Origin of the sequence: Brevibacterium sp. GP-SGM9 (assembly GCF_047300845.1) — a bacterium.
Taxonomy (GTDB): Bacteria; Actinomycetota; Actinomycetes; order Actinomycetales; family Brevibacteriaceae; genus Brevibacterium.
The window spans coordinates 1,083,860-1,141,530 of the sequence record NZ_CP178563.1 but is presented as its reverse complement, the minus strand read 5'-3'; the positions used below and the strand labels follow the sequence as shown (position 1 = coordinate 1,141,530).

The 57,671-nt window shown below is 64.6% G+C and carries 48 protein-coding genes, 1 tRNA gene and 3 rRNA genes (1 of these 52 cut by a window edge); 31 read left to right on the top strand and 21 right to left on the bottom strand.

Translation table 11 applies throughout. The annotated features are described in order from the left end of the window. Positions 1-127: 127 nt before the first annotated feature. Complete coding sequence (locus ACH82I_RS05165; RefSeq protein WP_230746633.1) at positions 128-1,126, top strand: DNA-directed RNA polymerase subunit alpha; 999 nt, start codon at positions 128-130, stop codon at positions 1,124-1,126. Positions 1,127-1,149: 23 nt separating this feature from the next. Then, on the top strand, positions 1,150-1,704 hold the full coding sequence (gene rplQ, locus ACH82I_RS05160) for a 50S ribosomal protein L17 (protein ID WP_413335963.1): 555 nt from the start codon (positions 1,150-1,152) through the stop codon (positions 1,702-1,704). Positions 1,705-1,986: 282 nt separating this feature from the next. On the opposite strand, the gene putP is transcribed toward rplQ, so the two are convergent. The 6 genes from putP to purU form a co-directional block, all read right to left on the bottom strand. Further along, a complete protein-coding gene (gene putP, locus ACH82I_RS05155; RefSeq protein WP_413335961.1) occupies positions 1,987-3,507 on the bottom strand; it encodes a sodium/proline symporter PutP in 1,521 nt (506 codons plus the stop codon). A 64-nt stretch (positions 3,508-3,571) separates the two neighbouring features. Further along, positions 3,572-4,702, bottom strand: coding sequence for a hypothetical protein (locus ACH82I_RS05150; protein ID WP_413335959.1), 1,131 nt, complete (start codon positions 4,700-4,702; stop codon positions 3,572-3,574). 2 nt (positions 4,703-4,704) lie between these two features. Next, positions 4,705-5,874: a GNAT family N-acetyltransferase gene (locus ACH82I_RS05145; protein ID WP_413335957.1), complete on the bottom strand. Its 1,170-nt coding sequence runs from the start codon at positions 5,872-5,874 to the stop codon at positions 4,705-4,707. Further along, entirely contained in the window at positions 5,871-6,293 is a 423-nt protein-coding gene (locus tag ACH82I_RS05140) for a hypothetical protein (RefSeq protein WP_413335956.1), read from the bottom strand. Before ACH82I_RS05140 ends, ACH82I_RS05145 begins: the two co-directional genes overlap by 4 nt. Further along, the gene (locus ACH82I_RS05135; RefSeq protein WP_413335954.1) at positions 6,280-7,908 is read right to left on the bottom strand and encodes a phenylacetate--CoA ligase family protein; all 1,629 of its coding nucleotides are present in this window, start codon (positions 7,906-7,908) and stop codon (positions 6,280-6,282) included. The genes ACH82I_RS05140 and ACH82I_RS05135 overlap by 14 nt, the downstream gene beginning before the upstream one ends. 89 nt (positions 7,909-7,997) lie before the next feature. Continuing rightward, complete coding sequence (gene purU, locus ACH82I_RS05130; protein WP_413335952.1) at positions 7,998-8,876, bottom strand: formyltetrahydrofolate deformylase; 879 nt, start codon at positions 8,874-8,876, stop codon at positions 7,998-8,000. Positions 8,877-9,003: 127 nt separating this feature from the next. On the opposite strand from purU, the gene glyA reads away from it, so the two are divergent. Together glyA and ACH82I_RS05120 are read left to right on the top strand one after the other, a co-directional pair. After that, positions 9,004-10,278, top strand: coding sequence for a serine hydroxymethyltransferase (gene glyA, locus ACH82I_RS05125; RefSeq protein WP_413335950.1), 1,275 nt, complete (start codon positions 9,004-9,006; stop codon positions 10,276-10,278). Then, complete coding sequence (locus ACH82I_RS05120) at positions 10,278-11,165, top strand: bifunctional methylenetetrahydrofolate dehydrogenase/methenyltetrahydrofolate cyclohydrolase (RefSeq protein ID WP_413335949.1); 888 nt, start codon at positions 10,278-10,280, stop codon at positions 11,163-11,165. Before glyA ends, ACH82I_RS05120 begins: the two co-directional genes overlap by 1 nt. Positions 11,166-11,266: 101 nt before the next feature. Here the strand turns inward: ACH82I_RS05120 and ACH82I_RS05115 are convergent, their stop codons facing one another. Further along, positions 11,267-11,755, bottom strand: coding sequence for a GNAT family N-acetyltransferase (locus ACH82I_RS05115; RefSeq protein ID WP_230746606.1), 489 nt, complete (start codon positions 11,753-11,755; stop codon positions 11,267-11,269). A gap of 142 nt (positions 11,756-11,897) precedes the next feature. On the opposite strand from ACH82I_RS05115, the gene ACH82I_RS05110 reads away from it, so the two are divergent. Further along, on the top strand, positions 11,898-12,653 hold the full coding sequence (locus tag ACH82I_RS05110; RefSeq protein WP_413335948.1) for an exodeoxyribonuclease III: 756 nt from the start codon (positions 11,898-11,900) through the stop codon (positions 12,651-12,653). 158 nt (positions 12,654-12,811) lie between these two features. On the opposite strand, the gene ACH82I_RS05105 is transcribed toward ACH82I_RS05110, so the two are convergent. Next, a complete protein-coding gene (locus ACH82I_RS05105; RefSeq protein WP_413335947.1) occupies positions 12,812-13,048 on the bottom strand; it encodes a CstA-like transporter-associated (seleno)protein in 237 nt (78 codons plus the stop codon). Next, positions 13,045-15,231: a carbon starvation CstA family protein gene (locus ACH82I_RS05100; protein WP_230747229.1), complete on the bottom strand. Its 2,187-nt coding sequence runs from the start codon at positions 15,229-15,231 to the stop codon at positions 13,045-13,047. The genes ACH82I_RS05105 and ACH82I_RS05100 overlap by 4 nt, the downstream gene beginning before the upstream one ends. Before the next feature lie 299 nt (positions 15,232-15,530). Here ACH82I_RS05100 and trpS point away from each other — a divergent pair, with 299 nt between their 5' ends. Together trpS and ACH82I_RS05090 are read left to right on the top strand one after the other, a co-directional pair. Continuing rightward, complete coding sequence (gene trpS / locus ACH82I_RS05095) at positions 15,531-16,529, top strand: tryptophan--tRNA ligase (protein ID WP_413335946.1); 999 nt, start codon at positions 15,531-15,533, stop codon at positions 16,527-16,529. Between the two features lie 87 nt (positions 16,530-16,616). Then, complete coding sequence (locus ACH82I_RS05090) at positions 16,617-17,666, top strand: App1 family protein (RefSeq protein ID WP_230746598.1); 1,050 nt, start codon at positions 16,617-16,619, stop codon at positions 17,664-17,666. An 86-nt stretch (positions 17,667-17,752) separates the two neighbouring features. Here ACH82I_RS05090 and ACH82I_RS05085 read toward each other — a convergent pair whose 3' ends face one another. The 5 genes from ACH82I_RS05085 to ACH82I_RS05065 all read right to left on the bottom strand — a co-directional run bounded on the left by ACH82I_RS05085 (position 17,753) and on the right by ACH82I_RS05065 (position 22,584). Then, positions 17,753-18,742: an NAD(P)H-dependent flavin oxidoreductase gene (locus ACH82I_RS05085; RefSeq protein ID WP_413335945.1), complete on the bottom strand. Its 990-nt coding sequence runs from the start codon at positions 18,740-18,742 to the stop codon at positions 17,753-17,755. 197 nt (positions 18,743-18,939) lie between these two features. Beyond that, on the bottom strand, positions 18,940-19,716 hold the full coding sequence (locus tag ACH82I_RS05080; RefSeq protein WP_230746593.1) for an enoyl-CoA hydratase: 777 nt from the start codon (positions 19,714-19,716) through the stop codon (positions 18,940-18,942). Then, positions 19,713-20,771, bottom strand: a complete 1,059-nt coding sequence (locus ACH82I_RS05075) for an enoyl-CoA hydratase/isomerase family protein (RefSeq protein WP_413335943.1) — start codon at positions 20,769-20,771, stop codon at positions 19,713-19,715. The genes ACH82I_RS05080 and ACH82I_RS05075 overlap by 4 nt, the downstream gene beginning before the upstream one ends. A gap of 1 nt (position 20,772) precedes the next feature. Next, positions 20,773-21,939, bottom strand: coding sequence for an acyl-CoA dehydrogenase family protein (locus ACH82I_RS05070; protein ID WP_413335942.1), 1,167 nt, complete (start codon positions 21,937-21,939; stop codon positions 20,773-20,775). A gap of 129 nt (positions 21,940-22,068) precedes the next feature. After that, positions 22,069-22,584, bottom strand: a complete 516-nt coding sequence (locus ACH82I_RS05065; RefSeq protein WP_230746582.1) for a MarR family winged helix-turn-helix transcriptional regulator — start codon at positions 22,582-22,584, stop codon at positions 22,069-22,071. A gap of 34 nt (positions 22,585-22,618) precedes the next feature. Between ACH82I_RS05065 and ACH82I_RS05060 the strand changes: the two genes are divergently transcribed. The 4 genes from ACH82I_RS05060 to rrf all read left to right on the top strand — a co-directional run bounded on the left by ACH82I_RS05060 (position 22,619) and on the right by rrf (position 29,161). Continuing rightward, positions 22,619-23,311, top strand: a complete 693-nt coding sequence (locus tag ACH82I_RS05060; protein ID WP_413335940.1) for an SOS response-associated peptidase — start codon at positions 22,619-22,621, stop codon at positions 23,309-23,311. Between the two features lie 497 nt (positions 23,312-23,808). After that, positions 23,809-25,334 (top strand): 16S ribosomal RNA (locus tag ACH82I_RS05055). Positions 25,335-25,779: 445 nt separating this feature from the next. After that, positions 25,780-28,894, top strand: a 23S ribosomal RNA gene (locus tag ACH82I_RS05050). A 147-nt stretch (positions 28,895-29,041) separates the two neighbouring features. After that, positions 29,042-29,161: ribosomal RNA gene (rrf, locus tag ACH82I_RS05045) — 5S ribosomal RNA — on the top strand. The 16S, 23S and 5S rRNA genes sit together here, the layout of an rRNA operon. Before the next feature lie 227 nt (positions 29,162-29,388). Here rrf and ACH82I_RS05040 read toward each other — a convergent pair. Next, positions 29,389-30,042, bottom strand: coding sequence for a GNAT family N-acetyltransferase (locus tag ACH82I_RS05040; RefSeq protein WP_413335938.1), 654 nt, complete (start codon positions 30,040-30,042; stop codon positions 29,389-29,391). 140 nt (positions 30,043-30,182) lie between these two features. Between ACH82I_RS05040 and gdhA the strand changes: the two genes are divergently transcribed. Continuing rightward, positions 30,183-31,529, top strand: a complete 1,347-nt coding sequence (gene gdhA / locus ACH82I_RS05035; RefSeq protein ID WP_230743416.1) for an NADP-specific glutamate dehydrogenase — start codon at positions 30,183-30,185, stop codon at positions 31,527-31,529. A 248-nt stretch (positions 31,530-31,777) separates the two neighbouring features. Here gdhA and ACH82I_RS05030 read toward each other — a convergent pair whose 3' ends face one another. Further along, complete coding sequence (locus tag ACH82I_RS05030) at positions 31,778-32,293, bottom strand: flavin reductase family protein (RefSeq protein ID WP_230743417.1); 516 nt, start codon at positions 32,291-32,293, stop codon at positions 31,778-31,780. Positions 32,294-32,324: 31 nt separating this feature from the next. Here ACH82I_RS05030 and ACH82I_RS05025 point away from each other — a divergent pair, with 31 nt between their 5' ends. Both ACH82I_RS05025 and ACH82I_RS05020 read left to right on the top strand, forming a co-directional pair. Further along, a complete protein-coding gene (locus ACH82I_RS05025; RefSeq protein WP_230743418.1) occupies positions 32,325-32,579 on the top strand; it encodes a DUF3039 domain-containing protein in 255 nt (84 codons plus the stop codon). Next, positions 32,580-34,364 (top strand): DEAD/DEAH box helicase, encoded by a 1,785-nt coding sequence (locus ACH82I_RS05020; protein WP_413335935.1) that lies wholly within the window; start codon positions 32,580-32,582, stop codon positions 34,362-34,364. It begins immediately after the preceding gene. Positions 34,365-34,418: 54 nt separating this feature from the next. On the opposite strand, the gene ACH82I_RS05015 is transcribed toward ACH82I_RS05020, so the two are convergent. Further along, positions 34,419-35,738, bottom strand: a complete 1,320-nt coding sequence (locus tag ACH82I_RS05015) for a nicotinate phosphoribosyltransferase (protein WP_230743420.1) — start codon at positions 35,736-35,738, stop codon at positions 34,419-34,421. Between the two features lie 52 nt (positions 35,739-35,790). Here ACH82I_RS05015 and clpS point away from each other — a divergent pair, with 52 nt between their 5' ends. The 10 genes from clpS to ACH82I_RS04965 all read left to right on the top strand — a co-directional run bounded on the left by clpS (position 35,791) and on the right by ACH82I_RS04965 (position 45,840). Next, positions 35,791-36,096 (top strand): ATP-dependent Clp protease adapter ClpS, encoded by a 306-nt coding sequence (gene clpS / locus ACH82I_RS05010; RefSeq protein ID WP_230743421.1) that lies wholly within the window; start codon positions 35,791-35,793, stop codon positions 36,094-36,096. A gap of 3 nt (positions 36,097-36,099) precedes the next feature. Further along, entirely contained in the window at positions 36,100-36,684 is a 585-nt protein-coding gene (locus tag ACH82I_RS05005; protein ID WP_413335932.1) for a DUF2017 family protein, read from the top strand. Further along, the gene (locus tag ACH82I_RS05000) at positions 36,681-37,502 is read left to right on the top strand and encodes an MBL fold metallo-hydrolase (protein WP_413335930.1); all 822 of its coding nucleotides are present in this window, start codon (positions 36,681-36,683) and stop codon (positions 37,500-37,502) included. The genes ACH82I_RS05005 and ACH82I_RS05000 overlap by 4 nt, the downstream gene beginning before the upstream one ends. A gap of 73 nt (positions 37,503-37,575) precedes the next feature. Beyond that, entirely contained in the window at positions 37,576-38,298 is a 723-nt protein-coding gene (rph, locus tag ACH82I_RS04995) for a ribonuclease PH (RefSeq protein ID WP_230743424.1), read from the top strand. After that, on the top strand, positions 38,295-38,900 hold the full coding sequence (gene rdgB / locus ACH82I_RS04990; RefSeq protein ID WP_413335928.1) for an RdgB/HAM1 family non-canonical purine NTP pyrophosphatase: 606 nt from the start codon (positions 38,295-38,297) through the stop codon (positions 38,898-38,900). The genes rph and rdgB overlap by 4 nt, the downstream gene beginning before the upstream one ends. Before the next feature lie 187 nt (positions 38,901-39,087). After that, the gene (locus ACH82I_RS04985; RefSeq protein WP_413335925.1) at positions 39,088-40,593 is read left to right on the top strand and encodes an ABC transporter substrate-binding protein; all 1,506 of its coding nucleotides are present in this window, start codon (positions 39,088-39,090) and stop codon (positions 40,591-40,593) included. Between the two features lie 12 nt (positions 40,594-40,605). Next, positions 40,606-41,553, top strand: coding sequence for an ABC transporter permease (locus ACH82I_RS04980; RefSeq protein ID WP_413335924.1), 948 nt, complete (start codon positions 40,606-40,608; stop codon positions 41,551-41,553). Further along, positions 41,550-42,506, top strand: coding sequence for an ABC transporter permease (locus ACH82I_RS04975; protein WP_413335922.1), 957 nt, complete (start codon positions 41,550-41,552; stop codon positions 42,504-42,506). The genes ACH82I_RS04980 and ACH82I_RS04975 overlap by 4 nt, the downstream gene beginning before the upstream one ends. Continuing rightward, positions 42,499-44,373: a dipeptide ABC transporter ATP-binding protein gene (locus tag ACH82I_RS04970; protein ID WP_413335919.1), complete on the top strand. Its 1,875-nt coding sequence runs from the start codon at positions 42,499-42,501 to the stop codon at positions 44,371-44,373. The genes ACH82I_RS04975 and ACH82I_RS04970 overlap by 8 nt, the downstream gene beginning before the upstream one ends. A gap of 48 nt (positions 44,374-44,421) precedes the next feature. Beyond that, on the top strand, positions 44,422-45,840 hold the full coding sequence (locus tag ACH82I_RS04965) for an amidase (protein ID WP_413335917.1): 1,419 nt from the start codon (positions 44,422-44,424) through the stop codon (positions 45,838-45,840). An 81-nt stretch (positions 45,841-45,921) separates the two neighbouring features. Here ACH82I_RS04965 and ACH82I_RS04960 read toward each other — a convergent pair whose 3' ends face one another. Next, positions 45,922-47,721: a hypothetical protein gene (locus ACH82I_RS04960; RefSeq protein ID WP_413335914.1), complete on the bottom strand. Its 1,800-nt coding sequence runs from the start codon at positions 47,719-47,721 to the stop codon at positions 45,922-45,924. A gap of 116 nt (positions 47,722-47,837) precedes the next feature. Here ACH82I_RS04960 and ACH82I_RS04955 point away from each other — a divergent pair, with 116 nt between their 5' ends. Next, complete coding sequence (locus tag ACH82I_RS04955) at positions 47,838-49,133, top strand: DUF6350 family protein (RefSeq protein ID WP_413335911.1); 1,296 nt, start codon at positions 47,838-47,840, stop codon at positions 49,131-49,133. A 101-nt stretch (positions 49,134-49,234) separates the two neighbouring features. Here the strand turns inward: ACH82I_RS04955 and ACH82I_RS04950 are convergent, their stop codons facing one another. Beyond that, positions 49,235-49,687 (bottom strand): hypothetical protein, encoded by a 453-nt coding sequence (locus tag ACH82I_RS04950; RefSeq protein WP_413335908.1) that lies wholly within the window; start codon positions 49,685-49,687, stop codon positions 49,235-49,237. Between the two features lie 86 nt (positions 49,688-49,773). Here ACH82I_RS04950 and purN point away from each other — a divergent pair, with 86 nt between their 5' ends. From purN to ACH82I_RS04930, 4 genes are all read left to right on the top strand, one after another. Next, entirely contained in the window at positions 49,774-50,415 is a 642-nt protein-coding gene (gene purN, locus ACH82I_RS04945) for a phosphoribosylglycinamide formyltransferase (RefSeq protein ID WP_413335906.1), read from the top strand. A gap of 10 nt (positions 50,416-50,425) precedes the next feature. Next, a complete protein-coding gene (gene purH, locus ACH82I_RS04940) occupies positions 50,426-52,048 on the top strand; it encodes a bifunctional phosphoribosylaminoimidazolecarboxamide formyltransferase/IMP cyclohydrolase (RefSeq protein WP_413335904.1) in 1,623 nt (540 codons plus the stop codon). Between the two features lie 106 nt (positions 52,049-52,154). Continuing rightward, entirely contained in the window at positions 52,155-52,391 is a 237-nt protein-coding gene (locus ACH82I_RS04935; protein WP_230743436.1) for a hypothetical protein, read from the top strand. A 225-nt stretch (positions 52,392-52,616) separates the two neighbouring features. Further along, positions 52,617-52,799 carry an antitoxin gene (locus tag ACH82I_RS04930; protein WP_139469677.1) on the top strand — a complete coding sequence of 61 codons (183 nt, stop codon included), beginning with the start codon at positions 52,617-52,619 and terminating at the stop codon, positions 52,797-52,799. Positions 52,800-53,016: 217 nt separating this feature from the next. On the opposite strand, the gene ACH82I_RS04925 is transcribed toward ACH82I_RS04930, so the two are convergent. After that, a complete protein-coding gene (locus ACH82I_RS04925) occupies positions 53,017-55,638 on the bottom strand; it encodes a UvrD-helicase domain-containing protein (RefSeq protein ID WP_413335900.1) in 2,622 nt (873 codons plus the stop codon). A gap of 126 nt (positions 55,639-55,764) precedes the next feature. After that, positions 55,765-56,226, bottom strand: a complete 462-nt coding sequence (locus ACH82I_RS04920) for a hypothetical protein (protein WP_413335898.1) — start codon at positions 56,224-56,226, stop codon at positions 55,765-55,767. 63 nt (positions 56,227-56,289) lie between these two features. Here ACH82I_RS04920 and ACH82I_RS04915 point away from each other — a divergent pair. Both ACH82I_RS04915 and glmU read left to right on the top strand, forming a co-directional pair. Further along, positions 56,290-56,361: transfer RNA gene (locus ACH82I_RS04915), tRNA-Gln, on the top strand. 32 nt (positions 56,362-56,393) lie between these two features. Next, positions 56,394-57,671, top strand: the 5' portion of a protein-coding gene (gene glmU / locus ACH82I_RS04910; RefSeq protein ID WP_413335896.1) for a bifunctional UDP-N-acetylglucosamine diphosphorylase/glucosamine-1-phosphate N-acetyltransferase GlmU. It continues 180 nt past the right edge of the window; 1,278 of the gene's 1,458 nt are visible here — the first part of the coding sequence; it begins with the start codon at positions 56,394-56,396; its stop codon lies off the right edge, out of view.

The window sequence follows — 57,671 nt, the reverse complement described above, 5'->3', positions numbered from 1 at the left end:
GACGGGCAATCGCCCGGCATCGGTCGCAGAACGGATTCCCAGATAACCCGAACCGTTCTTCATGGCTCAAGGCCATGACGTGCAGTGCGAACGTCATATAGCGGATGTTCGCTGAAAGGAAGCCCACGTGCTCATTGCACAGCGCCCAACGCTCACGGAAGAAGTCGTCTCCGAGAACCGGTCACGGTTCGCCATCGAACCGCTCGAGCCCGGATTCGGCTACACCCTCGGAAACTCTCTTCGCCGCACCCTGCTGTCGTCGATCCCTGGCGCCTCCGTCACCTCGATCCGCATCGACGGAGTGCTCCACGAATTCAGCACCGTGCCGGGAGTGAAAGAGGATGTCACCGAGTTCATCCTCAACCTGAAGTCCCTAGTCGTCTCGTCCGAATTCGACGAACCGGTCGTCGCCTACCTGCGCAAGCAGGGCCCGGGCACCGTGACCGCCGCCGATGTGTCGGCCCCCGCCGGGGTTGAGATCCACAACCCGGATCTGCACATCGCCACGCTGAACGGCGAGGGTCGTCTGGACATGGAACTGACCATCGAACGCGGACGCGGATACGTGTCGAGCGCGCAGAACAAGAACGCGGATGCAGAGATCGGCCGGGTTCCGGTCGATTCGATCTACTCTCCGGTTCTCAAGGTCACCTACAAGGTCGAGGCCACTCGTGTCGAGCAGCGCACGGACTTCGACCGTCTGGTCCTCGACATCGAAACCAAGCCGTCGATGACCCCTCGCGATGCCATCGCATCTGCGGGTAAGACACTGGTCGAGCTCTTCGGCCTGGCTCGGGAACTCAATGTCGAAGCCGAAGGCATCGAGATCGGACCCTCGCCGGTGGACGCAGCCCTGGCTGCCGACCTGGCGCTGGCCATCGAAGACCTCGATCTGACCGTGCGCTCCTACAACTGCCTCAAGCGCGAAGGCATCCACACCGTCGGCGAACTCGTTGCTCGCAGCGAAGCCGACCTCATGGATATCCGCAACTTTGGTTCGAAGTCGATCGACGAGGTCAAAGCCAAGCTCAACGAGCTGGGCTTGAGCCTCAAGGACAGTCCTGCCGGGTTCGAACCCGGACTCGTTGATGAGGACCAGTCCTACGTCGAAGACGAACAGTACTGATTTAGACCTAGGAGTAACTCACTATGCCAACCCCAACCAAGGGTCCGCGTCTCGGCGGTTCCCCCACACACGAGCGGCTCATGCTCAACAACATGGCCGCCCAGCTGTTCGAGCACAAGCAGATCACCACGACCGTGACCAAGGCCAAGCGCCTGCGTCCGGTGGCGGAACGTCTGATCACCTCGGCGAAGAAGGGCGACCTCGCCTCGCGTCGTCGCGTGCTCACGCAGATCACCGACAAGTCGATCGTGCATGAGCTCTTCACCTCGATCGCCGAAACCATGGCCGAGCGTCCCGGTGGCTACACCCGCATCACCAAGATCGGGCCCCGCCCCGGCGACAATGCGCCGATGGCCGTCATCGAACTGGTCCTCGAGCCCTACTCGCCGAAGCAGGCCACGGTCAAGGAAGCCGAGCAGGCCACCGAGACCGCTGCCGCAGCACCGGCTGCCGACGAGACCGCCGAAGCTGGCGCCGACGCCGTCGAGTCCGAGGTCGTCGAGACCGAAGAGGTCGTCGCTGAGGCTCCGGCCGAAGAGGCTGCCGCTGACGAGGAAGCCGCCGACGAGACCAAGTAGGGTCGAACTCGCGCAGCGCTGACGCTCTCGCACACTTCGGGCGGGCACCCACCACGGGTGCCCGCCCGAAGTGCATTCACACGGCAGTAGGACCGCGCTGCGGTGGGGTGTGAGAGCGGTGAGGTGCGGACGGCGCTGCGGTGGGACCACACATCGGTGAGAGCGCGTACCAGTGGGAGCACGCACCGGTGGAAGCAGAGACAGAGAACGGCGCCTCCTCTCCCAATGTTCCGGGGAGAGGAGGCGCCGCAGTGTGTCAGGGTGACAGCGGGCGGTCCGGGGTCAGCGGACCCGCGAGAGCTTCACGGACTCGTCGAACTCCGCATCGGCCTGAGCATCCGGACGGTAGGTGAACCGGCTGACGATGACGGCGACGATGAGGTTGACCGCGAAGCCGGGGATGATCTCGTAGACAGCGTCGGTGAGCGGGGTGCTCACCTGTCCCCAGACGAAGGCGACGACGGCACCCGAGAGCAGTCCGAACAGGGCGCCCCAGTTGCTCAGCCGCTTCCAGAACAGCGTGAGCAGGACGACCGGGCCGAAGGACGCGCCGAAGCCGGCCCAGGCGAAGGCCACGAGGTCGAGAATGCTGTTCGACGGTGAGATCGCCAAGAGGACGGCGATGACGGCGACGACGAGAATCCCCAGGCGACCGAGGAGGACATAGGTCTTGTCCTGCAAGGTCCTGGTCGAGCCCGTGCGCAGCGCCACGATCTTGAACAGATCCTCGATGAGCGCGGACGAGGTGACGACCAGCTGGGAGGACACCGTCGACATGATCGCAGCGAGGACGGCGGCGAGCACGAGACCGGCGATGAACGGGTGGAACAGGATCTGAGCCAGGTCGAGGAACACCGTCTCCGGGTCTGCGGGCTCCATGTCGGCATGTTCGGAGAAGTAGGAGATGCCCACGATCGCCGTGGCGATCGCACCGATAGCCGAGATGCCCATCCAGCCCACGCCGATCCGACGGGCGACTCTGGCATCGGCCGGTGAGCGCAGCGCCATGAACCGGACGATGATGTGCGGCTGACCGAAGTAGCCGAGACCCCACGCCAGTGCTGAGATGACAGCCAAGTAGGTGCCGCCGGCCCAGAAGGGTCCGCTGCCGGCCAGATTGAGCAGGCTCGGATCGATGTTCCGGACATTCGAGATGACGTTTGCGGGACCACCGGCGTTCAACACCGCGACGATCGGCACGGCGATGAGCGCTGCGAACATGAGCAGGCCCTGCGCGACATCGGTCAGCGTGGCGCCGAGGAAACCGCCGAACAGGGTGTAGACCATCGTGATCGCCGCGACGAGGAGCATCCCGGCCAGATAGTTGAGACCGAAGCTCGATTCGAAGAACTTCCCGGCCGCGACCATGCCCGAGGAGACGTAGAAGGTGAAGAAGACGAGGATGATGACTCCGCAGACGATGCGGAGCAGGCGCGTATTGTCCTTGAGGCGCTGCTCGAAGAAGCTGGGAATGGTGATCGAATCACCGGCCTGCTCCGTGAAGGCGCGCAGTCGAGGAGCGACGAACTTCCAGTTCACCCAGGCACCGACCGTGAGTCCCACGGCGATCCAGGCTTCGACGAGGCCAGAGAGGTAGATGGCTCCCGGGAGACCCATCAACAGCCATCCCGACATGTCGGAGGCCCCTGCGCTCAGAGCCGCGACACTCGGGCGCAGACCGCGGCCGGCCAGCATGTAATCGTCGAGGCTGTTCTTGGTCTTGCGATAGGCGAACCAGCCGATGGCCAGCATCCCCGCGAAGTAGAGGATGATGGCGATTGTGCGGAAGGTGGTTTCCGTCATTGTCAGTGAGTCTCCTTATTCTCGGCCCCGGCGACCCTACCTGAGATTGTGCATGGGGTGTGAATCAGCTGCGCGGCCGATCAGCGTGCCGTCGATGAGATCTCGGCACTGCGGTCATCGAACGGCCGAGTGAGAAGGCGGAGAATACCCGGGCCGGTGCCTCGAGGTGCCTCTCACACAGTCGCGCCACGACCTCCTGGGTCTCGGCGCAGTCCTTGATCTCCGAGTGCACGTCGACGCGCAGGCCGGCCCGGTCGAGCAGCAGCCAGGTCCGCAGCAGCAGGCGACCGAGCTCGATCTCGCGTCCGGTCCGGCTCGCAGTTGTGTCGTGCTCATCCGCGGAGACGGCGAGGACGACATGCTGAGGCGCCGATCCGTGGGCGCCATCGGTCGCAGCGGCCCTTACCGACAGTCGCCGGTGTCTGTCGATGAAACGCATAGGCCGCAGCGTTGCGGCGATGAGCTTTGCGAGCAGAGGTCGCAGTGCGCGCCGGCTGATTCCGGAGGCGATGCGCGCCGGGATCGGCGGCACGCGCAGGCACTCGGCGTTGAGTCCATCGACGAGATAGCGCGGATCCCGCGGGTCGAAGCGCAGCCAGTCGAGGGTCTCCTCGACAATCGGCGCAGATGAGAGCGACGAGCGGGAGGCCCGAGTCTGCAGACGCGTCCACAGAGCGTGGGGCACCTCGATCAGGTGCACCCGATGAGCGGCGATCTCGGCCTCGATCCGCTCCCGCACCTCGGCGAAGCTCGCCTCGTCGCGTGCCAGTCGTCCCCGATCGACCTGCCGGTGGCGAAGATCGGAGGTGCCGAAGTCGGTGAGTCCCGCAGCGGCGTCGACCTCACCGGCCGGTGTCGCGTCCGAGCCCATGACATCCTCGGGGTCGAGGCAGAGCCGGATCCGCAGCGTCTCACCCCGCCCGGTCACGGCGATCATCCGGGTGCGCAGTCCCACCTCGGCGGCGGCGATCGCAAACGACTCGACCCAGCACCCCATCGCCAAGTGGAGGTCCTCGGAGCGGGGATCGCCGAAGGGCAGGGTCCGACCGGGATCGACGGTGAGAATCACCTCGGCGGGGGAGTCGGCATCTCCGGCGAAGGCGAGTTCCGGCACCCAGGGTTGGGTGTTGTGAGCCGAAGGTGCACTCGCGGCAAGAGCGAAGAGCTCGCCGACGCGCTCGGGATCGAGCCTCATCGTCAGCCCTGCTCTCCGGCGTCGAGGCGGAGGTCGACGAAGCTGAGCTCGTGCAGTGCTCTGCCCCCGGAGCGTTCGAACACCGCCGCCGAGGCGGGATTGTCCTCGGCGATGAAGGTCACCCGCAGGCGCCGGTAGCCTCCGGCGACGAGAGCGGCGTTGAGGTCGCGGATGACGAGGGACAGGAGGCCTCGGCCCTGCCAGCGGGGATCGGTGCCCTGGATGATGAGCACGGCGTCGCGGAGGCGGCGCCGATCGCGGAGGAGGTCGAGCAGCGCCTTCGGTCCCAGATGCCCGCCGTGTCTTTGCAGGACAGGCAGCGGATCGGGGATGACGAGCGCGAAGCAGCGGGATGGGGCCTCCTCGTTATCATCGGCGGCGGCGACGTCGACGATGAGGTCGGGGTCCATGAGAGCGGACAGTCCCTGCATCTGCCCCTTGAGCTGGGCGGGAGAGATCTGTGTGTAGTAGGGCAAGGCGGAGAACGCGGAGTTGAGGGTGGGGAGGAGCCGACGAGCGAAGGCCCCCATGTGCCACCGGGAGACGGGACGCCGCCGCAGTCCCTTCGCCGCCCACTCTTCTGCGGCGACCGCGGTGGCGCGAGGAGCCGGGATCGCTCCGACCTCGACCTCCCAGGTGTGGGCGGGCCCCCAGGGCGCGAATCTGGCGTCGCGGAAGGCCGTAGCGTAGAACTCGGGGTTCCACACGGTGTCGAAGAAGCCGGGCTTGTCCTCACCGGAGACGAGCAGGCCGCCGGTGGCATTGGGCAGGGGAGAGACGGGCCCGAAGATGCGTCGGACTCGCAGGTCCCGGGCGCGCTTGGTGATGAAGACGATGAGTTTGTCGAGGGCTGCGCGGTCGGCCGCTTCGAGGGCGCCGAAGAAGAGCACCTGCTCATTCCCGTCGCCAGCGGGTTCGGACTCGGTGAGGCGGGCGGCCAGCTGTGGGCAGCGGTGGCAGATGGTGCGGGCGACGGGCCGTCCGGCATCGTCTTCGATCAGCCACAGTTCGACCGGCTCCGCGAACCAGCCGTGCCCGGTGTGCCAGTTCCTGATGTCGGAGGCGAAGAGCGGGACGAAGTGCTCGCTCTCGTCCCGCTGCGCCGCCAGATAGGACGAGAGTTCGATGAACGCCTCGAGTTCCCGGCGGGTGCGAACGCGTGTGGCCTTCATTCCGAGCTGAGCCTCGTGAACTCGTCGATCATGCCCAGTCGGCCGTCCTCGGCACGGAACTCGCCGTTGGTGTAGCCCCATTCCTCGGCGCTGAGGATGCGGATGAAGCCGCCTCGCGCCGGGGATGAGTTCCCCTTCCCTACCAGCCATTCCATGATCTCGACGTGTTCGGGGGTGCGTGCGAACCGCATCAGGTCATCGCGGGTCGCGAACGCCACGAACAGACCGATCCGGTCCGGGAACTCGTAGTAGCTGCGGTGCCACAGATATCCGGGGGAGCGTCGCAGCGCCTTCGCCAACCGGGGCCACCGACGCAGCTGACCCAGCATGACCACGGGATTGCGGTACCTGTTGGCACCGAGGAACACCGCCTCGGCGCGGGCCTGCGGTGGGGCCTGGGAGAAGTCATTCGATCTCATGGCTGGACTCCTTGATTCGACTCTTCTGCACGTACACGTTCTTGATCTTCGTTGTGGCCTCGGCGAATGGGCCGGTGGCGTGGTCGTGGATCTCGATGTGGATCTCTGCGGTGCTCGGATCCTCCTCCATGCTCTGCGCGAAGTCGCGGGAGACCGAGGCGAGGTGGTCGAGCACTCCGCGTCGGATGGTGCCGGCGAGTTCGGAGCGATCGGCGTCGCTGAGCTCCGGGGTCTCCTCGCGCATCTGGATGTGCACGGCCGGTCGCTGTTCGTGGGCCTCGCCTTCCAGCAGCTCGATCCGGAAGGATTCGATGAGGTGGGCCTGCGGGTTGTCGCGGTAGAGGCCGTTCTCGATGTCGAGCGGGTAGATATTCGCCCCCATATAGGAGATCGTGGAGTCCGCGCGACCGAACAGGAGCACGAACGGCAGCTTCATCCCATTGCCGGCGAATGCCTGTGAGCAGGCTCGGGCCAGTTCGGGATGGGCGCGGGTGAGCTCGACCATGCGGGGGAAGTCGATGAGCATGGCTTCGTCGCCGATGTTGTAGCGCAGCCTGGGACTCATCACCGACGCCGAGTTGATCGTGGCCACCAGCTCGCCCTCGTCGGTGGTCTCGAGGAAGGTCTCCAGGGGGTTGTACTGGAAGACCATCGGGACCCGCGATTCCTCGGGCCCGAGCACCTCGGCGCGGAAGTCGAGGTCTGTGGCCAGAGCTCGCCGGATCACCACGGAGAGATCCGATTCGCCGGCCATCCCGATCGTCAGATCGCTCGCTCCGTAACCGGAGTAGACGCGATCGAACCGCTGCTCCACGTAGTCACGCAGGCCTTCGGTCATCGCCTCGCCGCCGACGAAGCCGTTGAGGCGGTAGTCGTCCCAGACACCGGGCTCGGAGTCCATCCGGTCGACGAGGTGTTTGAGGAAAGGGGGATAGGCGCTGATGAGATAGGTGTGACCGGGTCCGAAGTGCCGCATCGTGTCGAGGATCTTCTCGAGGTCGGGTCCCGTGTTCTTGACCATGGCGACCTTCGCCATCGCCAAGCCGGTGTTGGTTCCGGTCGCCCAAGCGCCCATCGAGAAGGCGTTGATGGCGAACAGGTCCTGCTGGTCGAAGAGCATCGTGACATAGCCCGCGACGTTCTTGTGGACGGTACCCAGCTCACGCTTCGAGCGCATCCAGTTGAAGGGGGTCCCCGAGGATCCGGAGGATTCGTCGACGACCGTGCCGACCCGGTCGATCCGACCGCCCCAGCAGCGGTGCTCCTCGCTGTAGCGGCGGACGAATTCGTCCTTCGAGGTCGGGGTGTAGGACTCGAGGTCCCACCACCGGAAGGTGAACCCGGTGCGGGCCAGGTAGTCCTGATAGGCCGGGACATCGAGTGAGGCCTGCTGACAGATCATCCAGGCGTTGAGCTTCGCGAAGGGCTCGAGACCGGGGTGGTAGTGCTTGGCCGTGAACCGCCAGATCGCCGGATGCAGCCGGTAGGCGCCGTAGGCGGTGGTGAGCCCGAGGTTGGCCAGCCGGAGCACGGCCTGCCTGGCCAGATTCACAGGCCCGCGGGGGATCGGCAGGCGACGGAGAGCGGATGATTCGGGTGGCTGGTCAGTGCTCATAGCACGACAGTAACCCAGGTCATTTCATCTGTGGTGGGCAGCGGAGAAGTTGTGTCAGAATCGCACCACGATCCGCCGAGGCGCTCGGATCAGTTGAAGACGACCGTGCGGTGGCCGTCCATGAGCACGCGGCCTTCGGCATGCCAGCGCACCGCCCGGGCGAGCACCGCGGCCTCGACATCCTGCCCGCGTTGGACGAAGTCCGCGATATTGCGGTTGTGGTCGACCCGAGCCACATCCTGCTCGATGATCGGTCCCTCGTCGAGGTCGGGGGTGACGTAGTGGGCGGTCGCGCCGATGATCTTCACTCCGCGGGCATGCGCCTGATGATAGGGGCGGGCGCCCTTGAAGCTGGGCAGGAACGAGTGGTGGATGTTGATCACCCTGCCCTCCAGCCGGGCGCACAGCTCGGGGGAGAGGATCTGCATATACCGGGCGAGCACGATGAGTTCGACATCGAGGTCCTCGACGAGGCGGCTCAGCTCGGCTTCGGCGCTGTCCTTCGTCTCGGCGGTGATCGGGATGTGTTGGAACTCGTGGTCATGGAACTCCGCCAGCGGACGCAGGGTCTCATGATTGCCGGCGATGCCGACGATGTCGATGGGCAGCTGGCCCGAACTGTGCTGGAACAGCAGGGTGTTGAGGCAGTGGGCGGCCTTGGACACGAGGATGAGCGTCCGCGTTCTCTTCTCCACCGGCTGCAGACTCACGGTCATGTCGAATCGCACAGCCGCCTCGGCGAGAGCGGACTCGAGGGGGCCGGCCGCGGTGCCGATCGGATCCTCGGCGGTGCCGACCGGGTCCTCGGCGGTGAACTGCAGGCGGAGGAAGAATTGCCGGGAATCGGGAGAGGAGAACTGCTGGGACTCGGTGATATTGGCTCCGAGCCTGGCCAGCGCACCGGTCACGGCGTGGACGACTCCGGTCGCATCGGGGCAGGTGACGGACAGTATCCATTCGCGACTCATGCGCTCGATTCTATCCGCGGACACTCCCGGAGCGGCCTCCGGTTCGCTGTTAGCATGGTCAGCGGGTGTTCGCGGCAGCCGAGAGAGCTGTCCCACTCGCCACTTTGGATGCCACAGGAGTGAATGAATGACCGAAAACTCGATGCAGGCTTCGCTTGCAGACATCGATCCGCAGATCGCCGAAGTGCTCGATCTCGAACTGGGTCGCCAGCGTTCGACGCTGGAGATGATCGCCTCGGAGAACTTCGTCCCTCGGGCAGTGCTGCAGGCACAGGGCTCGGTGCTGACGAACAAGTACGCCGAGGGCTACCCCGGCAAGCGCTACTACGGCGGCTGCGAATACGTCGATGTCGCCGAGAACCTCGCCATCGAGCGCGCCAAGGACCTCTTCGGCGCCGACTACGCGAATGTGCAGCCGCATTCCGGCGCCTCGGCGAACGCCGCGGTGATGCATGCGCTCGCCCGCCAGGGCGACAAGATGCTCGGCCTCTCGCTGGCCCACGGCGGTCACCTCACCCACGGCATGAAGATCAACTTCTCCGGACGCCTCTACGATGTCGCCTCCTACGAGGTCGATCCCGACACCCACCGCATCGACATGGACAAGGTGCGTGAGCGCGCCCTCGAACATCGTCCCGAGGTCATCGTGGCCGGCTGGTCCGCCTACCCTCGGCAGCTCGACTTCGAGGCCTTCCGGTCGATCGCCGATGAGGTCGGTGCGAAGCTGTGGGTCGACATGGCCCACTTCGCCGGACTCGTCGCCGCAGATCTGCACCCGAGCCCCGTGCCGATCGCCGATGTCGTGTCCTCGACCGTGCACAAGACCATCGGCGGTCCCCGCTCCGGTTTCATCCTCGCCAAAGAGGAGTACGCGAAGAAACTCAATTCCGCTGTCTTCCCCGGTCAGCAGGGCGGCCCGCTCATGCACGTGGTCGCCGCCAAGGCCGTGGCATTCAAGCTTGCGGCGTCTGCGGAGTTCAAGGCCCGGCAGGAGCGCACCGTCGAGGGTGCCAAGATCCTCGCCGAGCGACTGCTCGCCGACGACGTGGCCCAGGCCGGAGCCAGCGTGCTCACCGGCGGCACGGATGTCCACCTCGTGCTCGTCGACCTGCGGAACTCCGCTCTCGACGGACAGCAGGCCGAGGATCTGCTCCACCAGGTCGGAATCACCGTCAACCGCAACGCCGTTCCCTTCGACCCGCGGCCGCCGATGGTCACCTCCGGTCTGCGGATCGGCACCCCGGCCCTGGCCACCCGCGGCTTCGGAGCGGCCGAGTTCACCGAGGTCGCCGATGTCATCGCCGAGGCGCTCAAGCCCGGTGCCGACGTCGACTCGCTGAGCGCGCGTGTGAAGAAGCTCAGCGACGGATTCCCCCTCTACGAAGGATTGGAGCAGTACTGATGAGTGCTCAGATCCTCGACGGCAAGGCCTGCGCGAAGGAGATCAAGGACGAGCTGACCACCGCGGTGGCCAAGCTCGCCGAAAACGGCGTCGTGCCCGGACTCGGCACGGTGCTGGTGGGGGAGGACCCCGGTTCGAAGTGGTACGTCGCCGGCAAGCACCGCGACTGCGCCGAGGTGGGCATCCACTCGATCCGCCGCGACCTGCCCGAGACCGTCACCCAGGAGGAGCTCCTGGCCGTCATCGACGAACTGAACAACGATGACGAGTGCACCGGTTACATCGTGCAGCTGCCCCTGCCCGATCACATCGTCACCGATACGATCCTCGAAGCCATCGACCCGGCCAAGGACGCCGACGGGCTGCACCCGACGAACCTCGGCCGACTCATGCTCAACGTCAGCGCCGAGATCACGACCCCGCTGCCGTGCACCCCGCGAGGGGTCATCGAGCTGATGATCCGCAACGGCATCGAACTCGCCGGCAAGCACGTCGTGGTCATCGGCCGCGGCGTCACCGTCGGCCGTTCGATCGGAGCCCTGCTGACCCGCCGCGAGTACAACGCGACGGTGACGCTGACCCACACCGGGACTCGGAACCTCGATGAGCTGCTGGCTCAGGCGGATATCATCGTCGCCGCCGCAGGGTCCGCCCGGATCGTCTCCGCCGAGGCGGTCAAGCCAGGTGCGATCGTCCTCGACGTCGGCGTCTCACGCGAGACCGACCCCGAGACCGGCAAGTCGAGAATCGTCGGCGACGTCGATCCCGGAGTCGCCGAGGTGGCGGCCTGGGTCTCACCGAACCCCGGGGGAGTGGGCCCGATGACCAGGGCGCTGCTGCTCAAGAACGTCGTCGATACGGCGGAGAGGACAGCCAGCGGGTCCTGAGGACTCCGCCCGCGCTCCCGCATTCGGCACTGCGCGAAACGACGGCGGCTCGGTCACCAAGAGTGGTGACCGAGCCGCCGTCGTTTCGCGCTCTGTGGAGGCTACTCCTCGGCCAGTTTGAGCTCGAAGAAGACCCGCGGATTGTTCTCCCCTGCATAGCCCTCGATGAGTTCACCGCTGAACCCGAGCGAGGAGTGGAAGGAGATCGCTCCGGAGGAGTCCGGCAGCGTCGTCGCCTGCACCGAAGCCACACCCAGATTGCGGGCGTGATCGATGAAGTGCTGGTAGAGGTGCCGTCCGATGCCCCGGTGGCGGAAGTCCGTCCGCGCGGCCACCAAGTGGATGTAGGCGGGCCCGTCGTGGGGAATCACTCCGAGCAGGTAACCCACGATCTCCGACCGATAGCGCGCGACCAGTCCCGAGGTGACGAACTGGCGGAACCAGTAGGCGTCGTGGTCGCCGCTGAGGTCGCGATCTCCCCAGAAGTTCTTCTGCGCACCCAGCAGGAATTCCCGCATCTCGCGGGCGTCGACTTCGTCGAGCGGGCTGATGCTCAGCTGCTCGGGATCGAATGTCTCGTCATCAGCCATTGCGCCTCCTGAATCATCTCTTCTTTCCATCACTCTATAACGCCCTGTCCCGTAAGAGTAGTGCGCTCATGCCATGATAGGACACATGATTCGGATCGCATCAGTCAACGTCAACGGAGTTCGCGCCGCGTGGAGAAAGGGGATGCCCACCTGGGTCGATGCTTCGCAACCCGACTTCATCACCCTCCAGGAGGTCCGCGCCGCCAACGACATCGCACACTCGGTTCTCGAGGACACCGGGTACGCCACGGTCAGCCACGACGCCGAGGCGAAGGGCCGGGCCGGAGTCGCTGTGATGGCCCGCACCGCCCCGGTCGAGGTCCGTGAGGGGCTGGGCTCGGACGGCTATTTCGACCGGGCCGGACGCTGGCTCGAGACCGACTACCGCCTCGGCGACGGATCGCTGCTCACGCTCGTGTCCGCCTACGTCCATTCGGGTGAGGTCGACACCCCCAAGCAGGAGGACAAGTACCGGTTCCTCGACCGGATGACCTTGCGGATGCCGGAGCTCGCGCAGCACGCCGACCACGTTCTCATCACCGGCGATCTCAATGTCTGCCACACCGAACGGGACCTCAAGAACTGGAAGGCCAACCGGAAGAAGGCCGGCTTCCTGCCCGAGGAGCGCGCTTACTTCGACGGGTTCTTCGGCGACCTCGGCTTCGTCGATGTCCATCGCAGCCTGAGCGGAGACGTCGACGGGCCCTACACCTGGTGGTCCATGCGCGGCCAAGCCTTCGACAACAATGCGGGATGGCGGATCGACTATCACATGGCGACCCCGGCGCTGGCCGGGGCGGCGGTCAAGGCCACCGTCGACAAGGCCGACAGCTGGGGCGAACGGTGGTCCGATCACGCTCCGCTGGTCATCGACTACGACCTGCCCCAGGCGAAGTGAGCGCTCGACCCAGGTGAAGCCTCCGCCTCGGCAGAACGACGAGGCAGAGGGACGCGGCGGAGCGACGCAGCAGAGAGACGAAACACAGAGACGAAGCGGCCCGCGGCGAGATTCGCCGCGGGCCGCTGTGTCAGGGGCGAACACCCTGGCTCGGTGCTTCAGCAGCATCGGGCCTTGGGGTTGCGATCCTGTTCGTCGGTGTGATCGCGCCAGAACTCCCGCTCACCCATCGCCCCCTCGCGAGTGCCGTGGCGGCGCTCATAGGATTCGATGTAGTGGAGGTAGGCGTTCTCGCCCATGATCTCCTTGAGATACCAGTGCAGCCAGGCCCCGCCTCGGCGCAGTGTCGTCCACGGGTTGCGCAGGGCCTCCTCGAGCGGATGTGCCGCACTCATGAGCGTCCCGCTGACCGATGCTCGTCCCACTGCGCCTGGACCTCACGCTCGGGCTTGCGGGCGATGAGGCCGGCGGGGGCGAAGATCTTCGTCTCGGTGAACGGCTCCTCGGTGGTCGGCAGGGAGCCCTTCCGGATGGCTTCGATCGACTTCCACACCGCCATCACGACGACCATGGCCACGAGCAGCGCGAAGACGATCGACAGGGTGCCCTGGACGAAGGTGTTGCGCACGACCGCGCTCATCGCCTCGACACCCTCGGTGTTGCCCAGGGAAGTCTCGCCGGCGGCCAGCGCGTCCTTGTAGGCGAAGTGCTGAGCCCAGTAGCCGAGCAGCGGATCCGAGGAGAAGATCTTCTGCCAGGAGGCCGTCATCGTCACCACAAGGTCCCAGACCAGTGGGATGCCCGGGATCCAGGCCCACTTGGCCAGGCCCATCTTGCACACGATCGCGAAGATCACCGCCAAGGCGATCGCTGCGAGCAGCTGATTGGAGATGCCGAACAGCGGGAACAGCGTATTGATGCCCCCGAGCGGGTCGGTCACACCCATCAGCAGGATCGAGCCCCACGCAGCGACCATGATCGCCGTCGTCAGCCAGGCACCGGGAGTCCACGAGGGATCGCGGAACCTCTTCGAGAAGTTGCCGAGGGCATCGCTGAGCATGAACCGGGCCACGCGGGTGCCGGCATCGATGGTGGTGAGGATGAACAGGGCTTCGAACATCACCGCGAAGTGGTACCAGAAGGACATCCACGCGGGTCCGCCGAACACATTGTGGAGGATGTGGGCCATGCCCATGGCCAGGGTCGGGGCACCGCCGGTGCGGGAGACGATGCTCTCCTCACCGACGTCGCGGGCGGCCTGATCGAGGATCTCCGGGCTCGTCTCGACACCGGACATGCCCAGTGTGTTGTTGATGAAGTCCGAGGCGCCCTGCACGGTCCCGCCGGTCAGCGGCTCCGCGGCATTCATTGCGAAGTACAGTCCCTTGTCGAGGCAGATCGCGGCCACGAGGGCCATGATCGCGACGAAGGACTCCATGAGCATGCCGCCGTAGCCGATGAGGCGCGCCTGGGATTCCTTCTCGATCAGCTTCGGGGTGGTCCCCGAGGAGATGAGGGCGTGGAATCCCGACAGCGCCCCGCAGGCGATGGTGATGAAGAGGAATGGGAACAGAGCTCCAGCGAAGGCCGGGCCGGCGGAGTTGAACGCGAATTCGGTCACGGCCGGCATCTGCACGCTCGGGTTGACGATGAGGATGCCGACGGCCAGCAGGACGATGGTGCCGATCTTCATGAAGGTCGAGAGGTAGTCGCGCGGGGCCAGCAGCACCCAGACAGGAAGCACGGCGGCGAGGAAGCCGTAGATCATCAGGCACCAGGCCAAGGTGACCTTGTCGAGGTGGAAGAACTCCGACCAGACGGGGGAGTTGTGGACCCAGCCGCCGGCGATGATCGCCAGGACCAGGAGCACGATGCCGATGACCGAGGTCTCAATGACCTTGCCCGGGCGCAGGTAGCGCATGTAGATGCCCATGAAGACGGCGATCGGAATGGTCATCGCGATCGAGAAGACACCCCAGGGGCTCTCGGCCAAGGCGTTGATGATGACGACGCCGAGGACTGCGATGAGGATGACCATGATGAGGATGATGCCGAGCGAGGCGATGATGCCGCCGGTGCGGCCCAGCTCGTCGCGGGTCATCTGTCCGAGGGAGCGGCCGTTGCGCCGCATCGAGAAGAACAGGACCATGTAGTCCTGCACTCCGCCGGCGACGATCACGCCGAGGATGATCCACAGGGTACCCGGCAGGTAGCCCATCTGGGCGGCGAGGATCGGTCCGACGAGCGGACCGGCACCGGAGATGGCGGCGAAGTGGTGGCCGAAGAGCACCCTGCGGTCGGTCGGGGCGAAGTCGCGGCCGTTGTCGTTGAGCTCCGCCGGCGTGGCCCGCTTCGGGTCGGGCCGGCAGATCTTCCATTCGATGAATTTGGCGTAGAAGCGGAAGCCGATGAGATAGCTGCCGACGGCGGCGGCGACGAACCAGCTCGCCGACATCTCCTCACCGCGGACGAACGCGACCATCGTCCAGCCGGCGGCCGCGATCAGCGCGATGACCACCCACAGGACGATCTTCGCCGGTGTCCAGCGGGGTCGTTCGACCACGGCGACCGGCGGCATCCCCTCTTCGGTCTTGACGTATTCAACCGACAAGATTTCCTCCTCGTTGAGCGCGATGCCAGTGCATCGTCGGGTTGTTCCATGTTCACGGGAGACCGTCTGCCCACGTCACTTGACCGAAACGTGTGAGGAACCTCGGTGAATCATGTGATCTGCATCGTCACTATACCGTTTGCCGGCGGTGGGAACATGATGCCGGTCACCCCCGCATCTCACCTTGTCCCAATCGTTAGCTGAGCCGCGATGCCTGCGATGGGGCGGGGGCCGGGCGATCCGCACCGAGGTGGCATCATAGAGTCATGACGATCTCCTCTCAGCCGCGCACAGTTTCAGGCATTCAGGCCACCTCCGACTCCCTCCATCTGGGCAACTACATCGGAGCCCTGCAGCAGTTCGTGGCACATCAGGAATCACACGACGCGTTCTTCTTCATCGCGAACATGCATGCGATCACCGTCGAACAGGATCCGCAGGACCTGCGCGAGCGCACCCTGCGCACCGCGGCCCAGTTCATCGCCGCCGGCCTCGACCCCGAGAAGTCGACGATCTTCGTCCAGTCGCAGGTGCCCGCGCACCCGCAGCTGTCCTGGGTCCTCGAGTGCACCACCTCGATGGGTGAGGCGAGCCGGATGACGCAGTTCAAGGACAAGTCGGCCAAACAGGAGCACGTCTCGCTCGGCCTGCTCACCTATCCGGCGCTGATGGCCGCCGACATCCTCCTCTACAACCCGCAGCTCGTGCCCGTCGGCGAGGACCAGCGTCAGCACCTCGAACTCACCCGCAACCTCGCCGAGCGCTTCAACTACCGCTTCGGGCAGACTTTCGTCGTCCCCGAGGCGCAGATCCTCAAGGCCACGGCGAAGATCTACGACCTGCAGAATCCTGGGGCGAAGATGTCGAAGTCGCAGCCCAGCCCGCAGGGCCGTATCGACCTCCTCGACGAGCCGAAGGCGCTGACGAAGAAGATCAAGTCCGCGGTGACCGATGACGGCACCCAGATCGCCTTCGACCCCGAGGCCAAGCCCGGGGTCTCGAACCTGCTCACGATCTACTCCTCCCTGACCGGCCGTCCCATCGAGGACATCGTGGCCGAGTACGAGGGCAAGATGTACGGTCACCTCAAGGTCGACCTCGCCGAGGTGGCCGTCGAAGCCCTGACCCCGGTGCGCGAACGCACCGCGGAGCTGCTGGAGGATCGCGCCCAGCTGCAGTCCATCCTCGATGCGGGGGCGGCGAAGGCCTCGGAGATCGCCGAGGCGACCCTGCGCGATGTCTATGACAAGGTCGGCTTCATCTGATTCCCCAGCCGAATCACGCTCGACCGCCGGTCGGGCATCAGCCCTGATACAGTCCGTATGGCGTCAGACGAGTGTGGAGGACGAACCGTGGCGAAGAAGAAACCCGATGAGGGACCGCTCAATCTCACCCCGGACATGCTGCACACCGCGGCCAGGGTGGAGGACCGGTTCAACGGCTGGATCCAGAACCGGGCGACCGATCACAGCTATCAGCGCACGGTCATCGCCTACGACACCTACGGCGGCACCGGCTGGGTGCGGGTGCTCGGACGTCTGGTGCTCACCCCCAGCGGCCAGCCCGCAGCGGACATCCATGCGAGCATCCGCGGCTGGAAGTCCTTCGTCAGCGTTCCGCTGCCCAATGACACCGCCTGGGTGCGGGTCAATGATGAAGAGCACATGGTCACCTCGGACCGCGGCGGCATCATCGACACGGTCATTCCCGGTGACTTCCAGCCGGGGGAGACGGAGATCGAACTCTGGACCGACGGGTCCCTGGTCGATTCCGCGGCGGTGCGCATCATCGGCGAGGACTCGACCTTCGGCATCATCTCCGACATCGATGACACGGTCATGGTGACCTCGCTGCCCAGGCCGTTCCTCGCCGCCTGGAACACCTTCGTGCTCAGCGAGCATGCGCGTTCGCCGGTGGCCGGGATGGCGGTCCTCTACGATCGCATCACCTACCTGCGGCCGGACACGCCGATGATCTACCTGTCGACGGGTGCGTGGAACTCCGCGCTAACCATCAAGCGCTTCCTCTCCCGCAATCTCTATCCGATGGGGCCCCTGCTGCTCACCGACTGGGGACCGACGACCACACGGGTCTTCCGGTCCGGCAAGGAGCACAAGCGCAACACCCTCGAGCGGCTGTCGCGGGAGTTCCCGTGGATGAAGTGGCTGCTCATCGGCGATGACGGGCAGAAGGACGAGGAGGTCTACGGCGAGTTCGTCGAGAACCATCCGGACAACGTCGCCGCCGTCGCGATTCGGCAGCTGACCGTCGGCGAGGCCGTCTGGGCCGGTGGTCGGTCGAAGCGCCACGGCCGTGGGCAGGGAGTGCCGTGGATTTATGCCCCGGACGGCGCCGGCCTGTCCTCCCGGCTGACCGAACGGGGCATCATCTCCACGATCTGAGCCCAGATCGCCCTGATCTGAGTCCGGCTCTTGCTGATCTGAGCCCGGGTCTTGCTGACCTGAGCCCAGGTCATCCTGATCTGAACTCAGCCGATGTGGGCGGCGGTGCCCACTCGGGCGGCGAGATCGCGCTGGGCGGCCTGGAATTCCTCGACGAGGCGCTCGACGAGTTCGGCGGTCGTCCGCTGCGCATCGAGCACGCCGATGCCCTGACCCGAACCCCAGATGTCCTTCCACGCCTTGGAATCGGACTTGTCGCGGGTGCTGAAGTCCATCTTCGTCGGATCGGCATCGGGCAGGTTGTCCGGATCCAGCCCCGAGGCGGTGATAGATCCGCGCAGATAGTTGCCCTTGACGCCGGTGAAGTAGTTCGAGTAGACGACGTCCTCGGCACCGGAGTCGACGATCATCTGCCTGTAGTCCTCGGTGATGTTCGCTTCGGCAGTGGAGAGGAACGCGGAGCCGACGTAGGCGCAGTCGGCACCGGCGGCGATGGAGGCGAGGATCGAGCGGCCGTGCGCGATGGCGCCCGAGAGGAGCAGCGGACCGTCGAACCAGGACCGGATCTCCTGGACGAGCGCGAAGGGGGAGAGCGCGCCCGCATGCCCGCCGGCGCCTGCCGCCACGGCGATGACGCCGTCGGCGCCCTTCTCGACCGCCTTGTGGGCGAAGCGGTTGTTGATGACGTCGTGAAGGACGATGCCGCCGTAGGAGTGCACCGCCTGGTTGACCTCTTCGCGTGCTCCCAGCGAGGTGATGACGATGGGCACCTGGTGGCGGACCACCTCGGTGAGGTCCTCCTCGAGGCGGTTGTTCGACCGGTGGACGATGAGGTTGGCGGCGAAGGGCGCTGCCGGTCGGTCGGGATGGGCCGCCGTGTGAGCGGCGTTGGATTCGCTGATCTCATCGAGCCAGTCGCCGAGCATGGATGCAGGACGAGCATTGAGCGTGGGGAACGAGCCGATGACGCCTGCCTGACACTGGGCCTTGACCAGCTCAGGACCCGAAGCGATGAACATCGGGGAGCCGAGGACGGGCAGTCGCAGCTGAGGGAGCAGGTTCGCGAAAGAATTCATTGTGTCTCCTTTGGGTGATGAACGATTCCACTCTAACTGAACGATTGTTAAATGTCGGGTCGCGGGCGAAAACGCCGATGGCGCGAACGAGTGTGGTCTCGTTCGCGCCATCGGCTGGTTCCGGCTGGTTCCGGCTCGCTCCGGCTCTCTGCCCGTGTCGGCGGGAGGCAGCCGCTCCCTCCCGCACGGGGAGCCGATCAGGAATCCGTGAAGTTCGGATCCCGCTTCTCGACGAATGCGGCCATGCCCTCGGACTGGTCGGCAGTGGCGAGGGAGGAGTGGAAGAGGCGGCGTTCGTAGCGCAGTCCCTGCTCGAGGGTCGTCTCGAAGGCCGTATTCACGGCTTCCTTGACCATCGCCGAGGCGATCCTCGACTTCGCGGCGATGGTCTGCGCAATCTCCTTGGCCGTCGCCAGAAGCTCGTCCGGTTCGACGACGCGAGCGACGAGACCCGAACGTTCGGCCTCCTCGGCGTCCATCATCCGCCCGGTCAGACACAGGTCCATCGACTTGGCCTTGCCGATCGCCCGGGTCAGCCGCTGAGATCCGCCCATCCCCGGCAGGACGCCGAGGTTGATCTCGGGCTGACCGAACTTCGCCTTCGTCGAGGCGATGAGGATATCGCCCATCATCGCCAGCTCACAGCCGCCGCCGAGGGCGAAGCCGTTGACCGCCGTGATGACCGGCTTGCGGACGTCGGTCAGGCGCGTCCACCCGGCGAACCAGTCGGCCTTGAAGGCGGTGGAGAAGTCGAGGGAGGACATCTCCTTGATGTCGGCGCCCGCAGCGAACGCCTTCCCGGTTCCGGTGATGATGATCGCCTTGATCTCGTCGTCGGCGTCGAAGGCGGCGGCGGCATCGGTGATGTCCGTGAGCACCTGCATGTTCAGGGCGTTGAGTGCGTCCGGACGGTTGATCGTGATGGTTGCGACGCCCTGCTCGACGTCGGTGAGGATGGTGTCGAATTCGCTCATGAGAAAACCTTGTCTTCGCGGTCGATGGTGAGGATGTCCTGGACGGTTTCGTCGCTGACTTCGGCCAGGGTAGCCGGAGTCCACTGCGGATTGCGGTCCTTGTCGATGACCTGAGCGCGAATGCCCTCCTTGAGGTCCGGGCGCAGGGTCAGCGCCACGGCCACCCGGTAGTCCTGTTCGAGGACTTCGGCCAGGGTCATGCCCGCGGCCTTGCGGATGGCGGCCAAGGTCACCTTCACCGAGGTGGGTGCCTTGGTGCCGATGAGCTCGGCGGCGGCGCGCGCCTCGGGACTCTCGTGCGCGGCCAGGGCCGCGACGATGTCTTCGGCCGAATCGTGGCGGTAGCATTCGTCGATCCAGGCAGATGCCTCGGCGAGTTCGTTCGCCGGTGCCTGCTCCGCATATCGGTCGATGACGGTTTCGACATCGCCGCCGGCGCTCAGCTCTGCGATGAGCTCGGCCACCTCGGTGTCGGGCACGTAGTAGTCGGCGAGGCCCAGGGCCAGGGCCGCTCCGGGGCCGACGGGCTGTCCGGTCAGTGCAAGATGGGTGCCGAACTCGCCGGGGGCGTTGGCCAGCAGGTAGGTGCCGCCGACGTCGGGGAACAGGCCGATGCCGGTCTCGGGCATGCCGACCTTCGTCGAGTCGGTGACGATGCGATGTGAGCCGTGTCCGGAGATGCCCACGCCGCCGCCCATCGTGATGCCGTTCATGATGACGACGTAGGGCTTGGGGTATTCGGAGATGGTGTGGTTCATCTTGTATTCGCGGTTCCAGAACCGCGCGTTCTCATTCGTGCCCGCCACGATGTCGTTGTAGACGGCTTTGATGTCGCCGCCGGCGCACAGCCCGCGCTCTCCGCGGCCGGTGACGAGCACGGCCCTGATCGAGTCGTCCTCGCGCCAGGAGCCGAGGGCGTCGTCGATGGCGCCCACCATGTCCAGGCCCAGCGCATTGATCAGCTTCGGCTTGTTCAGTTCGATCCGTCCCACGCCATCGGCGGTCGAGGTGATCACGGATGGTTCCGTCGGCGGCGCCGCGGTGTCTGTCGTCATATCAGCCCACTCCTGTGCTCTTGCGCGAGATGATCACGCGCATGATTTCGTTGGTGCCTTCCAGAATCTGGTGGACGCGCAGGTCGCGCACCAGCTTCTCAATTCCATACTCTGTCAGATAGCCGTAGCCGCCGTGCAACTGGAGTGCCCGATTGGCCACGTCGAAGCCGGTGTCGGTGGCGGTGAGCTTGGCCATGGCCGAGAGCAGCGAGGTGTTCGGGTCGCCGGCGTCATAGGCGTTCGCGGCCCTCCAGAGCAGCGACCGGGCAGCTTCGAGCTTCGCCTGCATGTCGGCGACCTCGAAGCGCAGGGCTTGGAAGCCGGAGAGTTCGGAGCCGAATGCCTGTCGTTCGCCCATATAGTCGATGGCCTTCTCCAGCGCGCCCTGTCCGCCGCCGAGGGAGCAGGCGCCGATGTTGAGGCGTCCGCCGTCGAGCCCGGACATCGCGATCTTGAAGCCCTGCCCCGGTTCGCCGAGGAGGTTCTCCTTCGGCACGCGGACGTTCTCCATGATGACCTGCCGGGTCGGCTGAGCGCGCCAGCCCATCTTCTGTTCGTTCGGGCCGAAGCTCAGGCCTTCCATGCCCTTCTCGAGGATGAATGCGGAGATCCCGCGGGAGCCCTCCTGGCCGGTGCGGGCCATGACGAGGTAGGTCTCCGAGGTGCCGGCGCCGGAGATGAACTGCTTGACGCCGTTGAGCACATAGTGATCGCCGTCCTCGCGGGCGGAGGTCCGCAGTGCCGCGGCATCGGACCCGGCGTTGGGTTCGGTGAGGCAGTAGCTGCCGAGGTGGTCCATTCCGGCCAGCGGGACGAGGTATTTCTCCTTCTGCTCCGCATTGCCGTACTTGTCGATCATCCAGGCGACCATGTTGTGGATGGAGATGTATGCGGCCACCGAGGGGCAGGCGGTCGACATCGCCTCGAAGACGAGAGCCGCATCCATGCGACCCATGCCGGTGCCGCCGGATTCCTCGCTGACGTAGATGCCGCCCATGCCGAGTTCCGCCGAGCGTTTGATGACATCGACGGGGAAGTGATGCTCGGCATCCCACTCCAGGGCATGGGGAGCGATCTCGGAATCGGCGAATTCGCGCACCATGCCGGAGATGGTCTGTTGTTCTTCGGTCAGACCGAATGGCAGGGCAGCGGCCGTGCTGCGGGACATGGTTCCTCCAGGAATGGAATCGGACGCGTATGTGGTGACAGGCACCACGATACGGAGAAAATACTAGGACGTCCAACTAATTTCGCCGAGGCGGTGCCGCGCGGCCGAACGGAGTCGGCATCGGTCGGTTCAGGCGCTGCCCTCGAGCTCGGTCCGCAGCGACTCGAGATGGGGGAGGAGCCCGCCGAGGTCGGTGCGGGCGAAGACTGAGGAGGTGAAGACCTGCTCATTGAGGGCGGTGGTCGCGCGGGCGGCGAGTTCGCGGCCCGCGTCGGTGAGATCGACGAGTGTGGTGCGGCGGTCGTCCGGGTGGCTGCGCCGTTCGACCAGTCCCGCCTTCTCGAGGCGATCGACGGAATTGGTCGTCGAGGTGGCATGGACCTGCAGGCGCGCGGAGATCTTCGACATCGGCAGCGTGCCTGACTTCGTGAAGGACAGGAGGGTGAGCACCTCGTAGCGGGAGAATGTCAGCGCGAAGGGCTTGAGCGCGGAGTCGACCCGTGCCAGAAACAGCTGGTGGACCCGCATCACCGAGATGACCGTATTCATGCCCTCAGCCGCATCGTCCCATCCATGGGCGAGCCACTGACGTCGTGACTCTTCGATCGGGTCGATTCTGTTCGCTGCTGTCTTTTCCGCCGCCATTGTCGACAGTGTAGTGAAGTGAGAAGATGATCGCATGTGCGGCCGACTCAATATGTCCCTCGACCCTGCGGATCTCGCCGATGAGCTTCGCCTGGACGTGGTGTCATACGACTACACTCCCCGCTACAACGTCCCGCCTGGGTCCTTCGTTCCGATCGTCGTCGAGCGACTCGATGAGGACGGGCAGCTGAACCGTCGCTTGGAGACCGCCTCCTGGGGTCTGGTGCCCGCATGGGCGAAAGACACGAAGATCGGCTTCAAGGCCTTCAACGCTCGCTCCGAGACGGTGTTGGAGAAGCCTATGTTCCGGCAGGCGATCAAACGACGTCGCTGCGCCCTGCCGATTCCCGGCTATTACGAATGGGAGGTCACCGACGACGGGAAGCAGCCGTGGATGATGACCTCCGCCGGCGACGACCCTCTCTTCATGGCGGGCCTGTTCGAGTTCTGGAAGCAGCCGGACCAGTCCTGGCTGGTGTCGACGACCATCATGACCATGGAGTCGGCGGGGCACCTGCAGGATGTGCACCACCGGATGCCGGTCTTCCTCTCCCGTGCGCACATCGACGAGTGGATCGATCCCGCGACTGTCAGCAGTGAGGTTCCCGCCCTGCTCGACTCGGTCCTGGGGCAGGTGGATCCCGCCGGGGTGGATCGTCACAAGGTGGGCAAGGAGATCGGAAACGTCCGCAACGATCGGCCCGAACTCGCCCGCCCCGTGGCCTGATCGGAGAGGCTTTCGTCCGTCTCCGAAGATGAATTCGAGGCCATGTTGCACGCTCCCTCAGAAGTGTGTAATGTGTACCAGGTTGCCAGGCCGCAAGGACAGGCAACAGCCACTCTGATCAGTGACTGATCCGGTAACGCGAAGATGAACTTCGAGTTGCACAGGGCAGAACAACGATGTAGAGTGAACATCCGCTGGTACGGCGGGCCGCAAGGCAGAAAGTACACAACCGATACCCCCAGTGAACGGGCCGCCTTGGTGTGGTTCGGTGATGGGTGTGTGTTTGTGGTTTGAGAATCCAATAGCGTGTTTGTTTGAACAATTAGTGATGCCAGATAATTATTTTCTGGTAAGACAACCACATGATCAAACATTTGGTGCCGACCCTTCGCCGGGTGGGTGCCGTTGTGGTGTTTGGTTGTGTTTTTTTTGGGTCAACCTTCTCACCCCGTGAGGGGTTGGCTGTCTTGCTGGGATTCTTACGTAACATAAAGTTTTTTATGGAGAGTTTGATCCTGGCTCAGGACGAACGCTGGCTGCGTGCTTAACACATGCAAGTCGAACGCTGAAGCCTACAGCTTGCTGTGGGTGGATGAGTGGCGAACGGGTGAGTAACACGTGAGTAACCTGCCCCCGATTTCGGGATAAGCCCGGGAAACTGGGTCTAATACCGGATATGACCAGAGGACGCATGTTCTCTGGTGGAAAGTTTTTCGATCGGGGATGGGCTCGCGGCCTATCAGCTTGTTGGTGGGGTAATGGCCTACCAAGGCGACGACGGGTAGCCGGCCTGAGAGGGCGACCGGCCACACTGGGACTGAGACACGGCCCAGACTCCTACGGGAGGCAGCAGTGGGGAATATTGCACAATGGGGGAAACCCTGATGCAGCGACGCAGCGTGCGGGATGACGGCCTTCGGGTTGTAAACCGCTTTCAGCAGGGAAGAAGCGAAAGTGACGGTACCTGCAGAAGAAGTACCGGCTAACTACGTGCCAGCAGCCGCGGTAATACGTAGGGTACGAGCGTTGTCCGGAATTATTGGGCGTAAAGAGCTCGTAGGTGGTTGGTCACGTCTGCTGTGGAAACGCAACGCTTAACGTTGCGCGGGCAGTGGGTACGGGCTGACTAGAGTGCAGTAGGGGAGTCTGGAATTCCTGGTGTAGCGGTGAAATGCGCAGATATCAGGAGGAACACCGGTGGCGAAGGCGGGACTCTGGGCTGTAACTGACACTGAGGAGCGAAAGCATGGGGAGCGAACAGGATTAGATACCCTGGTAGTCCATGCCGTAAACGTTGGGCACTAGGTGTGGGGGACATTCCACGTTCTCCGCGCCGTAGCTAACGCATTAAGTGCCCCGCCTGGGGAGTACGGTCGCAAGGCTAAAACTCAAAGGAATTGACGGGGGCCCGCACAAGCGGCGGAGCATGCGGATTAATTCGATGCAACGCGAAGAACCTTACCAAGGCTTGACATACACCGGACCGGGCTGGAAACAGTCTTTCCCTTTTTGGGCTGGTGTACAGGTGGTGCATGGTTGTCGTCAGCTCGTGTCGTGAGATGTTGGGTTAAGTCCCGCAACGAGCGCAACCCTCGTTCTATGTTGCCAGCACGTGATGGTGGGAACTCATAGGAGACTGCCGGGGTCAACTCGGAGGAAGGTGGGGATGACGTCAAATCATCATGCCCTTTATGTCTTGGGCTTCACGCATGCTACAATGGCTGGTACAGAGAGAGGCGAACCCGTGAGGGTAAGCGAATCCCTTAAAGCCAGTCTCAGTTCGGATCGTAGTCTGCAATTCGACTACGTGAAGTCGGAGTCGCTAGTAATCGCAGATCAGCAACGCTGCGGTGAATACGTTCCCGGGCCTTGTACACACCGCCCGTCAAGTCACGAAAGTCGGTAACACCCGAAGCCGGTGGCCCAACCCTTGTGGAGGGGGCCGTCTAAGGTGGGACTGGTGATTGGGACTAAGTCGTAACAAGGTAGCCGTACCGGAAGGTGCGGCTGGATCACCTCCTTTCTAAGGAGCACACATTAAGATCCTCATGCCACGACCCGTACGTGGTCGTCATGAGAGCTCAAGGGTGGAACATCATCTAATTGGCTCGTCCACACAGCGTCGCCTGGGGTTTGTGCCTCGGGTGGCGGTGAGCGTGGGCGAATATGAACTGACACGTTATTGGGTCCTGGAATCACAAGCTCCCGCACACTGTGTGTGGGTGTGGTTTCAACCAACAGGACCAACCCGAACCAGCAGGTGCCACGTGTTGTGGCAGGTGTTGGGGTGGTGTTTGGTAGTGGTTTGAGAATCGTATAGTGGACGCGAGCATCAACAGGCCCGCAGCAATCCCCTCTTTGTGGGGGAGTGTGTGTGGGGTTGTTTATGTAATGTGATTTTCTTGTGATCATCTTAGAGTGATTGAAAAATATTTTCGCGCATACACGAAACCAGCCCGTGTGGGGTGGGATGAGTGTATAAGAGCGCATGGTGGATGCCTTGGCATCAGGAGCCGATGAAGGACGTGGAAATCTGCGATAAGCCTCGGGGAGCCGATAAACGGGCGTTGATCCGAGGGTGTCCGAATGGGGAAACCCCGCCACCTGTGAGGGTGGTGACCCGCATCTGAATATATAGGGTGTGTGGAGGGAACGCGGGGAAGTGAAACATCTCAGTACCCGTAGGAAGAGAAAATAACAATGATTCCGGGAGTAGTGGCGAGCGAAACTGGATGAGCCTAAACCTGATCAGTGTCAAGCGTGCTGGTGTTGCTGGTTGGGTGTTGTGGGGTGTGCGTGTTCGGTCCAGCATGACCGGGACGTTGATGTGTGATGCGTGTAGTCGAACCTGGTGGGAAACAGGACCGGAGTGGGTGAGAGTCCCGTAGGCGAAACATGTGTCCCCGACGTTGTGTACATACCCGAGTAGCACGGAACTCGTGGAATTTCGTGTGAATCTGCCAGGACCACCTGGTAAGGCTAAATACTTCCTGATGACCGATAGCGGAATAGTACCGTGAGGGAATGGTGAAAAGTACCCCGGGAGGGGAGTGAAAGAGTACCTGAAACCATGTGCTTACAATCCGTCAGAGCCTCCTTTGTTGGGGTGATGGCGTGCCTTTTGAAGAATGAGCCTGCGAGTTAGCGGTGCGTGGCGAGGTTAACCCGTGTGGGGTAGCCGTAGCGAAAGCGAGTCCGAATAGGGCGAATCTAGTCGCGTGTCCTAGACCCGAAGCGGAGTGATCTAGCCATGGGCAGGGTGAAGCAGCAGTAAGATGTTGTGGAGGCCCGCACCCACTTCAGTTGAAAATGGAGGGGATGACCTGTGGTTAGGGGTGAAAGGCCAATCAAACTCTGTGATAGCTGGTTCTCCCCGAAATGCATTTAGGTGCAGCGTTGCGTGGTTCTTGCCGGAGGTAGAGCTACTGGATGGCTGATGGGCCCCACCGGGTTACTGACGTCAACTAAACTCCGAATGCCGGTAAGGTTCAGCGTGGCAGTGAGACAGTGGGGGATAAGCTTCATTGTCGAGAGGGAAACAGCCCAGACCATCAACTAAGGCCCCTAAGCGTGTGCTGAGTGGGAAAGGATGTTCAGTTGCGAAGACAACCAGGAGGTTGGCTTAGAAGCAGCCACCCTTGAAAGAGTGCGTAATAGCTCACTGGTCAAGTGATTGAGCGCCGATAATGTAGCGGGGCTAAGTACACCGCCGAAGTTGTGGCAGCATCCCAGATAGCCGTAATGGTGGGGTGTTGGGTAGGGGAGCGTCGAGTCGCCGGTGAAGCTGCAGTGTGAACTAGTGGTGGAGGCGGCTCGAGTGAGAATGCAGGCATGAGTAGCGAAAGACGGGTGAGAAACCCGTCCACCGGATGACCAAGGGTTCCAGGGCTAGGCTAATCCGCCCTGGGTAAGTCGGGACCTAAGGCGAGGCCGACAGGCGTAGTCGATGGACAACCAGTTGATATTCTGGTACCGACACACAACCGACAGTACCAAAACACATGATACTAACCCCCAGACTCGCCCTTTTCGACTTCGGTTGAGTTGGGATGAGCGAGGGGGGACCTGAGTGTGGAGTCGGTAAGCGTGAGGTGTGACGCAGAAAGGTAGCCAGGCCGTGCGATGGTAGTCACGGTCTAAGGTTGTAGCACGTGGGGGTAGGCAAATCCGTCCCCACACATAGTGTGAGAGCTGATGGGCGCCCCACTTGGTGGGGTGATCTGGTGATCCTCTGCTGCCGAGAAAAGCATCGACGTGAGGGTGTGTGTTGCCCGTACCCTATAACCGACACAGGTGGTCGAGTAGAGAATACTAAGGTGATCGAGAGAATCGTGGTTAAGGAACTCGGCAAAATGCCCCCGTAACTTCGGGAGAAGGGGGGCCATCCCGGTGAACCCAACTTGCTTGGGGATGTGCTGGTGGTGGTCGCAGAGGCCAGAGAGAAGCGACTGTTTATTAAAAACACAGGTCCGTGCGAAGATGTAAGTCGATGTATACGGACTGACGCCTGCCCGGTGCTGGAAGGTTAAGAGGACCTGTTAACCCCTTTCGGGGGGTGAAGCGGAGAATTTAAGCCCCAGTAAACGGCGGTGGTAACTATAACCATCCTAAGGTAGCGAAATTCCTTGTCGGGTAAGTTCCGACCTGCACGAATGGCGTAACGACTTCTCTGCTGTCTCAACCACGAACTCGGCGAAATTGCATTACGAGTAAAGATGCTCGTTACGCGCAGCAGGACGGAAAGACCCCGAGACCTTCACTATAGTTTGGTATTGGGCTTCGGTGTGGTTTGTGTAGGATAGGTGGGAGACTATGAAGCTGGATCGCTAGATCTGGTGGAGTCATTCGTGAAATACCACTCTGACCATTCTGGATTCCTTAACTTCGGACCCTGATCGGGTTCAGGGACAGTGCCTGATGGGTAGTTTAACTGGGGCGGTTGCCTCCTAAAGAGTAACGGAGGCGCCCAAAGGTTCCCTCAGCCTGGTTGGCAATCAGGTGTCGAGTGTAAGTGCACAAGGGAGCTTGACTGTGAGACGGACGTGTCGAGCAGGAGCGAAAGCTGGGACTAGTGACCCGGCCATGGCTTGTGGAAGCGTGGTCGCTCAACGGATAAAAGGTACCTCGGGGATAACAGGCTGATCTTGCCCAAGAGTCCATATCGACGGCATGGTTTGGCACCTCGATGTCGGCTCGTCGCATCCTGGGGCTGTAGTCGGTCCCAAGGGTTGGGCTGTTCGCCCATTAAAGCGGTACGCGAGCTGGGTTTAGAACGTCGTGAGACAGTTCGGTCCCTATCCGCTGCGTGCGTAGGAAATTTGTGGAGGTCTGTCCTTAGTACGAGAGGACCGGGACGGACGAACCTCTGGTGTGCCAGTTGTTCTGCCAAGGGCATGGCTGGTTGGCTACGTTCGGGATGGATAACCGCTGAAAGCATCTAAGCGGGAAGCCTGCTCCGAGATGAGATTTCCAACCCACTTTGTGGGGGGAGGTGTCCTATAGATGATGGGGTTGATAGGCCGGGTATGGAAGCACTGTGAGGTGTGGAGTTGACTGGTACTAATACACCGATCACTCATCAACCTTTTGGGTTGGTGTGTGCGTGGAAGAGTAGACACTCTGTTTGATCATACGAGATCACATTTTTTGTGGTGTTCGCGTTCGCTGTGCGGTTCTTGGACCACTACCGCCGATACGTCGTTGTGGCGTGTGGTGGTGGTTTGTTGGTTTTGCGGTGGTGATAGTGGTGGGGAAACGCCCGGTTAACCGTTCCGATCCCGGTAGCTAAGCCCATTTCATGCTGATGGTACTGCAACTTGGTGGTTGTGGGAGAGTAGGTGACTGCCGCAATATTTTTTGATGGGGAGGGTGTCTCGCATTTGGTTGCGAGGCACCCTCCCTTTCTTGCATTCACACCCTTTTCTGCACTCACGTGTCGTTTCCCTTAGAAGGGCGGGCTGGCCTGTATCGATTGTTCGGCTATCTCCGAGCAGGATCAGGCCCGATTCTGCTCGGAGATGGCCGAACAATCGGGTTATAGGCCAAACAAACGCAGGGAGAGCGGTTCTCGTCGCCGCTCACGATTCGGTGAGCCCGATGAAACGACGGAACACCTCGGCGCCTTCGACCGAGATCTCATCCTCGTCCTCCCTGAGCGCGGCAACGTCGAGGACCATGCCATGCTCGATGCGGGCCCGGCCGTCCTGGGTGACGACTCTGTGCCCACCGTTGGGGACGTAGCCGAGCTTCTCCGATACACGACGACTGGCCTCATTGCCGTCGAAATAGGAAGTCTCGAATCGTGCGGCCGAGAGCTCCTCAGCGAAGGCTCGGACCACCGCGGACCTCATCCTCGTCCCGATGCCGTGGCCCTGTTCCTGTCGGGCCAGCCACGATCCGGTGGTCACTGTGCGCGTCTTGAGATAGTCCTTCGCGCTCACCCCCTGCACCCCGAAGGCCCGACCGGAGACCCTGACGGCGAATTCGACGGTCCAGTTCTTAAGCGAGAAGTTGGCACGCGTCGACCACTGGTACTGGGCGATGGACCGGGCAATCGAGACATTGTCCCCGGTATCCCAGTCGACGAGGAAGGCCTTGATGCCGTCTCGGCGGACCCCGCCGCGCGCGATGTCGGCCAGCTCCGGATAGTCGGATTCTCTGACCGGGGACAGCTCAATGTCGCCCGAGCGGATGGTCAGGGCGAACGGCGGCCAGATTTCACCTAGATCCATGGCCCGATATTAGACGATGACGCTTTGCAGCAGCTCGGATATCGATTTCTGCAAATCGCCCTGTATCCGTCAATCACCACCACCCGTCCATTATCCGGTCGTTGCATCTCAAAGTTTCAACATCGGGTATTTTCGTGTGCATGAGCTTACATCCTTCACTGCAGCCAATCTTCGACACCGTTCTCCATCGCAATCCCGGAGAGTCGGAGTTTCACCAAGCGGTACAGGAAGTTCTTCACTCCTTGGGGCCCGTCGTCGACAAGCATCCCGAGTATCTGGAGCTCTCCGCTTTCGAGCGCCTGTGCGAACCGGAACGGCAGATCATCTTCAGGGTCCCCTGGATCGATGACGCCGGCGTCGTCCAGATCAACCGTGCCTTCCGCGTGCAATTCAACTCCGCACTCGGACCCTATAAGGGCGGTCTGCGCTTCCACCCCTCGGTCAACCTCGGCATCGTGAAGTTCCTCGGCTTCGAGCAGATCTTCAAGAACGCGATCACCGGCCTGCCCATCGGCGGCGGCAAGGGCGGCTCCGACTTCGATCCGAAGGGCCGCAGCGATCAGGAAGTCATGCGCTTCTGCCAGTCATTCATGACCGAGCTCTACCGACACATCGGCGAGTACCGCGACGTCCCCGCCGGCGACATCGGTGTCGGCGGACGCGAGATCGGCTACCTGTTCGGCCAGTACAAGAGACTGACGAACTCCTACGAAGCCGGAGTGCTGACCGGAAAGGGTCTATCTTACGGCGGTTCGATGGTCCGCACCGAAGCCACCGGCTACGGTGTGGTCTACTTCCTCAAGGACATGCTGGCCGCGGCGAAGAAGAACCTTGACGGACGCACCGTGTCCATCTCCGGATCCGGAAACGTCGCTGTCTTCGCTGCTGAGAAGGTCGAGGCATTCGGCGGCACGGTCATCACCCTGTCCGATTCCTCCGGATACATCCACGATCCCGACGGCATCGACACCGAGATCGTCAAGCGCATCAAGTTCGAAGAGCGCGGGCGGATCTCCGAGTACGTCGCACAGCGCGGAGGACGCGCCTCGTACCACGAGGGCGGAAACGTCTGGAGCGTCGAGGTCGATGTGGCGCTGCCCTGTGCGACCCAGAACGAACTCGACGGCGACTCCGCGAAGGCTCTCGTGTCCAACGGAGTCATCGCGCTGGCTGAGGGTGCGAACATGCCCTGCACCCCGGAGGCCGTGAAGATCTTCTCCGACGCCGGCGTCCTCTTCGCCCCGGGCAAGGCCGCCAACGCCGGGGGAGTGGCCACCAGTGCTCTCGAGATGCAGCAGAACGCCAGTCGCGACTCCTGGGACTTCGACTTCACCGAAGCCCGCCTCGCCGAGATCATGGGCGATGTCCACGACAGCTGCGCGGCCGCAGCCGATGAGTTCGGCTCGCCCGGCGACTACGTGGCCGGAGCGAACATCGCAGGCTTCATCCGCGTCTCCGAGGCCATGCTGGCCCAGGGCGTCGTGTGAGCCTGCGCACCGCTGATTGAATCAGAATCCAGCAGATTCAGGTTCAGTCAGACTCAGGTTCAAGACGGGTTGATTCAGGTTCGATCAGATTCAGGGTCCATCGCCTGATCCGCAGCATCCTCCGGGATGCGCAGATCAGAGCGGTGGGCCCTGAACTCATTCACTAACTCATTCACTGTCGAGTCAGCGCGCAGTCGAGTCAGCCGCGCAGTCGAGTCCGCGCACTGTCGAGTCCTCGCACTGTGGAATCAGCGCGGACCGATCGTGCCGTATCCCTTGCGCCAGCGCAGCAGCGGTCGGCTCGTCCCCGCCCTCTCACCGGCACCCTGGGAGATGACTTCGCCGACCACGAGGTTGTGGGTGGCCACCTCGAGCACCTCGGTGGTGCGCAGCTCGAACCAGGCGATCGCCTCGGCGAGCACCGGCTGCCCGGCCTGCGGCGCGGGAAAGGTGTCGATGCCCTTGAGCGAGCCGTAGAGGGGCTGGCCCGGCGCGCCCAGGCGCTCAGAGATGTCTCGTTGGGAGGAATTCAGCAGCGAAATCGCGAAATATTCGCTCGTCTCCAGGGTCTCCATCATCCGCGAACCGCTGTAGATGCTCACCGCCATGGTCGGGGGATCATAGGAGACATCGAGGAACGAGTCGACTGTGATCGCATGCAGGGCGCTGCCGCGCTTCGCCGACACCACCGCCACGGCGGCTGCGATGTCGTCGCTGAGCTCGCGATAGCGCTCTGTGAGGGAATCCTCGTGAGTTCGGTCCATGACACTCATTCTAGGCAACTACAATGGAGCCATGACCTATCCAGCTTCAGGCGGTTCAGCAACGATCGAACGCGAGCAGTCCGAGCAGCTTGTCGAACCCGGAGACCATGAACGCTTCAGCCACTATGCGCCGAAGGACAAGATCATGGAGTCCATGGTGACAGGGACTCCACTCATCGCCCTGTGCGGGAAGGTCTGGGTGCCCACCCGCGATCCGGAGCGGTTCCCGATCTGCCCGAAGTGCAAAGAGATCTACGCCTCGATGTCTGAAGGACCCAAGGAGTAGATGTCCGCGGAACGTCTCCCAGGGACCTCCGCTGCTGAACAGCTTCCACCGGCTTTCCCCGAACGTGCGGCGTGGGGAACGGCCGGAAAGCTGCGTGCGTGGCAGGCTGAGGCTCTCGATCTGTACTTTGAGCAGCAGCCGAAGGACTTCCTCGCAGTGGCGACCCCCGGAGCGGGAAAGACCACCTTCGCGCTCCGCCTCGCGGCCGAACTTCTGGCACAGCGGGTCGTCAACAGAATCACCGTGGTCGCCCCCACCGAACACCTCAAGGTGCAGTGGGCCGACTCGGCTGCCCGCGTCGGCATCAGACTCGATCCGCACTTCAAGAACTCACAGGGCAAGCACGCCCCCGGGTTCCACGGCGTCGCCCTGACCTATGCCCAGGTGGCGGCCAAACCCGTCCTCCACCACAATCGCACCGCCGCCGGTCGCACCCTCGTCATCCTCGATGAGGTCCATCACGGCGGCGACGCCCTGTCCTGGGGCGACGCCGTACGGGAGGCCTTCGGCCCGGCCGTTCGCCGACTCTCCCTGACCGGTACGCCGTTCCGCTCGGACACCTCGCCGATCCCGTTCGTCACCTATGCGCCGGACGAGAACGGGATCCGCACCTCGGTGGCGGACTACTCCTATGGATACGGACGAGCCCTGAAGGACTCCGTCGTCCGCCCCGTGCTCTTCCTCGCCTACGCCGGCGCCATGTCCTGGCGGACGAAGGCCGGTGACGAGATGTCCCACGTCCTCGGCGAGGAGACGACGAAGGACATCAACGCCCAGGCATGGCGGACCGCCCTCGACCCGAAGGGCGACTGGATCCCCGCCGTGCTCAAGGCCGCGGACCTCCGGCTGACCGAGGTGCGACGCACCGTCCATGACGCCGGCGGACTCGTCATCGCCACCGATCAGGAGTCCGCCCGCGCCTACGCGAAGCGCCTGCACGAGATCACCGGCGAGAAGCCGACCGTCGTACTCTCCGACGAAGTCGGTGCCTCCGAGCGGATCGAGAAGTTCCAGAACTCGACCGACCGGTGGATGGTCGCCGTCCGGATGGTCTCCGAAGGCGTCGACGTGCCCCGACTGTGCGTCGGGGTCTACGCGACCTCCTCGTCGACCCCGCTGTTCTTCGCCCAGGCCATCGGACGTTTCGTCCGTGCCCGCAAACGCGGAGAGACCGCCTCGGTGTTCCTGCCCTCCGTGCCGATCCTGCTGGCCCTGGCTAACACGATGGAGGTCGAACGCGACCACGCGCTCGACCGCCCGAAGAACGAGGACGAGAACGATGTCGTCGTCTTCGACGAACAGGCCATGGAGCAGGCCAACCGGAGCGAAGGCGCCTCGGCTGACCAGCTCGGCTCCTTCGAAGCCCTCGGCGCCGAAGCCCTGTTCGACCGGGTGCTCTTCGACGGCGGCGAATTCGGCACCGGCGGAGCGATCGGCTCCGAAGACGAACTCGACTTCATCGGCATCCCCGGCCTGCTCGAACCCGACCAGGTCCACGAACTCCTGCGCACCCAGCAGGCCAGGCAGGCCCAGCGGAAGACCGCAGCGGCACCGCCGGCGCCCGAAGTCGAGACGAGCGAACTCGACCACCGGGCGATGAAGGAGGAGCGCAATCAGCTCCAGAGCCTCGTCGGGGCCTGGTCGAGGCGGACGGGTACACCGCACAAGGCCGTCCACGTCGAACTCCGCAAAGCCTGCGGCGGTCCGGCCGTCGCCCAAGCCACCCGGGAACAGATCCAGGCGAGGATCGCCAAGCTGCAGGGCTGGTTCGTCGGCAAGAAGTGAGAGCCGGGCGCCGGAGTTCCCCGTCCCGGGCAGTGTCAGCCGCGGGAAGAGCCCTCAGCCCTGGTAGAACACGGTCGGAATCGCCGGTTCCCCGTCCTGCAGCCGCCGCGCCGATCGCGGCAGCTCGGCCAGGGATTCATCGTGCCTGGCGCACGCTTTCGTCACGCCGTCGGGTCCGATGAACGAGTCGTCGATCTCCCCGTTGACGACGAGGTCGACGCTCAGGGCCCGACCGTCACCGAGATCGTCGGGCAGGGTGGGAATTCCGACGGCCTCCTCGACGGCGATGGCCCCGTCGATGATCCGCAGGGCGTCCTTGTGCCCGCCGCGGGAGGGTTTGCCCGTCGAATTCTTCGCCACCGCGGTCCACGTTCCCGCTTCGTCGGCGCGGGCGACCAGTTTGTACACCAGCCCCGCCGCCGGGGCGCCCGAACCCGTGACCACGCGGGTGCCGACCCCATAGGAGTCGACGGGGGAGGCCGCCAGTGCCGCGATCGCGTATTCGTCGAGATCGCTGGTCACGGTGATGGTGGTGTCATGGGCGCCGAGGCGGTCGAGGCCGGCTCGGACCTCACTGGCCTGTTCGACGAGGTCGCCCGAGTCGATGCGCACCCCGCCCAGCCGATTGCCGGCGAGATCGATCGCGGTCGCCAGCGCCTCCTCGACGTCGTAGGTGTCGAGCAGAAGGGTGGTGTCGGTGCCGAGTGACTTCAGCTGCGCGGCGAAGGCCTCCCGCTCCGAGTCATGGAGGAGGGTGAACGAATGGGCAGAGGTGCCGATCGTGCGCAGCCCGTACTTGAGTCCCGCTGCGAGGTTCGAGGTGGAGGCGAAACCGCCGATCACAGCGGCCCGCGCCGCGGCGACGGCGGCGTGCTCGTTCGTCCGTCGCCCGCCCATTTCCGCGCAGGGCCGGTCGCCGGCCGCCTGCGCCATGCGAGAGGCCGCCGAGGCGACCGCGCAGTCGTAGTTCATCGCTGAGAGGATGAGCGTTTCGAGGATGACGCCCTCGGCGAAGTTCGCCTCGATCGTGAGCAGCGGGGAACCCGGGAAGTAGATCTCGCCCTCGGCATATCCGCGGATGGTGCCCGAGAACGAGTAGTTCGCGAGCCAGTCGATGGTCCGCGCATCGACGATCTGCTCCCGGCTGAGGTAGGACAGCTCCGCATCGTCGAAGCGGAAGTCCCTGATCATCTCGAGGATCCGACCGGTGCCGGCGACGACTCCGTAGCGGCGACCGGCGGGCAGGCTGCGACCGAAGACTTCGAACAGGCTCCTGCGGTGAGCGGCGCCCGATTCCAAGGCGGCCTGCACCATTGTCAATTCGTACTGATCGGTGAAGAAGGCAGTCGAATCAGCGCGTGTGAGATCACTCATAGGCGCGATCTTACGTCACGACAGCGTCTGTGTTCTGCCGTAAGCTGGAAAGGTGAGCAATCCAACGACACCAGTTCTGGAGCCGGAGGTCGACGTCCGGCCTGCGGAGGATCTGGCCAAGCCCTGGAAGACCGTAGTCTTCAACGACCCGGTCAATCTCATGAGCTATGTCAGCTACGTATTCCAGAGCTACTTCGGGTACTCCACCGAGAAGTCCCACGCGCTCATGCTCGAAGTCCACGAGAAGGGCCGGTCCGTGGTCGCCACGGGAGGGCGCGAAGCCATGGAGCGCGACACCCAAGCGATGCACGAGTTCGGTCTGTGGGCCGCGTGCCAACCCGAAACAGGATCCGACTGACACATGGCAGCCATTGACGCTCGAGGGGACGATGTCGTCCTCAAGCTCGAGGACAACGAACGTTCCCTCATGCTCACCGTCTTCTCCGACCTCGCGGCACTGCTCTCCGAAGGACAGGAAGGCGACGAGGGTGACGACAGCCCCGACTCGGAGAACTGGGAGGCGCGGCTCGGCCTCGTCGAGCGTCCGCGCCCCGAGGACCCGGCCCTGCTGCGGCTGTTCCCCGATGTCGACCCCGAGGACGCCGAACGCTCCGAGGAGTTCCGGCGGCTCACCGAGTTCGACCTCAAACAGGCCAAGGCCCACAATGTGCGCATCGTGATGACAGGTCTGGGCCGAGGCGAATCGATCACCCTCAGCCGCGATGAAGTGCTCGCCTGGATGAAGGGCCTCAACGATCTGCGTCTCGTCCTCGCCGTCCGCCTCGGCATCGACACCGAAGAGACGCAGGAGGCGATGTACGCCAACCGGGCGGACCTCGGGGAGTCCGAAGAGCTGACCCTGACCCTCTACGACTTCTTGACCTGGATCCAGGATCGACTGACGACGACCCTGCTCGAGGGAATGCAGGACGGGGAGGAGCGATGAAGCTCACCGCCATCGGCACCTCCGGATCCTTTCCCGGACCGAACTCCGCCGCCAGCTGCTACCTCATCGAAACCGACGAGGAATCGCCGACCCGCATCGTTCTCGACCTCGGGTCGGGCGCGCTCAGCCCGCTCCAGGCCGTCATCGACACGGATGCGCTGGACGCGGTCGTGCTCAGCCACCTCCATCCCGATCACTGCATGGACATGACCGGTCTCTACGTCAAGCGCTGCTTCGACCCGAGATTCTTCAACGGAGACATCACCGACACCGGGACGATCCGCACCCGCACCCCCGTCTACGCACCGGCCGGCGCGCAGGAGAGACTGACCCGGGCCTACTACACGGACCCGGGCAAGTCCCCGGTCGCCAACGGCGGCGACGACTCGGACCTGTCCCATGCCTTCGAATTCTTCGACATCGACCACGGGGACAGCCACCAGATCGGCAGTCTGCGGGTCGAGAGCTTCCTCGTCGACCACCCCGTCGAGGCCTATGCACTGCGCATCACCGACGCCCAGGGCCACGTCATCACCTATTCCGGTGACAGCGACGAATGCGAGAACCTCGTCGAGGCCGCACGGGGCGCCGACCTGTTCCTCTGCGAAGCCGCCTTCCAGGAGGACCGCGACACCGCCCGCGGCATCCACCTGACCGGCCGACGCGCCGGACGTGTCGCCCAGACCGCCGAGGCGGCAGCGCTCGTGCTCACCCACATTCCGTCCTGGACCGACTGCTCGATCGTCCGCGGCGAGGCCGCCGGCGAATACCGGGGACCGATCGAGCTCGCCAAGCCCGGGGCCAGCTGGACCCTCTGACTCAGGGCCCGGAGCCTCAGAGTCAGACGATCCGGCACGAATCCAATCAACCGAGAATCGAAAGAGGCAGACAGTGCGCGCAGATGGACGCAAGGCCGATGAACTCCGCGAAGTGACGATCACCCGCAACTGGATCAACACCGCCGAAGGCTCCGCGCTCGTGGAGTTCGGCAACACCCGTGTGCTCTGCGCGGCCTCACTGACCGCCGGTGTGCCCCGGTGGCTCAAAGGTCAGGGACGCGGCTGGGTGACCGCCGAATACGCGATGCTCCCGCGCGCCACCGACTCCCGCAACACCCGCGAGTCCGTCAAGGGCAAGCTCGGTGGGCGCACCCACGAGATCTCCCGGCTCATCGGCCGCAGCCTGCGTGCGATCATCGATCTCGACAAGCTCGGAGAGAACACGCTCGTCCTCGACTGCGATGTCCTCCAGGCCGACGGCGGGACTCGGACCGCCTCGATCACCGGGGCCTATGTGGCGCTGGCCGACGCCATCGACAAGGGACGCTCGACCGGCATCATCCCCGCCGCGCACAACCCGATCACCGATTCGATCGCGGCGATCAGCGTCGGCATCGTGGGCGGCGAACCGGTCCTCGACCTGCCCTATGTCGAGGATTCGACGGCCGAGACCGATATGAACGTCGTGATGACCGGCTCCGGGAAGTTCGTCGAGGTCCAGGGCACCGCCGAAGGCGCACCCTTCGACCGGGACGAACTCGGCGCGCTGCTCGACCTCGCGGCCAAGGGCTGCACCGATCTCACCGCCATCCAGTCCGAGGTCCTGGCCCGATGACCACCTTCGTCCTCGCCACCCACAACGAGGGGAAGAAGCGCGAACTCCTCGCCATCCTGACCCCCGCCCTCGGCGCAGGCACCGAGGTGAGGACCGCCGGCGAGATGGGACTCGGAGACGTTCCGGAGACCGGAGTGACCTTCGCCGAGAACGCCCTGATCAAGGCCCGTGCCGCGGCCGCGGGAACCGGTCTCACGGCCATCGCCGATGATTCGGGTATCGCCGTCGACGTGCTCGGCGGGGCTCCCGGCATCTTCTCTGCCCGCTGGTCGGGCCGGCACGGCGACGACCGAGCGAATCTCGACCTGCTCCTGGCTCAGCTCTCCGACATCGCCGCCGAACACCGTGGGGCCCAGTTCCGCTGCGCCGCGGCCGCCGTGACCGCCGACGGACGCGAGTTCACCGCCGAGGGCGTCATGCCCGGGCGCCTCGCCACCGCCCCGGCCGGAGAGAACGGATTCGGCTACGATCCGATCTTCGTCCCCGAAGGCTCCGAACTCAGCGCCGCCGAGATGAGCGCGGAGGAGAAGAACTCCCGCTCCCACCGCAGGGTCGCCTTCGACAAGCTCGCCGCGATCCTCGCCGAACAGTCGGGACTCTGAAGCCGGGCTTCAGGGCAGGGGATGCCGCCTCAGGGAAGGGGACACCGCCTCCGGCCGCCATGTGAACAGGACCGCCTCGTCTGCTGAGATCTTCGGTTAGACTCTGAGCATGCCCGGTGACGAACTCGTTCACCGTGGTCAGAGGGCTCAGGATCCCCGCTGCGGGACCGGCGAAACGAGGAGAGCGATGAAGACTCCGCGCATCATGGCGTGGGTGGCGGCAGCAGCCGCCACAAGCCTGTTCCTGACGGCCTGCTCGGCGGGGGCTTCGGACTCCGGTGAGGATGCTGCGAAGAAGGATTCGATGACGATCGCCTTCACCGCCGAACCCGTCAACCTCGACTTCACCTCCACCTCGGGCGTCGCGATTCCCGAAGCCCTGATGGAGAACGTCTACGAATCGCTCGTCCGCGTCGACGGCGAAGGCGAGATCCAACCGGCGCTGGCCGAGGACTGGGACGTCTCCGACGACCGCAAGACCTACACCTTCCACCTGCAGGAAGGCGTGAAATTCTCCAACGGTGCCGATTTCACCAGCGAGGACGTGAAGTTCTCCTACGAACGTGTGCAGAAGGACTGGAAGAACGCACTGAAGTCGAAGATGGACATCGTCGACTCCATCGACACCCCCGATGACGCCACCGTCGAGATCACGCTGAAGAAGCCCTCGAACACCTGGCTGTTCAACCTCACCAGCCTCGTCGGCGCGGTCTTCGACACCGAGGGCACCGGCGACCTGGCCAATGAGGCCATCGGCACCGGACCCTTCGAGATCGAGAAGTTCAATCGCGGCCAGTCCATCGACTTCACCGCCAGAGACGACTACTGGGGCGAAGCGCCTGCAGTCCAGAACGTCCAGTTCAAATACTTCAAGGATGCCGTCTCCGCCTCGAACGCGCTGAAGTCCGGTGAGATCGACGTGGTCTCGAACCTCCAGGCCCCCGAACTCGCCGGAGAGTTCCAGAGCAGCGACTATCAGATCGTCTCCGGGACCACGAACGGCGAGGTCGTGCTGTCGATGAACAATGCCGAAGGCATCTTCAAGGACAAGGCGGCCCGAGAAGCGGTCATGCACGCCATCGACCGCAAGGCCGTGCTCGACACCGCCTGGGCCGGCTACGGGGAGCTCATCGGGTCGATGGTCCCACCGACCGATCCCTACTACGAAGACCTCACCTCGGTGTGGGACTACGACCCGGAGAAGGCGAAGGAACTCGTCAAGGAGGCAGGTATCGACGGGGAGGAATTCGCCTTCACCGTCCCCAACCTGCCCTATGCGAAGGCGATCTCCGAGATCGTGTCCTCCCAGCTCGAGGAGGTCGGACTCACTGCGAAGATCGAGACCCAGGAGTTCCCCGCGGTGTGGTTGGACAAGACCTTCACCGAACACGACTTCGACATGTCGGTGATCAACCACGCAGAACCCCGCGACATCCTCACCGTCTTCTCGAAGGACTACTACATCGGCTACGACGATGCGAAGACCGCGAAGATCGCGGAGAAGGCCGACACCGGCACCGAGGAAGAGTACATCTCCGGGATGAAGGAGATCGCCAAGACGATCACCGAGGACGCGGCCTCTGACTTCCTGTTCCTGTTCCCGAACCTCGTCATCGCCAAGGCCGATGTCGCGGGCATCCCCGCCAACCGGGTCTCCGACGCCTTCCGGATCGCGGATCTCAGCTGGAACTGAGCACAGCCTCCCATGCTCACCTATGTGGCCAATCGTGCGCTCCAGTTCGCACTCGCGCTCATCGTCGCCTCGGTGGTGGTCTTCGCACTCATGAGCGTCCTGCCCGGCAACGCCGCGCAAGTCGCCCTGGGCACCAACGCCACCCCTGAGGCGGTGGCCGCGCTCGAGGCCCAATACGGCCTCGACCAGCCTCCGGCCACCCGCTACCTGGGCTGGGTGACCGGGATGCTCGGCGGGGACTTCGGCACCTCCTACGTCACCGGTGCCGCCATCACCCCGGTGATCGTAGGCAGCGTCCAGGTCACGGGCATCCTCGTCGTCGCCGCGATCGCCCTGGCCATCGTCATCGCCGTGCCGCTGGGCACCTTCGCCGCCCTCGAACAGCGCAACTGGATCGGGGTGACGATCTCCGCGCTCAGCCAGATCGGCATCGCCGTCCCGAACTTCCTCGCCGCGATCATCCTCGTCATCGTCTTCTCCCTGACCTTGGGCTGGTTTCCCTCCCAGGGCTGGATGGCCCCGATCGAAGGCTTCGGCGGATTCCTCGCTCGGCTCGTCCTGCCCGTCGTCTCCCTCGCCCTCGTCCAGGCCGCGATCCTCACCCGCTACGTGCGCTCCGCGGTCCTCGATGTGATGCGCGAGGACTATATCCGCACCGCCCGCGCCAAAGGGCTGACGAGGACCAAGGCACTGTTCGCCCACGGGCTACGCAATGCCGCGATCCCGGTCATCACCGTCGCGGGAGTGCAGCTGGCGACCCTGCTCGTCGGCGCCGTCATCATCGAACAGATCTTCGTCATCCCCGGCATCGGCTCCGAGCTCGTCCGCGCCGTGGCCAACCGCGACCTGCTCGCGGTGCAGGGCATCGTCATGGTCCTCGTCCTCCTCGTGCTCATCATCAACCTCATCGTCGACATCCTCGTGCCCGTAGTCGACCCCCGGATCCGGAACGCCGCATGAACGAGAACCCGAGCCCCACCTCGGCGGGGGAGACGAACCCCCGCGCTGCCGTCCACGCCGATGGGACGCCCGCAGCCGGCACCACGAGGACTCATGCCATCGGGCGCCGCGGGGGAGGACTGCGAGCGAATGCGTCGATGATCATCGGAGCGATCCTCGTCCTCCTCATCGTCCTTCTGGCGCTCGTCTCCTTCGTGTGGACCCCCTACGACCCCAGCGCCGTCGACCCCGTCGCCCGACTGCAGTCCTCGAGCCTCGAACACCCGCTGGGCACGGACAAGTTCGGGCGCGACACCCTGACCTGGGTGATGTACGGCGCCCGGATCACCCTCATGGTCGGTCTCGTCGCCGTCGGCATCGCCCTGCTCATCGGCACCCCGATCGGGATCATCGCAGCCGTCGTCGCCCAGTACCCGTGGGGCGTGTGGCTGGGAGCGGTGATCATGCGCGCCAACGACATCCTCCTGGCCTTCCCCGCGCTGCTGCTGGCGATCATCTTCGCCGCCGTCTACCAACCCGGAACCGGGCCGGCGATGGTCGCCGTCGGCATCGCCGCGATCCCCGGCTTCGCTCGCGTCGCCCGATCAGGCACCATGCAGGTGCTCGGCTCCGAATACGTGCGCGCCGCGAAGGCCTCGAACCGCAGCGCGCCCGCCATCGCCGTCGTCCACGTGCTGCCGAACATCGCCGGCATGGTCATCGTCCAGGCCTCCGTGGCCTTCGCGATCTCCGTCCTCGCCGAGGCGGGGCTGTCCTTCCTCGGACTCGGCACCCAGGCTCCCGTCCCCTCCTGGGGGCGGATGCTGCAGGAGTCCCAGCAGTTCCTCTCCACCCACCCCGAGCTGGCGCTGTGGCCGGGACTGTTCATCGCCCTGGCCGTGCTCGGCTTCAACCTGCTCGGCGATGGTCTGCGCGACCGCTTCGACCCGAAGATGGAGGTCCGCCGTGGCTGAGCAGCTGCTCGAGATCCGCGATCTGAGCATTACCCCTGCGGGCAGTCAGACCCCGGTGCTCTCCGAGGTGTCCCTGTCGCTGGCGCCGGGGGAGCGGGTTGGCCTGATCGGCGAATCCGGTTCGGGGAAGTCACTGACCGCCTCCTCCGTCATGGGTCTGCTGCCCGAGGAGCTGCACGCCGGTGGAACCGTCAGCCTCGCCGGCTTCGAGGGCAACGTCCTCGAGGCGAAGGAATCGCGGCTGGCCCGGATGCGTTCGGACCTCGTGTCGATGGTGTTCCAGGAGCCGATGAGCGCACTCAACCCGCTCATGCGCATCGGTGACCAGATCGCCGAGGTGCTGCGCATCCACGGCGGTGCGAGCCGTGCCGAGATTCCCCGGCGGGTCCGTGACCTCCTGACGAGTGTGCACATGCCCGATCCCGACGGTGCCCGCTTCGCCTACCCGCATCAGCTCTCCGGGGGTCAGCGACAGCGCGTGATGCTCGCGATCGCCCTGGCGAACTCGCCCCGGCTGCTCATCTGCGACGAACCGACCACGGCCCTCGACGTCACCGTGCAGAAGCACATGCTCGAACTCATCGCCGAACGTGTGGATGCGGTGGAGGCCGGTCTCCTGTTCATCACTCACGACCTCGCGGTGGTCGCCGGAATCTGCGACCGGGTGATCGTGATGAACGCGGGCCGGATCGTCGAGACCGGCAGCGTGGAGGAGATCTTCACGAACCCGCGGCACGAGTACACGCGCGGACTCCTCGCCTCCTCCGACCTCGAGGCCACCGATGAGAACGGGAAGCTGTTCACGCTGCGCACGGCGCTGCGGTACTCCGGGCCGGGGGATGCGCCGGCGCCCCGGGGCAGGGCGGCGCTCGCAGCGGCCGACGGGGCGGTGTGCTCGGATGGGGCAGGACGCTCGGACTGCGCAGGACGCTCGGATGGGGCAGTGCGTTCGGACGGCGCAGCAGACGTCGTCGACCGGGTGCACCCCGGCACCACCTCGGCGTCGGGCACCGCCCCGTCGTCGGGCACCGCCCCGTCGTCGGGCACTGCCTCGGCGTCGGAACAGGGTGCGCTCATCGAGGTCACCGGGGTGACCAAGCTGTTCCGCCCACGGGGACTGCTGCTCCGGCGCAGGGCGGCGGTGCAGGCCCTGGGCGGCATCGACGTCAGCGTCGCCGCGGGCAGCCGACTGGGCATCGTCGGCGAATCCGGATCGGGCAAATCGACTCTGCTCAATATCCTCTCCGGACTCGACCGGCCCACCTCCGGACACGTGCGGGTCGGGGACATCCGCGTCGAATCGGCGAGCACCTCGGCGCTGCGGAGGCTGCGAGAGAACCTCCAGATCGTCTTCCAGGATCCCTTCGCCTCCCTCGACCCGCGGATGCGGGTGGAGGACATCGTGGCAGAGCCGCTCGTCGCTGCGGGAGTGCCCGGCGATGAACGCACCGGCCGGGTCGAGGAGATGCTGCGAGCCGTCGACCTCGACCCCTCATCGATGCGACGCTACCCGCACCAGTTCTCCGGAGGACAGCGGCAGCGGATCTCCATCGCCCGCGCCCTGGTCACCCGCCCTCGCATCCTCGTCGCCGATGAACCCGTGTCCGCACTTGACGTCTCCGTCCGTGCGCAGGTACTCAATCTGCTCACCGATCTCGTCGACGACTACGCGCTGACGCTGCTGTTCGTCTCCCACGACCTGGGCGTCGTCCGTCACCTGTGCTCTGAGGTCATCGTGATGAAGGACGGCGGAATCGTCGAAGCCGGCGCGACCGAAGACATCTACGCCGATCCCCGCGAGGACTACACCCGTAAACTCATCGCAGCCACCCCCAGCCTGGCGGGAGCACTCGCAGCGCGAACCTGACCACGCTGCGATCCCGTCGACACGAATGCAGAAGAGAGAGGACGGCACTTGAGCACCTACACCCTTGCCGACCACACCGCGGCGGCACTGACCGCAGGATTCGCGACCGGAGATGTCGACCCCCGCGAGGTCCACGCCGCAGTCGTGGAGAGGATGGACGACTGGGAACCGGTCATCAACGCCCTCCACCACCGCGACGACGAACGCTCCCGCAGCGCCGCCGAAGCCAGTGCCGAACGCTGGCGGGAAGGCCGACCCCTCGGTCCTCTCGACGGCGTCCCGGTGACGATCAAGGAGAACATCGCCCGTCGCGGTGTGCCCATGCCCAGCGGCCACGCCTGGGTTGAGGTCCCGGTCTCGACCCACGATGCGCCGATCACCGAACGACTCGAGGAAGCCGGGGCCGTGATCCTCGGATCCACGACCATGCCGGACTGGGGGATGCTCTCCTCCGGGGTCTCCTCCCTCCACGGGATCACCCGCTCACCGCTGGATCCGAGCCTGACGACCGGGGGATCAAGTGCCGGCGCTGGGGCCGCGGCCGCCGCCGGATACGGGCCCATCCACATCGGCTCCGACATCGGCGGATCGATCAGACTGCCCTGCACCTGGCTGGGGCTGGCCGGACTCAAACCCAGCTTCGGCCGAGTGCCCCTCGACGCTCCGTACATGGGACGCTGCGCCGGACCGCTCGCGCGAACCATGGCCGACGTCAAGGCTGCGATGGACATCATCTCAGCCCCCGATGACCGGGATTTTTCGCGCCTGCCGCGCTTCGCCACCGATGACCAGGGTGCGCTGCCCGGTGGGGGTCCATCCGGGTTCTCTCCACGGGGGATGCGGATCGGACTCCAGCTCGACGCGGGCTGCGGCGTTCCGGCCACCTCGGAGACCGTGCGGATCATCGCCGAGGCGGCCGATCGTTTCGCTCGGGCCGGTGCCGAGGTCGAGACGGTCGAGGCCTTCATCGATGACGACCTGCTCACCGACATGGACCTGTTCTGGCGGGTCCGATCATGGAACGATCTGCGGGCGCTGCCCGTCGAGGAGCAGGCGCTCATCCTGCCCTACATCCAGGCGTGGGCGCAGGGCGGGGCCGATGTCACGGGCCTGCGACTCATGGAGTGCTACAACAGTGTGCAGGAGATCCGCCGGTGCACCGTGGCCGCCACGGCTGGCTTCGATCTCGTGATCTCGCCGACCGCTCCGGATGGGGCCTTCCCCGCTGAGCAGCCGATGCCCTTTCCGCAGGTCCACGAACCGATGGGGCATATCGGCTTCACCATGCCCTACAACATGTCCGAACAGCCGGCGGCGACCGTGCTCGCCGGCTTCACCGCCGACGGACGGACGGTCGGGGCGCAGATCTCCGGACGCCGGTTCGCCGACGAGGTCGTCATGGCCGCCGGTGCATGGTTCGAAGCAGAGGCGGACATCGAGCTGCCGAAGCGGGCGGAGCTGGGCTGAGAGCACAGCCGGAGCGGGGCTGGACGGAATAGAGAAGGCGGGGCGAACCGAATGGTTCGCCCCGCCTCTGCGTGGGATCGATCAGAAGTCGAAGAACTCGACCTCGAGCTTGTCCCCGTTGATCTTCACGCTGCCGGAGACCGACAGGGTGTTGCCGTTGGAGAAGTACGAAGACCCGGCCTTCTTGCCCTGCACGGTGAAGTCGAACTTGCCCGGCTTCTCCGTGAAGAACGACCCGGTGTTCGTGTCACCGGAGCCGAAGTCTGCCTTGACCTTGGGCATGTCCTTCATGTTCCACTTCGCGGTGTCCTTCTTGGCCAGATCATCGAGCTTGTCGTCGCTGCCGCCGACCGGGATCTCGGTCGGATCGAACTTGATGAAGTCGCACTTCGGTTCGATGCTCTTGTTGTCGAAGCACTTCTTGAGTTCGGCCTCGACCTGCTTCTGAACTTCCTTCTGGAAGTCATCCGTGGGGGAGAGGTCGAGGTTGAGAGTGGTCGGGGACACCTGATCGGTGTTCGGCTCGCTGCCGGGGGCGAAGGCCTGTGGGAAGTTGACCGCCGCGGTGTCCTGGGCCTCGCTGACCCACTTGCTGGACGGGATCTGGAAGTCGTAGTTGCCCGGGTAGACCGCGAACGAGGTGGTGCCCGCCTTGGCCTTGTAGTCCTCGCCGTTGACCGAGAGTCCATCGGCGGCGGGAATGTCGAGGGAGATGACGTTGAGAGCGGGTCCGGTCAGTGTCCACTTGTCGAAGAACAGGTCCTGCTTCCCGTCCTTCTTCGCGGTCAGTTCGACGTTGTAGGTGCTGCCGTCGAGATCGTAGGACACGACGACCGTGCCGTTATCTCCGTCGACCTGGGAGGAATCGACCTTCGCGTTCTCGATCTTCGCCGTGGAGGCATCGGTGAAGTTCTTCGACAGCAGATCGAGGTTGGTGCCCTCGGGTCGCGGTGACGGGGCGATCTTCTCCGCCGCAGCGAAATCGCCCTCGCTCAGTGCCGAGACATAGTCCTCGGCGACCTGATCCGGGCCGTAGTTGTTCTTGTTGACATTGTGCACGACGAGGAATCCGACGAGCACGAGGACGATGACGAGCGCAACCGAGCCCAGAGCGATGAACAGGGGAAGTCGGCTCTTCTTGCGCTCCGGGCGGGTCTCGGCGAGAGTGGCGGTGCCGGCCTGAGCGCCGGCGAATCCCGGTGCCGGAGCGGGCTGCGGAATCGCCTGCGAACCGCCGGGGCCGGAACCGGTGCGCTGGGCGTCCGGGCCGGAGCCGGTCGGGTACTGGCCGTTCGGCTGGGAGCCTGCCTGGCCGGGTGCGGACTGCGCCGACCCATAGCCGGCTCCACCGGGGTAGGGGGCACCGCCCTGGTACTGACCACCCTGGTACGGGCTGGCCTGGTACTGATTGTCCTGGTACTGATTTCCCTGCTGCTGGTTCGGCTGGTACTGGCCGGCCTGCTGGCCGCCCGAGTACGGACCGGGCTGCTGGGCTCCGGGACCGTACTGCGGTGCTTCGTTCGGTTCGGAGGGAGCCGAGCTCTGCGCGGAGTTCAGCGGGGGAGCCTGGCCGTCCGTGTAGGACGGGGCCTGCGGAGCGTCAGTGGAGGACGGTGCCTGCGGTTCCTGGTCAGAGGTCTGCGCTTGGTCAGATGCTTGGTCAGCCGCCTGGTCGGAGGGCTGATCTTCGCCGTAGGTCTGCGCGTCCTCACCGAAGGAGGGAAAGGGCATCGCCTGCGTGGCATCGTTGGTGTCGCCGGCCGTGGTCGAATCCTCAATGTGGTCATCCGCCGGGGTCTCCGCACCAGTACCCGTGTTGCCGTTGCTCGGGGGGTTGCTGGGAGGTGGCGGGAAATTGGGCTGATCGTTCCCGTTGCTCATCGCTGGATTCATCCTTCGTGTTTGCAAGCCTGTCCTGGCGCAATTGTACTTCCCGCGAGTGGGAATCGCGTGGTCAATACCGAGAAGCGAGCACGACGTCAGCGAAAATGGTACTGATGCACACTTCTCCACATCCTCACACCACTCGCCACCCGGTCCTGCTGGGACTGCTGGAGGCTCTCAGGATCGACCTCATCGTCGTGCCCTCAGCCTTCGTCGTCGCCACGATCTTCTGGATCATCGGACTCGGCTCGCAGCTGCCGTACTCGATCATTCCCGAATGGGCCTTCGCCCTCTGGTCGGTCGTGCACGGGCTGAGCGTATCGACCATCGGATTCGACTTCTCTCTGGCCCCGAGCCTCGTCTCCTTCGGTGTGTGGCTCTTGGTCGCTTTCGGTGCCAAGCGTCTGGTCACCTCGGTCTCCGGGGACGACCAGGCGGCGATCGATGACGATGCGGCGCAGTGGTGGAAGACCATCGCACTGTCCTTCGGCGGATTCGTCCTCGCCTATGTGGTGCCTCTTCTCGTCCTGGCGCTGGTGCTCGGGCAGGCCGTCGTGACCCCCTTCGGATTCCTCCGACTCCTCCTCTTCTCGGTCTCTGCGCTCGCCGTGGGATTCATCTGGGCGCGCGGTGTCTGGGACATCCCCGGCCTGCGGGTGATCGCCCCCGACACCTGGGACACCGGGGTGCGACTGTGCCGCAGACTCCTGTGGGGCTCGCTGATCCTCTCGGTCGTCATCATCGGCGCGGGTCTCGCTCTGCGCTGGGACGATGCGGCGGAGACGCTGCAGAGCTACAGCTCCCCGGCAGCCGCGGGAATCGGCCTGCTCATCCTCCAGGTCCTCTTCGCTCCCGGGGCTCTCTTCTCGGCCCTGTCCTGGGTCGCCGGCACAGGAGTGGCGATCGGCGGGGACGGGCCGAGCTCGGTCTTCCATCCGAGCCCGGGCCCGGTTCCTGATGTGCCCGTTCTGCAGTTGCTCACCGAGGGGTATCCGGCGTGGACCGCCGCGGCCCCCGTGCTGCTCGTCCTGCTGGGCCTGCTCAGTGTGATCCTCGGCCGCGAACGAGCCCGCGCGGTGATGGAGTCCTCATGGCCCGGACTGGGAGTCGCGCTGGCCTGCAGCTTCGTCATCTTCGAGGTCCTCGCCCTGTTCTCCAGCGGTGCCATGGGTCCGCTCGGACTCTCGGACTTCGGGCCTTCGGCACTGACCGCCGGACTCGCTGTCACGGCGTGGATCGGTGTGGGGCTGTGCGGGGGATTGGCGCTGACGAAGCTCTCGCACATGCAGTACGGTGCGAACTCGGATGCCGCAGATCAGGACATCGATGACGATGAGGCCGCGATCGACGACTCTGCGATCGACGCCGATGACGTCCTTGCCGAAGAGACCGAGGACGAGACTCGGTAGAATACCCGGAAGTTCAGGGTGCCCGACGATCAGAACACCCGTAAATTCAGGTGACCTCGACGATCAGAACACTTGGAAGTTCGCGCGCAGACCGCGAAGACTCAGTTCGTGCCGGGAATGTTGAGGTCCTGACCGGTGATCTGCTTGAACCAATCGCCGAGACCGGTCTGGTAATCGCTCGTGCACGAGAGCTGCGCCTGCTGGGTGATCGCATCGCGAACACATTCCTCGTACTTGGTCTGAACCGGCCACAGAACGACCGAGGACATCGTCGAGAAGATGAGATAGATGCTCAGCAGTCCGCCGAGGATGCCCAGAGACATGTTGCGCTTCTGCTTCGTCCTGACCACGGCGATGATGTAGCGGACCGACCAGACAACGGCGGCGATGGCGAAGGCGATGGCCGCGAGTTTGAACGGCAGCGGGTAGGTGAACGTCAGGACCGATGCGAGGATCAGCAGGATCAGGACGAGACCATGCCGCGCGGGTGCGGCCTGCTTCTCCTCGTCCGGAGTCGGCGCGTTCTTCTCTTCGGTGCTGTTTGGTGACGTCACCCCGCTAGTTTCTCACAGTCGACTGACAAATGCCTTGGCGGGTGGGCCTGGGCGGCGACGGGGGCGACAGCCGTTAGAATGGCTGGGTGCGCATCGTTCTTCTGGCCTCCGGCTCCGGTACCCTCACGCAGGCAGTCCTCGATGCGTTTGCCGAGTCAGGGCCCGGCGACCCCGGTGACCACGGAGTCGAGATCGCAGCCATCGGCTCGGACTCCCCGTCCGCCGGTGTCCTCGAGAGGGCCCGCGCGCACTCTGTGCCCACCTTCGTGCTCAGCCCGAAGGACTGCGCGGACCGTGACGATTGGAACCTCCGCCTCCGCGATATCGTGGCCGAGTACCGTCCCGACTGGGTCGTCTCGGCCGGATTCATGCGCATCCTCGGCGCCTCGTTCATCGCCGCCTTCGACAATCGCATCATCAACACGCATCCGGCCCTGCTGCCAGCCTTCCCAGGAGCCTACGGAGTCAGGGACGCGCTGGCTCACGGTGTCCGGATCACCGGTGGGACCATCCACCTCGTCGACGCCGGCGTCGACACCGGACCGATCATCACCCAATACGCCGTGCCGATCACCGATGAGGACACCGAGGACACCGTGCACGAGCGCATCAAAGCCCGTGAGAGAGTCGAACTCGTTCGACTTCTCGCTCATCTCGCCCACCATGACCTCGTCATCGACGGTCGGCATGTCCGTGGATATGCCACCTCGGCGGCGGCCCCGATCTGACCACCCGCCGATGTCCCATACGGATCGGCAACCGAGCCTTCAAGGAGGACCTGTGACAGGAACCCGCGCGATCAGAAGAGCGCTCATCAGCGTCTACGACAAGACCGGTCTGGAGGACCTGGCCCGCGGACTCGCCGCCGCCGGAGTCCAGATCGTGTCCACCGGATCGACGGCTGTTAAGATCGCCGAGGCGGGTGCCGAGGTCACGAGGGTCGAAGAGCTGACAGGGTTCCCCGAATGCCTCGAAGGACGGGTCAAGACCCTGCACCCGCGGGTGCACGCCGGAATCCTCGCCGATACGCGCAAGGCCGACCACCTCAGCCAGCTCGATGAGCTCGAGATCGAACCCTTCGATCTCGTCATCGTCAACCTCTACCCCTTCGCCGGCACCGTGGCCAGCGGGGCCGGCTTCGACGACTGCGTCGAACAGATCGACATCGGTGGTCCCTCCATGGTCCGCGCCGCGGCGAAGAACCACCCGAGCGTCGCCGTCATCACCGACCCGAACGACTACGCGGCCGTGATCGACGCAGCGGAGAACGACGGCTTCGACATTGCGGCCAGGCGTGCCTTCGCCGCCCGCGCCTTCGCCCACACCGCCGCCTACGACACGGCCGTGGCCTCGTGGTTCGCCGCCGAACTCTCCGGAGAATCCGCCTCGGCGGACGATGCGCAGGCCGAATCCGTTACGCAGCCGGCGTTCGCGGGCGTGACGGGAGAGAAGATCACGGACCTGCGCTACGGGGAGAACCCCCACCAGGCCGCCGCCGTCTACTCCGACGGGACCCGCGGAATCGCCGGGGCGAAGCTCCTCGGCGGCAAGCCCATGTCGTACAACAACTACACCGACACCGATGCCGCGATCCGCGCCGCCTTCGACTTCGATCGCCCGGCCGTGGCGATCATCAAGCATGCCAACCCCTGCGGCATCGCCGTCGCCGACACTGCGGCGGCTGCGCACAAGGCCGCTCACGAGTGCGATTCGCTCTCGGCCTACGGGGGAGTGATCGCAACGAACCGTGAGGTCGATGCGGAGCTCGCCGCTTCCATCAAGCCGATCTTCACCGAGTGCCTGGCCGCTCCGTCCTTCTCTGCCGAGGCACTCGAGATCCTCTCGACGAAGAAGAACCTGCGTCTGCTCGAACTCGGCGATGTCGACTTCTCCGCCTCCGAGATCAAGCCGATCACCGGGGGGTTCCTCGTCCAGGATCGCGACGCCTTCCAAGCCGAGGGCGATGCCCCCGGCAACTGGACGCTGGCCGCCGGTCCTGCCGCCTCGGCGGAGGTGCTCGCCAATCTCGAGTTCGCGTGGAAGGCCTGCCGCGCAGTGAAGTCCAACGCCATCCTCGTAGCCAAGGACGGGGCCTCCGTCGGCGTCGGCATGGGTCAGGTCAACCGCGTCGATTCCGCCAAGCTCGCCGTCGAGCGAGCCGGAGCCGACCGGGTGACCGGATCGGTGGCCGCCTCCGACGCGTTCTTCCCCTTCGCCGATGGCCTCCAGATCCTCATCGATGCGGGAGTCACCGCCGTCGTCCAGCCGGGCGGATCGATCCGCGACGAGGAGGTCATCGCCGCCGCGGAGAAGGCAGGAATCACGATGTATCTGACCGGGAGCCGCCATTTCTTCCACTGAGAAGGTCACGGCCTACCCGCGCCATGCCAGGCGCGGGCGAGGCCCGATCTCCAAGCGCTGGATCTACTGGAAGCGGCGCTACTCGAACCCGGCCAGGCGTGACTGGGTGCTCCTGGCATGTCTGCTGGGCATCGGCATCGCCGGAGCCTGCGCCTTCGTCGACTTCCGCTTCGGGGCGATAGTGCTCGCGCTCTTCCCTGCCGGCCTTGCCGCCGTCCGTGCGCTGCCCACTGTGTGGGGAGAGGCCTGGACGAACAGGTCGAAACTCGTCGACATTGTGACCTGCCTGCTGTTTGCGGTGCTGCTCGTCGGCATCGCCTTCGTCGTCCCGCTTTCACGGTAGAGTTCGGCCTGCTGTCACGGTAGAACTCGTTCCGCTTTCGCGCTGGAACGTGTCCCGCTTTCGCGCTGGAACACTGGCGAATCGAAGTTACTGAGGGTGTAGTCGAAGTCACCTTGTGCATTCGCTGGGAAAGGCAGAAATCCGGTGTTGTGGCACCCGAATCAGTGGCAGGGTGAAACACGTCAGCAGGTTCGCTTCGAACCTTTTCCGATGAAAGGAGACAGCATGGGACTGGACGATCTTACTAACAAAGCCAAGGACGCCTTGAATAGCGATAAGGGTGAAGAGATCAGCGATCAGGGCCTGGACAAGGCCTCTGATGCCGCCAACAATGTCACCGGTGGAAAGTTCGAAGACCAAATCAATCAGGGTCGCGACGGAGCCGACGACAAGCTTGGCAACGAATGATCTTTAATCCATAGCCGCGTCCGGCATGGATGGGCGCCGAGGAGAACGACAGTTCTCCTCGGCGCCTTCTTCTTTTCTGGCGTCGGTCACCGTGAATTCTGCCGTGGGCCACCGTGAAGCTCGGAGAAGTCGTCACCAGTGACGACTTCTCCGAGCTTCACGTTGACCCACGGGATTGAGTGCCGCGCCGGGTCCGACCGCGTGGCCGAACTGTGTCTCAGCCGAGCTTCTCGATCGGAGCGTAGCGCAGCAGGAGCCGCTTCGACCCCAGGGAACCGAAGTCGACGACCGCAACCGTCTTGTCGCCGACACCGTTGACCTCAGTGACCGTGCCGAGACCGAACGATTCGTGGGAGACCTTCTCGCCCACCGCGACCGTGATGACTTCCCGATTCGGTCGAATGCGATTCGGGAAGCCGGCGACAGGACCGGAGGACGATGAGGTCGACCTGGACCGGGAGGACCCACCGAAGCCGCGCGAGGAACCACTACGGGAGGAACCGAAACCGCCCGACCCGGATCCGTAGCCGCCGCCTCCGTAACCTGATGAGCCGTAGCCGCCGGAGGAGAATCCCGAGCCCAGGGCAGAGGAGAAGCTGCCGGTGTTCTCCCACTCGATGAGGTTCTCGGGAATCTCCGCGAGGAATCTGCTCGGCGGGTTGTACTGCGGCTGACCCCACATGCTGCGAGTCTCCGCGCGCGAGACCAGCAGGCGCTGACGAGCACGCGTGAGGCCGACATAGGCGAGTCGGCGTTCCTCCGAGAGCTCATTGGGATTTTCGAAGGAGCGGGCGTGCGGGAAGCCGCCGTCCTCGAGTCCGGTGAGGAAGACGACCGGGAACTCGAGTCCCTTGGCCGTATGCAGGGTCATGAGCGTGACCTGGCCGAGTTCCGCGTCGGGAATCTGGTCCGTGTCCGAGGCCAGAGCCACCTGCTCGAGGAACTGCTCGATCGAGGCCGCTCCGGCTCCCGGGGCAGGACCATCCGCAGTCTCGGCCTCGGTGGCTGCTTCGTCGGTCGCGGGCACGGACTCCGTGCGATCTTCGCTCGCGGCATCCTCGGCGGGCACCTCTGCGGACGCATCGGCAGCGACCACCTCGGCGACGGCCGATTCCGACGTCGACTCACCCTCTGCCGGTCCGCCCTCCGTCGGCTCACCCTCGGCCGTCTCGGCCTCCGCCTCGGTGGCGGCGAGCTCCTGGGTGGCCACGAAATCTTCGGCCACGGCGACGAGCTCGGCGAGGTTGTCCACCCGGGACTCATCCTGCGGGTCGGTGCTCTTCTGCAGGGACTCGAGGTAGCCGCTCTGTTCGAGGATCGCCTCGATGACACGTGAGAGCGGCGCAGCCTCGGCGGTGGTGGCCAGATCCTGCATGAGGTCGTAGAACTTCGCGACCGAGCTCGCCGCCCGCGAACTCAGGTGCGCGATCTCATCGAGGCGCCCCAGCGCGGTGTAGAAGCTGATGCCCTCGCGTTCGGCGAAGTCGGCGATGATGCCCTCGGTGCGGTCGCCGATCGAGCGTTTGGGGACGTTGAGGATCCGGCGCAGGTTCACATCGTCATCGGGATTGGCCACCACGCGCAGGTAGGCGAGGGCGTCCTTGATCTCCTTGCGCTCGTAGAAGCGCGTGCCGCCGACGACCTTGTACGGGATGCCCGAGCGCACCAAGGCGTCCTCGATGGCACGGGACTGCGCGTTCGTGCGATAGAAGACGGCGAAGTCCCCGTAGGTGTACTTCTCCTCGTCGATGAGGTCATCGATGCGATCGACGATGAAGCGGGCCTCGGCCTGCTCGTTCTCGGCCACCCAGCCGATGATCGGACGTCCCGAGCCCTCGGAGGTCCACAGCTTCTTCTCCCTGCGGTCCTCGTTGTTCGCGATCACCGCGTTCGCGGCGTCGAGGATGTTCTGCGTCGACCGATAGTTCTGCTCGAGCAAGATCGTCTCTGCGTCCGGGAAGTCCTTCTCGAACTCGACGATATTGCGCACCGTTGCCCCACGGAATGCGTAGATCGACTGGTCGGCATCGCCGACGACCGTCAGCTCCGCACCGGAGGGACCACCTGCACCGTCACCGGCCAGGGCCCGGATCAGCGCATACTGGGCCGGGTTCGTGTCCTGGTACTCGTCGACGAGGATGTGGCGGAAGCGACGACGGTAGGAATCGGCCACCTCGGGGAAGGCCCCGAAGAGGTGAACGGTCTCGGCGATGAGGTCGTCGAAGTCGAAGGCGTTGGCCAGGCGCAGCCGAGAGGTATAGCGCTTGAACACATCGGCCAGCACTTCGTCAGCGGGATTGTTCGGGCGCGGCGAGAAGTCGTCGGGGGTCTGCAGATCGTTCTTGAGGTTGGAGATCCGGTGCAGCATCGCCCGCGGCGCGTACTTCTTGGTGTCGAGGCCGAGCTCCTTGAGGATCTGCGAGACCAGGCGCTGCGCGTCCTGGGCGTCGTAGATTGTGAAGTTCGACTTCATGCCCAGGACCTTCGCCTCGCGGCGCAGGATCCGCACGCACGAGGAGTGGAAGGTCGAGACCCACATGGCCCGGGAGGCCGGTCCGACGATGGTGCTGACGCGTTCGGCCATCTCCTTGGCCGCCTTGTTCGTGAAGGTGATCGCCAGCATCTCTCCGGGGTGCGCGCGGCCGGTGGCCAGGGCATAGGCGATGCGGCGGGTGAGGACCGTGGTCTTGCCCGATCCGGCACCGGCGACGATGAGCAGGGGAGACCCGGTGTGGATTACGGCCTCCCGCTGCCTGGGATTGAGTCCGGTGAGGAGTTCTGCCGTGCGGGAGTCGGCTCCGGCGGCGGCCTTGGCGAGGTGTTCAGCTGCAGCAGTCATGTCGGGGACAACGATACCGTTTGCTGCTGACACGACACGATCCCGCCGTCCCTCCGCACTCCCAAACACAGGTGACGGCGGCCCAGCACCCTGGCGCGAGGTTGCTGGGCCGCCGTCGGGTAGTACTCAGCGGAGGAAGACGGCGATGAGGACGTTGAGGACGGCGAAGGAGAAGGTCAGGTGCGCCAGTCTCGCCGAGGGGTTGGTCACGGACGCAGGAGCGATGGTCTGAGTCGCTGGTCCCGCTGGTCCCGCTGGTCCGGCGGGCCCCGCCGGTCCTGCGGTCGACACCGTCTGGCCGGGTGTGAGCTGCTCGGTGGCCTCCTTCTCCTGCCGCCGACCGAGGAAGGCGAAGACGGTGACGAGGATCGCGATGACGAGTTTCAGCCCGATCTTGACATGGTCGACCTGCCCATCGCCCATCTCGGCGAGGGTGAGCAGGGCCAGTCCGGTGAGCAGCTGGAGGTAGGAGGCGTGGAGCATTCCCGCCAGCACTTTGGGGGACCGGATGACCGTGAAATACCCGCCGACGATGATCGCCATGCCGAGCAGATGCAGGATCAGCAGTATCTCCCGTAGAATTTCCATAGCGTTCATCGTAGTGGCATGATGGTGTCTCGTGAGCGCGGGCCCTGAACTGGTGCACGCTGTTCCGCCCTGGTGTAATGGCAGCACGCCGGCCTTTGGAGCCGTGCAGTATAGGTTCGAATCCTATGGGCGGAGCTGGCCCAATCCGACTTGCGAAGGATTCAACAATGTCGCAGACCCGACCCACCGCCGTCATCGTCCTGGCTGCGGGCCAAGGCACTCGAATGAAGTCGGCCCTTCCCAAGGTCATGCACCCCATCGGCGGACGGTCTCTGCTCCATCATGCGGTCGCCGCGGCCGCCGGCACCTCCCCGGAACACCTCGTCGTCGTCGTCCGCCACGAACGCGAACAGCTGGTCGCTCACCTCGACTCGCTGCCGGTCGCCTCGACGCGGACCGTGCTCATCGCCGACCAGGATGAGGTCCCCGGCACCGGGCGCGCAGCCGAATGCGCGCTCACGCAGCTGCCCGAGGACCTCTCCGGGACCGTGGTCGTGACCTACGGCGATGTGCCGCTGCTGACCGCGGAGACGATCAGCAGCCTCGTCGAGGTCCACGAATCCGCGCGCAATGCCGTCACCGTCCTGTCCGCCGAGGTGGACGAACCCACCGGATACGGCCGCATCGTCCGCGACGCCTCCGGTGCGCTGCTGCGCATCGTCGAGCAGAAGGACGCGAGCGAGGACGAACGCGCCATCCGCGAGATCAACTCCGGCATCTACGCCTTCGACGCCGCCGACCTCCGCGCCGGCCTGGCCTCTCTGACCACCGACAACGCGCAGGGCGAGAAGTACCTCACAGACGTCATCGGCCACTCCCGCGAAGCCGGACGCCCCGTCGCCGCAACCGCCACCGATGACCTGTGGCAGGTCGAAGGCGCCAACGACCGGGTCCAGCTGGCCAAGCTCGGCAAAGAACTCAACCGCCGCCAGTGCGAGAAGTTCATGCGCGCCGGAGTCTCCATCATCGACCCCGACACCACCTGGATCGACACCGACGTCGCCATCGGCCAGGACGTCACCATCCTGCCCGGCGTCCAACTCCTCGGGGCTACCGACATCGCCGCCGGTGCCGTCATCGGACCCGATTCGACGCTCAAGGACACCGAGGTGGGAGCCGGGGCACACGTCGTGCGCACCCATTCCGAACTCGCCGCCATCGGCCCCTCTGCCAACGTCGGACCCTTCGCCTACCTGCGACCGGGGACCAGCCTCGGCGAGGGCGGGAAGATCGGCACCTTCGTCGAGACGAAGAACTCCGAGATCGGCAAGGGCGCGAAGGTTCCGCACCTGTCCTACGTCGGCGATGCGGAGATCGGGGAGGGCTCGAACATCGGAGCCGCCTCGGTGTTCGTCAACTACGACGGCGTCAACAAGCACCGCACCGTCGTCGGCAAGCATGCACGCATGGGGTCGGACAATATGTACGTCGCCCCAGTGACGGTG

Coding starts and splice junctions, on each gene's coding strand:
- rplQ (WP_413335963.1), top strand. CDS start 1,150: ATGCCAACCCCAACCAAGGGTCCGCGTCTCGGCGGTTCCCCCACACAC.
- putP (WP_413335961.1), bottom strand. CDS start 3,507: ATGACGGAAACCACCTTCCGCACAATCGCCATCATCCTCTACTTCGCG.
- ACH82I_RS05150 (WP_413335959.1), bottom strand. CDS start 4,702: ATGAGGCTCGATCCCGAGCGCGTCGGCGAGCTCTTCGCTCTTGCCGCG.
- ACH82I_RS05145 (WP_413335957.1), bottom strand. CDS start 5,874: ATGAAGGCCACACGCGTTCGCACCCGCCGGGAACTCGAGGCGTTCATC.
- ACH82I_RS05140 (WP_413335956.1), bottom strand. CDS start 6,293: ATGAGATCGAATGACTTCTCCCAGGCCCCACCGCAGGCCCGCGCCGAG.
- ACH82I_RS05135 (WP_413335954.1), bottom strand. CDS start 7,908: ATGAGCACTGACCAGCCACCCGAATCATCCGCTCTCCGTCGCCTGCCG.
- purU (WP_413335952.1), bottom strand. CDS start 8,876: ATGAGTCGCGAATGGATACTGTCCGTCACCTGCCCCGATGCGACCGGA.
- glyA (WP_413335950.1), top strand. CDS start 9,004: ATGACCGAAAACTCGATGCAGGCTTCGCTTGCAGACATCGATCCGCAG.
- ACH82I_RS05120 (WP_413335949.1), top strand. CDS start 10,278: ATGAGTGCTCAGATCCTCGACGGCAAGGCCTGCGCGAAGGAGATCAAG.
- ACH82I_RS05115 (WP_230746606.1), bottom strand. CDS start 11,755: ATGGCTGATGACGAGACATTCGATCCCGAGCAGCTGAGCATCAGCCCG.
- ACH82I_RS05110 (WP_413335948.1), top strand. CDS start 11,898: ATGCCCACCTGGGTCGATGCTTCGCAACCCGACTTCATCACCCTCCAG.
- ACH82I_RS05105 (WP_413335947.1), bottom strand. CDS start 13,048: ATGAGTGCGGCACATCCGCTCGAGGAGGCCCTGCGCAACCCGTGGACG.
- ACH82I_RS05100 (WP_230747229.1), bottom strand. CDS start 15,231: ATGCCGCCGGTCGCCGTGGTCGAACGACCCCGCTGGACACCGGCGAAG.
- trpS (WP_413335946.1), top strand. CDS start 15,531: ATGACGATCTCCTCTCAGCCGCGCACAGTTTCAGGCATTCAGGCCACC.
- ACH82I_RS05085 (WP_413335945.1), bottom strand. CDS start 18,742: ATGAATTCTTTCGCGAACCTGCTCCCTCAGCTGCGACTGCCCGTCCTC.
- ACH82I_RS05080 (WP_230746593.1), bottom strand. CDS start 19,716: ATGAGCGAATTCGACACCATCCTCACCGACGTCGAGCAGGGCGTCGCA.
- ACH82I_RS05075 (WP_413335943.1), bottom strand. CDS start 20,771: ATGACGACAGACACCGCGGCGCCGCCGACGGAACCATCCGTGATCACC.
- ACH82I_RS05070 (WP_413335942.1), bottom strand. CDS start 21,939: ATGTCCCGCAGCACGGCCGCTGCCCTGCCATTCGGTCTGACCGAAGAA.
- ACH82I_RS05065 (WP_230746582.1), bottom strand. CDS start 22,584: ATGGCGGCGGAAAAGACAGCAGCGAACAGAATCGACCCGATCGAAGAG.
- ACH82I_RS05060 (WP_413335940.1), top strand. CDS start 22,619: ATGTGCGGCCGACTCAATATGTCCCTCGACCCTGCGGATCTCGCCGAT.
- ACH82I_RS05040 (WP_413335938.1), bottom strand. CDS start 30,042: ATGGATCTAGGTGAAATCTGGCCGCCGTTCGCCCTGACCATCCGCTCG.
- gdhA (WP_230743416.1), top strand. CDS start 30,183: ATGAGCTTACATCCTTCACTGCAGCCAATCTTCGACACCGTTCTCCAT.
- ACH82I_RS05030 (WP_230743417.1), bottom strand. CDS start 32,293: ATGGACCGAACTCACGAGGATTCCCTCACAGAGCGCTATCGCGAGCTC.
- ACH82I_RS05025 (WP_230743418.1), top strand. CDS start 32,325: ATGACCTATCCAGCTTCAGGCGGTTCAGCAACGATCGAACGCGAGCAG.
- ACH82I_RS05020 (WP_413335935.1), top strand. CDS start 32,580: ATGTCCGCGGAACGTCTCCCAGGGACCTCCGCTGCTGAACAGCTTCCA.
- ACH82I_RS05015 (WP_230743420.1), bottom strand. CDS start 35,738: ATGAGTGATCTCACACGCGCTGATTCGACTGCCTTCTTCACCGATCAG.
- ACH82I_RS05005 (WP_413335932.1), top strand. CDS start 36,100: ATGGCAGCCATTGACGCTCGAGGGGACGATGTCGTCCTCAAGCTCGAG.
- ACH82I_RS05000 (WP_413335930.1), top strand. CDS start 36,681: ATGAAGCTCACCGCCATCGGCACCTCCGGATCCTTTCCCGGACCGAAC.
- rdgB (WP_413335928.1), top strand. CDS start 38,295: ATGACCACCTTCGTCCTCGCCACCCACAACGAGGGGAAGAAGCGCGAA.
- ACH82I_RS04985 (WP_413335925.1), top strand. CDS start 39,088: ATGAAGACTCCGCGCATCATGGCGTGGGTGGCGGCAGCAGCCGCCACA.
- ACH82I_RS04980 (WP_413335924.1), top strand. CDS start 40,606: ATGCTCACCTATGTGGCCAATCGTGCGCTCCAGTTCGCACTCGCGCTC.
- ACH82I_RS04975 (WP_413335922.1), top strand. CDS start 41,550: ATGAACGAGAACCCGAGCCCCACCTCGGCGGGGGAGACGAACCCCCGC.
- ACH82I_RS04960 (WP_413335914.1), bottom strand. CDS start 47,721: ATGAGCAACGGGAACGATCAGCCCAATTTCCCGCCACCTCCCAGCAAC.
- ACH82I_RS04955 (WP_413335911.1), top strand. CDS start 47,838: ATGCACACTTCTCCACATCCTCACACCACTCGCCACCCGGTCCTGCTG.
- purH (WP_413335904.1), top strand. CDS start 50,426: ATGTCCCATACGGATCGGCAACCGAGCCTTCAAGGAGGACCTGTGACA.
- ACH82I_RS04930 (WP_139469677.1), top strand. CDS start 52,617: ATGGGACTGGACGATCTTACTAACAAAGCCAAGGACGCCTTGAATAGC.
- ACH82I_RS04925 (WP_413335900.1), bottom strand. CDS start 55,638: ATGACTGCTGCAGCTGAACACCTCGCCAAGGCCGCCGCCGGAGCCGAC.
- ACH82I_RS04920 (WP_413335898.1), bottom strand. CDS start 56,226: ATGGAAATTCTACGGGAGATACTGCTGATCCTGCATCTGCTCGGCATG.